We start from the raw sequence: 57,326 nt of genomic DNA, 5'->3' as shown, positions 1-57,326 counted from the left end.
ATCATCCGGGCGACCCAGAAGAACAGGATGTCGTAGCCGGTGACCAGGACGGAGTTCGGGTAGAACTTCGCGAGGCTCTCGGTCTGCTCCGGCCAGCCGAGCGTGGAGAACGGCCACAGGCCGGAGGAGAACCAGGTGTCCAGGACGTCGGTGTCCTGGTGCCAGCCCTCGCCGGCGGGCGGCTGCTCGTCCGGGCCGACGCAGACGATCTCGCCGTTCGGGCCGTACCAGACCGGGATGCGGTGGCCCCACCAGAGCTGGCGCGAGATGCACCAGTCGTGCAGGTTGTCGACCCAGTCGAAGTACCGCTTCTCCATCTCCTGCGGGTGGATCTTGACCTTACCGTCGCGGACCGCGTCGCCGGCGGCCTTCGCGAGCGGGCCGACCTTGACCCACCACTGCATGGACAGCCGCGGCTCGATGGTGGTCTTGCAGCGCGAGCAGTGGCCCACCGAGTGGACGTACGGGCGCTTCTCGGCGACGATCCGGCCCTCGGCGCGCAGCGCGGCGACGATCGCCGAGCGGGCCTCCAGGCGGTCCAGGCCGAGGAACGGGCCGTGCACGGTGATCACGGCGTGCTCGTCCATGACGGCGATGTTCGGCAGGTTGTGCCGCTGGCCGATCTCGAAGTCGTTCGGGTCGTGCGCGGGCGTCACCTTGACGGCGCCGGTGCCGAACTCCGGGTCGACGTGGGTGTCGGCGACGATCGGGATCCGACGGCCGGTCAGCGGCAGCTCGATCTCGGTGCCGACCAGGTGCTTGTAGCGCTCGTCCTCCGGGTGGACGGCGACGGCCGTGTCACCCAGCATCGTCTCCGCGCGCGTGGTGGCGACGACGATCGAGTCCTCGCCCTCGCCGTAGCGGATCGAGACCAGCTCGCCGTCGTCGTCCTGGTACTCCACCTCGATGTCCGAGATGGCGGTCAGGCAGCGCGGGCACCAGTTGATGATGCGCTCGGCGCGGTAGATCAGCTCGTCGTCGTAGAGCTTCTTGAAGATGGTCTGGACGGCCTGGGACAGGCCCTCGTCCATGGTGAAGCGCTCGCGGGACCAGTCCACGCCGTCGCCCAGGCGCCGCATCTGGCCGGAGATCTGGCCGCCGGACTCCGCCTTCCACTTCCAGACGCGCTCGACGAAGGCCTCGCGGCCCAGGTCGTGGCGGGACTTGCCCTCCTTGGCGAGCTCGCGCTCGACCACGTTCTGGGTGGCGATGCCGGCGTGGTCCATGCCGGGCTGCCACAGCGCCTCGTAGCCCTGCATGCGCTTGCGGCGGACCAGGGCGTCGATCAGCGTGTGCTCGAAGGCGTGGCCCAGGTGCAGGCTGCCGGTGACGTTCGGCGGGGGGATGACGATCGTGAACGGGGGCTTGTCGCTCTTGGCGTCCGCGGTGAAGTAGCCACGCTCTACCCAGCGCTCGTACAGCTCGCCCTCTACGTCCGCGGGGGTGTAGGTCGTCGGGAGGGTTGCCGCATCGTCCCCGGTGGTGCTCACGGGGCGCTGGTTCGTCGTGTCGGTCACGACGCACAGTTTACGTAACCGCGGGCCCGGGTTACGAACCGCTTTCGGTGGGCGGACCCGACACGCCCGTACGGGCCCGCGGCGGGCGCCGTGCGGTACCGTGCCCGGGCACTCGTCCGGTCGGTACCGGGCGGGCACGGAACGACTCCACACCACGACAGGCCGCGGGTGCGGCGGGGGAGCACAGACGCAGATGTACGGCCAGGGACAGCAGTATCCGCAGGGACAGCCGCAGCCTTACGGCGGCCAGCCGCAGTACGGCCAGCCTCCGCAGCAGCCCTACGGCGCCCCGCAGCCCCCGTACGGCTACCCGCAGCAGCAGCCCTACGGCGCGCCCCAGCAGCCGTACGGCGTGCCGCCGCAGGCGCCGTACGGCCAGCCCGGTTACCCGGTGGCCCCGCCGCCGAAGAAGGGCAAGGGCGGCCTGGTGATCGGCCTGGTGATCGGCGCGCTGGTGCTGGGCGGCGGCGGCTTCGCCGCGTGGAAGTTCCTCGGCGGCAGCGACCAGGGCGGCACGTACAAGATCACCGCCCCGCAGTCGCTGCCGGACGGCTACGTGCAGAAGTCGGCGAAGGAGCAGGCCGCCGACATGAGCAAGCCGGACGCGGCGAAGTTCGGCACGGACCTGCAGGTCCTGGTGGCCAGCTACAGCAAGGGTTCGGACGCGCTGGACACCTTCTCGGTGGTCGGCGTCTACGGGAACCTCAACGACCCCGCGCAGATCATCGAGGACTCCAAGAAGGACAGCGGCAGCCTGTCCGTGTCGATGACCGACTTCCCGGCGCAGGACTCGCACAGCTCCTCGGCGAAGCTCACCTGCGGCACGACGACCATGCTCGGCAAGCCCGGCCCGACGGTCTGCGTGTGGGCGGACAAGTCCACCACCGGCCGGGTCACCTTCAGCAAGATCAGCACGAGCGGCAGCAGCGGCCCGGCGCTCAGCGCGGACCAGGCGGCCGCCAGGACCCGGGCGATCCGCGACGCGATGGTGGTCGCCAAGTAGCGCCCGCCGTACGCGAAGGGGCCCCGTACCGGATGTCCGGTACGGGGCCCCTTCGTGCTGCGTCGGGTCAGGCGCTCTTGTCCCGGCGCTCGCGCTTGATCATGTCGCGCGGCACCAGGGTGGGGATGGCGTGCTTGGAGACCACGTCCCCGGTGACCACCACGCGGGCGACGTCCTGACGCGAGGGGACCTCGTACATCACGGACATCAGCACCTCCTCCATGATGGCCCGCAGACCGCGCGCGCCGGTGCCGCGCAGGATCGCCTGGTCGGCGATCGCCTCCAGCGCGTCGCGGGAGAACTCCAGCTCCACGCCGTCCAGTTCGAAGAGCTTGCGGTACTGCTTGACCAGGGCGTTGCGCGGCTCGGTGAGGATCTGCAGCAGCGCCTCGCGGTCCAGGTTGTGCACGCTGGTGATCACCGGCAGACGGCCGATGAACTCGGGGATCATGCCGAACTTCACCAGGTCCTCGGGCATCACCTGGCGGAAGTGGTCGCTGGCGTCCGACTCCCGCTTGGAGCGGATGTTGGCGCCGAAGCCGATGCCCTTGGCACCCGCACGGCCCTCGATGATCCGCTCCAGGCCGGCGAACGCGCCGCCGACGATGAACAGCACGTTGGTGGTGTCGATCTGGATGAACTCCTGGTGGGGGTGCTTGCGGCCCCCCTGCGGCGGCACCGACGCGGTGGTGCCCTCCAGGATCTTCAGCAGCGCCTGCTGCACGCCCTCGCCGGAGACGTCCCGGGTGATCGACGGGTTCTCGCTCTTGCGCGCGACCTTGTCGATCTCGTCGATGTAGATGATCCCGGTCTCGGCCTTCTTGACGTCGTAGTCGGCCGCCTGGATCAGCTTGAGCAGGATGTTCTCGACGTCCTCGCCGACGTAGCCGGCCTCGGTCAGCGCGGTGGCGTCCGCGATCGCGAAGGGCACGTTGAGCATCCGGGCCAGGGTCTGCGCGAGCAGCGTCTTGCCGGAGCCGGTGGGGCCCAGCAGCAGGATGTTGGACTTGGCCAGCTCGATGGCGTCCTCGCGGCCGTTGCCGCCGCTGCGGCCCGCCTCGCCGGCCTGGACGCGCTTGTAGTGGTTGTAGACCGCGACCGACAGCGCCTTCTTGGCGAGGTCCTGGCCGACCACGTACTGGTCCAGGAATTCGTAGATCTCACGCGGCTTCGGGAGTTCCTCGAAGCGCACCTCGGAGGTCTCGGCGAGTTCCTCCTCGATGATCTCGTTGCACAGGTCGATGCACTCGTCGCAGATGTACACGCCTGGGCCGGCGATCAGCTTCTTCACCTGCTTCTGGGACTTGCCGCAGAACGAGCACTTGAGCAGGTCGCCACCGTCTCCGATGCGTGCCACGAGGTGCTTCCCCTTCGCCAGGGGCCCCGCAGGGGTTCCGGGGCCTGGTGCTGTGGACCGTCAACGCCGACGGCGCTCGGTCTCGCTATCCGACGGTACTCTGCCGGGCCCGTGATTCCGTCCTCTTCGCCGGGTCTGCCCTACGCCCTGGGCGAATTGATACCGAACAGATGCCGTGCGCGGGCCCGCCGATGGGCCGGGGCGGGACGCGCACCAGGGGTGCGCCGTCCCGCCCCGATGGGGCCTCCCGGACCCGCTGGACGGACGGGGAGGGAGCCGACCTCAGGAGGTCAGCGAGGTCTTGCGGGTGGAGATGATCTGGTCGACCAGGCCGTACTCGACGGCCTCCTCGGCGGTGAGGATCTTGTCGCGCTCGATGTCCTCGCGCACCTGCTCCGCCGACTTGTTGGAGTGCTTGGACAGCATCTCCTCCAGCTGCTCGCGCATCCGGAAGATCTCCTTGGCCTGGATCTCCAGGTCGGACACCTGGCCGCGGCCGGTCTCGGTGTACGGCTGGTGGATCAGGATCCGGGCGTTCGGCAGCGCCATCCGCTTGCCGGGGGTGCCGGCGGCGAGCAGCACGGCCGCGGCGGAGGCCGCCTGGCCCATGCACACCGTGGTGATGTCCGGCTTGACGTACTGCATGGTGTCGTAGATGGCCGTCAGGGCCGTGAACGAGCCGCCGGGCGAGTTGATGTACATCTGGATCTCGCGGTCCGGGTCCATCGACTCCAGGCACAGCAGCTGCGCCATGATGTCGTTCGCCGAGACGTCGTCCACCTGCGAGCCGAGGAAGATGATGCGCTCCTCGAACAGCTTGGCGTACGGGTCGTACTCGCGGATGCCCTGCGTGGTGCGCTCCACGAAGCGCGGGACGATGTAGCGGCCCTCGGCACGCATGTCCTCGACGCGGGCCTTGGCGGCCGACAGGCTGGGGATGTTCATGGGGTTCTTGTCCTCCGGGGCGTTGTGGCTGTGGTCTCGCGGGCCGGGCCGAGGCTCAGGCAGCGCCCGTGCCGCCGCCGCCGGGGACGTCCGCGGCGCTGTGCATGATCGCGTCGATCAGGCCGTACTCCAGGGCCTCCTCCGGGGTGAACCAGCGGTCGCGGTCGGAGTCGGCGGTGATCTGCTCGAAGGACTGGCCGCTGTGGTGCGCGATCAGCTCGGACATCCGCTTCTTGGTGCGGAGCAGCTGCTCCGCCTGGATGCGGATGTCGGTGGCGGAGCCGCCCAGGCCCGCGGAGGGCTGGTGCATCAGGATCGTCGAGTTCGGCAGCGAGAAGCGCTTGCCGGGGGCACCCGCGGTCAGCAGGAACTGGCCCATCGAGGCGGCCATGCCCATCGCGATGGTGACGACGTCGTTCTTGATGTACTGCATGGTGTCGTAGATCGCCATGCCGGCCGAGATCGAGCCGCCCGGGGAGTTGATGTAGAGGAAGATGTCCTTGTCCGGGTCCGCGGCCAGCAGCAGCAGCTGCGCGGTGATCTTGTTGGCGATGTCGTCGTCGACCTGCTGGCCGAGGAAGATGATCCGCTCGTTGAGCAGCCGGTTGTAGACCTGGTCGCCAAGGCCGCCGAGCACGTCACCAGCGGCGGCGTGCGGCGCCATCGGGCCAGGCATCTGCATCTGCGGGAACGTCACTTAGCCACCTGCTCAGTCGATTTGGACGGTCGCTCCACGGCCGTCACGGTGTCGCACAGCTTCCGGGTATCACGTCGTGATTGTTGCTGTCCAAGGACCCTAACGCGCAGGCCGGGCCGCAGAATCCCTCACGCAGAACTGTTCGCTGTGAGCGCAGGGTCGCGGCGGGCCCTCGGGCGGGAAGACAGCGGGCCCGGACACCTTGTCGGCGTCCGGGCCCGCTGCGTGCCTCAGGGGGCTGCCGGGGCTCAGGCCTCGGTCTTCTCCTCGGCGCTCTCCTCGGCGGCGGCCTCGACGGTCTCGGCCGTCTCGTCCTCGTCGTCGAAGTTGATCTCGTTGCCCTCGGTGTCGACGACCTTGGCGGCCTCGACCACGGTGGCCAGCGCCTTGCCGCGGGCGACCTCGCCGACCAGCAGCGGCACCTGGCCACCCTGGACGACCTGCTGCGCGAACTGGTCCGGGGTGAGGCCCGAGCCGGCGGCGCGGCGGATGAGGTGCTCGGTCAGCTCCTCCTGGTTAACACCCAGCTCCTCGTCGGCGACGATCTGGTCCAGGACGAACTGGGTCTTGATGCCCTTCTTCGCCTGCTCCTCGATCTCCGCGTCCCACTCCTCGCGGGTCTTGCCCTGGGTCTCCAGGTAGGTGTCGAGGTTCAGGCCCATCGGCTCCAGCTGGTGGTGCTCGACGTTGTGCTTGCGGGTCTGGATCTCGTCCGCGAGCAGCTTCTCGGGGTACTCGATCTCGACCAGCGCGAGCAGCGCGTCCAGCACCTTCTCCTGGGCCTGGGTGGCCTGGTCGTACTCCTTCATGCGCTCCAGGCGCTTGCGGGAGTCGGCGCGCAGCTCCTCCAGGGTGTCGAACTCGCTGGCCAGCTGGGCGAACTCGTCGTCCAGCTCCGGCAGCTCCTTCTCCTGGACGGCGGTGACGGTGACGGTGACCTCGGAGGTCTTGCCCGCCTGGGTGCCACCCTTGAGCTCGGTCTCGAAGGTCTTCTCCTCGCCGGCGGACAGGCCGACGACGGCCTCGTCGATGCCGTCGATCAGGCGGCCCGAGCCGATCTCGTAGCTCACGCCGGTCGCGGTGCCGTCCTCCGGCACCTCGCCGTCGACCTTGGCGACCAGGTCCACGACCACGATGTCGCCGGCGGCCGCGGCGCGCTCGACGTCCTTGACCGACGAGAAGCGCTCGCGCAGCTGCTCCAGCGACTTCTCGATGTCCTCGTCGGAGACGGCGATCGGGTCGACGGTCACCTCGATGGAGGAGAACTCCGGCAGGGTGATCTCCGGGCGGATGTCCACCTCGGCGGTGAACTTCAGGTCACCGCCCTCGGCGATCTTCTCGACACCCTCGATGTTGGTGATGTCGGGCTGGCCGAGGACCTCGATCTTGCCCTCGTCGACGGCCTGCGTGTAGAAGCGCGGCAGGGCGTCGTTGACGGCCTCCTCCAGCACGGCGCCACGGCCGAAACGCTGGTCGATGACGCGAGCCGGGATCTTGCCCTTGCGGAAGCCCGGAACCGTGACCTGCTGGTTGATCTTCTTGTACGCCGCGTCGAGGCTGGGCTTGAGCTCCTCGAAGGGCACCTCGACGGTGAGTCGAACCCGGGTCGGGTTCAGAGTCTCGACGGCGCTCTTCACGGTTTGGTCTCCTATGGCTTGCGGTCAGGTTGTCTCCGCCCGTCCCCGCCGTACGGCCGGAGCCGTACGAGTGGGTCGGACGAGACGGGCGATGGGCGGTTGGAGCTGCATCTCCCGTGGGGGTGGACGGTGAGCTTGACTCCTCGCCCTCGTGCGGTTGACCTGGGTTGACGCCACAGGGACTACCGCCAGCGCCCCATCCTACCGGTACCACGAAAGGCGGACGCCAGGCGCCACCGTACCGCCCGAACAGAACAGGGCCCCGCCCCGGTGGGCGAGACCCTGCCGCACTGTCGGGGTGGCCGGATTCGAACCGACGGCCTTCCGCTCCCAAAGCGGACGCGCTACCAAACTGCGCCACACCCCGTGGTGCCGAGAGGAAGCGTACACGGCAGGCCTGTTCGGCTCGCCGACTATTTCCACCCGGGCGTGCGGGGGCGTGCGCGACGGTCTGCACGGCGCTGTGCGGGGGTGCGCGGAATGCCGTGCGGAATGCGGTGTGCACGGCGGGCGCCGGACCAGGTACGCTGTTCCCCGAACTTCCGGCCGGTACCGGTCGGGGGGTCGCGCGGGCGTAGCTCAATGGTAGAGCCCTAGTCTTCCAAACTAGTCACGCGAGTTCGATTCTCGTCGCCCGCTCTTCGTCCGGCCCCGGTGTGCAGTCCGCACACCGGGGCCGGTTGCGTTCCCGGGATCCGCCCGGCGGGCAGCCCGCGGATCAGAGCCCGAGGCGGGCGGCCCGGGCGGCGGCCCGGTCGAGCAGTTGGTGGACGTCGCCCTCCCGGGTGGTGGGGCGGTCGTTGAACTCGTCCGGGGAGTGCGCCGGGCGGCCGGTGGCGTGCAGCACCTCCATCAGCTGGACCCGGGCCGTGCGGACGGTGGCCGGGGTGCCGTAGCCGTACGCCAGCACGGCGGCCTGGGCACCGAGCAGGCAGACCCGGCCCGCCTCGTCCCACATCGCGCCCTGCAGCCAGCCGTGGGCGCCGATGTAGCGGGAGGCGAGCCTGAGGTGGCCGGCCGCGCTGACCGGGACGGGGCGGGCGGGGCGGCGCAGCACCCGGTCGAGCAGGGTGGCCCGGGGCAGCGGGTGGCCGGTGTGCCAGGGCTGCGGGGTGCTGCCGTACGGGTGGACGGACGGATGGGCGTACGGATGGGCGTACGGCGCGGGGGCGGGCAGGGAGGCGAGGTACGCCTCGATCTCGGCGACCAGGCCGCAGCCGTCCGGGTGGACCAGCGGCGGGGGTGCGGGCAGGGGCGTCGGGGCGGGCGGGGCGGTGGTGCGGGGCATGCGGGCCCTCCGGGCGGACGGCGTGCGGGTTCCGCTGCCCAAAGTGGGGCATTGCAGACAATTCCGCGACCGGAGGGCCCGGGCGTCCGGACGGTTTCCCGGTTGCCTCCCGGGCCGATAGCCTCGGCGGCGTTCGAGCGCAGTTCGAGCGTGAGCTCAGCCGCCGCGCTCCCGAGGTGGAGGAGTCCCGGTGCGTCCGCAGGAGCGACTGGCCGTCATACAGCGCTGTGTGGTCCGGGAGATGGCGCGACTGGGCCAGGTCTTCCGCCCCGACGGCGAGGTCGTGCGCGGCCCCGGCACCACGGCGGTCGCGGTGCGCGAGCACCCCGGGGACGACGGCACCGGGCACGTGGACCTCGGCTTCGTGCTCCAACTCGGCCGCGCGGACGCCCCGGTGGTGTGGGACTGCGCGGCCGGCCTCGGCAAGACCGAGGAGGAGAAGCTCGCCAACGCGGTCAAGATGTGGGCGACCACCACCGCCTCGGTGCTGGTCGAGCTGGCCGAGGGGTACGGGCTGCGCGCCGACCGCCCGGACGTGCCCGAACTCCCGGGCTGGCACGCGGTGCAGGGGCCGGCGGCGGTGTTCGGCTTCGGCAACGAGCACCTGGCGGGATGGCTCGCCGAGAACCGGGTGCTGCCGGCGCTGGCGCCCGCGCTGCGCTCGGAACTGACCGGGCCCGGCCCGGTCGGGGTGAAGCTCTTCCTGGGCGGGAAGGCGGGGGACGACGTCGCCGAGGTCCGGGTGGGCGGCGAAGTCTCGGAGGCGGCCTCCGCGGCGCTGCGCGCGCTGGACTGGCCGCGGGGTGAACGGCTGTGCTGGGCGCGGCTGTTCGTCCTGTTGACGACCGAGCGGACCGCGCCCGAGCAGGCCGCACCGGCGGGTGGCGTGGCACCCGCACCGATGCGCGCCCAGGCGGCCCCGGCGGCGGTGCGCCCCCGGGGTCTGTTCGCCCGCTGGCGGGAGGCCAGACGGGCCGGCCGGTGAGGAGGTCCGGCTACCCGCCGGTGATGCTGGAGATGCTGTGCGCGAGGTTGGCCAGCAGGGAGTTGATCGAGGTCGCGACCGTGGTCTCGTGCAGCATGAAGCCGAACAGGGCGGCGACGATCGCGTGCGGGATCTTCATCTGCTTGTTGCGGATGAAGATGATGCTCAGGATCGCGAACAGGACCAGCGCGGAGACGGAGAGTGCCACCCGGACTCACTTCCTCGTTTTCATAGCGGGGTGCCACCACCCGGCGACACCAGCGAAAGCCGGACCCCGGCCTGTCTGTCCGACGGTCCCGAGGCGGAATCGCGGACCGTCCGACACACCGCCGGTGAGGGAGCCCACGGTCGACCGCTGTCTGTCGTGCCGCACGTGACGCCCCCTATCCCCCGAATCCTGAACAGTCCCGCCCGGACTCAGTGTGGTCGACCGTGCCGATTGCGTAAAGGTCTGACAGTCAGCCCAACGCCGATATCCTGCGATGCGAGACGAGTTTCCGCCGACCGGGACGATAGTCGAGCCGCCCTGACGAATCGTCGGCGGGGCCGCGCTGAGCGGCCGGGAAGCGGTCGGAGGCGGGTAACGGAAGCCGCTGGTCCGGTCTACCGACGGGCCGTCCGATTTGGCCGAAGATCAGCTGCCAGGCTTGACAGCTGCTGCCTGCGGCATGTGCCAGGAAGCGACCCGTCGGCGCCTAATCGCGCCAGAGCAGCAGGACCGCGCGGTCGTCGTTGATGTCCCGGGCGACGGTCTCGATCAGTGCGGCCGCGCTGCCCGCCCCCGCGCCGCCGCCGGGGACCAGCCGGTCCGCCTCGCCCATCAGCCGGTCCATGCCCTCGGTGAGGTCCCGGCCGGGGGCCTCGACCATGCCGTCGGTGCACAGCATCAGGACGTCGCCCCGGTTCAACCGCCCGCGCACGCCCTCGAACTTGGCGCCGTCGTAGATCCCGAGCAGCGGGCCGTCGGCCTCCTTGACCTCCCAGCGGCCGGCGCCCGCCAGTCGCTGCATGCCCGGCAGGTGCCCGGCCGACAGCAGCTCGTACTCCCCGGTGTCCAGGTCCAGCACCAGGTGGACGGCGGTGGCGAAGCCCTCGTCCCAGGACTGGCGCAGCAGGTAGCCGTTGGCGGCGGGCAGGAAGTCGTGCGCGGGCAGCGAGCCGACCAGGCCGCCGAAGGCGCCGGAGAGCAGCAGCGCGCGGGAGCCGGCGTCCATGCCCTTGCCGGAGACGTCCGCCAGGACCACCTCCAGCAGCCGCTGGCCGGGGCCGGTGCGGGCGGCGACCACGAAGTCCCCGGAGAAGGACTGCCCGCCGGCCGGGCGCAGCGCCATGTCCGCGTGCCAGCCGTCCGGCAGCCGGGGCACCCGGCTCTGCACCCGCAGCCGCTCGCGCAGGTCGAACAGCATGGTGGAGCCGCCCCACCAGGGCACACCGACCCGCGCCCGGAACTGGGCCAGCAGCAGGCCGCCCACTCCGGCGGCGCCGACCACCAGGGCCGCTCCCGGGGTCACGCCGTAGAGGTAGGCCTGCGGGTTGTCGCTGGCGACCCGCTGGCCGGTGTGGATCACGGACTCGGCCGAGAGGCCGAGCGCGGCCAGCGCGTAGAGCACCACCAGGCTGCCGGGGCGCAGCAGCAGCGCGCCCGCCAGGATCGGCAGGACCAGCGAGGTGGGCGGGGCCCAGTCGGGGATCCAGATGTTGAGCAGGATCAGCATCGGGACGAGCAGGGCGAGCGCGCAGAGCACCGGCCAGTCGGCGGCGCCGCCGCGGAAGTAGTCCACACCGGCCGTGCGCAGCCTTCGGCGGACCCGGCGGAGCCTCTTGCGCAACCGGGCCGTCACGGACTCGGACGCCGGGGCGGCGCCGGGCCTCGTCGCAGTCGTCTGGGGCGGTGCGCCCGGCGGTCTGCCAGCCATGGGGCCCGACCCTATCCACGGGTACGGCCCGGCGTCGACGGCCCGGGGGCGGGCGCGGGCGCCGGGGCGCGGGGCGCTCGGCGGGTTTCGGCCGATCGGGGCGGCCGCGGGCAGGTCGTCAGGAGGCGTACGGCGGTTGGGCGTACGGAAACAGGCGGGCGGCGTGCGCGCCCCGCGCGCGGTGCCGGCTGCGCGCCGGGGCCTGTGGCCGATCCCACAGGACCGGGGTCCGCCGGACGGGCTCCGGCACCGGCTGCGCCCCGGGACGGCGGCGGCCGGCCGCACGGGAGGGTGCAGCCGGCCGGGAGGAGGGTGGGGGCGGGATCAGCCCTGGGGGTGGTGGGCCGGGATCGGCGGGAGCTCGCCGGTGGTCTCGTACTCGCTCAGCATCTCGATCCGGCGGGTGTGCCGCGGCTCGCCGCTGTAGGGGGTGGCGAGGAAGACCTCGACGAACTTGGTGGCCTCGTCCTCGGTGTGCATGCGGCCGCCGATGGAGATCACGTTGGCGTTGTTGTGCTGACGGCCGAGCTCGGCGGTCTGCACGCTCCAGGCCAGCGCGGCCCGGACGCCCTTGACCTTGTTGGCGGCGATCGCCTCGCCGTTGCCCGAGCCGCCGATCACGATGCCCAGCGCCTCCGGGTCGGCGGCGGTGCGCTCGGCGGCGCGCAGGCAGAACGGCGGGTAGTCGTCCTCGGCGTCATAGATGTGCGGCCCGCAGTCGACCGGCTCGTGGCCGGCCCCCTTCAGCCACTCCACGAGGTGGTTCTTCAGTTCGTATCCGGCATGGTCGGAGCCCAGGTACACGCGCATGCCATGAGTGTGGCATGCGCGTGTGCCCGGGCCCGACAACGGGGGCCGGGCGGGCCGATCAGGCTGTGCTCAGCGGCGGCCGAGGAGCTTCCAGGTCAGCGGCAGGGCGCCGGCGGCGAGGGCCGCCTTGAGGGCGTCGCCGACCAGGTACGGGTAGAGGCCCAGCTCGGCGGCGCGGGCGAGCGACACGTGCAGCGAGAAGGCCAGGTACGGGACGCCGACCGCGTAGATGGCGAGGCTGCCGAGGACCATGGCGACGGCGGTGTTCACCGGGGTGCGGTCGGCGCCGCGGCGGGCCAGCGCGCCGGTCAGGGCGGCGGCGACGACGAAGCCGAGCACGTAGCCGAGGGAGGGCATCGCCCAGCCGGAGGTGCCCGCGGCGAACCAGGGCAGGCCCGCCATGCCGGCCAGCAGGTAGAGGGCGAGCGAGGCGACGCCGCGGCGGGCGCCGAGCGCGGTGCCGACCAGCAGGGCGGCGAAGGTCTGGCCGGTGACCGGCACCGGCGAACCGGGGACGTTCACCGACAGCTGGGCGGCCACGCCGGTCAGCGCGGCGCCGCCGGCCACCAGGGCCAGGTCGCGGGCCTGGGCGCCGAGGCGGGTGGACGCGGCGGGCAGCAGGTCGGCGAGGACGGCGCGGCGCGGTATCGGGGTGGTGGCGGTGGCCATCGGGGGCTCCTCCGTGGGGATCCGGGTGAGTGAACACCTGTGAACCTACGCGGTGATCCACTCCGCCACCTTCACGGTTTCGGACAAAGCCCCGCCTGTTCGCATTGTCGGAACCACCCGGGAACGACCCTTGGTGACGGTGCAGTCACTCCACGTTTCCACCTGGTCCGCAATGTGGTCCCGGGCCGGAACGCGTTGGCATGAACAGAGGTGTCCCCGGATATTGGACAACTCATGCCGCATACCGCACAGTCTGGAACCACCCCTATGGCCCCCACCTCCGCGCCCCCGGCGCCCGGGACCACCGACGCCGCCACCCCGGCGTCGAACAGCCAGCAGCTCTCCCACGGGCTGAAGCAGCGCCACCTGTCGATGATCGCCCTCGGCGGTGTGATCGGCGCGGGCCTCTTCGTCGGCTCCGGCGCGGGCATCGCGGCCGCGGGTCCTGCGATCATCCTGGCCTTCGTGCTCTCCGGCCTGCTGGTCATGCTGATCATGCGGATGCTCGGCGAGATGTCCGCGGCCCGTCCCGCCTCCGGCTCGTTCTCGGTGCACGCCGAGAAGGAGATCGGCCCGTGGGCCGGGATCACCGCGGGCTGGATGTACTGGGTGATGCTCTGTTGCGGCGTCGCCGCCGAGGCCACCGCCGCCGGGAAGATCGTCAACGGCTGGGTGCCGGGCGTCTCCTCGTGGGTGTGGGTCGCCCTGTTCATGGTCTTCTTCTGCGCCAGCAACCTGACCGCGGTGAAGAACTTCGGCGAGTTCGAGTTCTGGTTCGCCACGATCAAGGTCGCCGCGATCATCGCCTTCCTGGTCCTCGGCGGGCTGGGCATCGCCGGGGTGCTCGGCCCCGGATCCCCCGGCACCGACAACCTCACCGGCCAGGGCGGCTTCTTGCCCACCGGTGTCAACGGGCTGATCGTCGGTCTGCTCGCCTCGGTCTTCGCGTACGGCGGCCTGGAGACCGTGACCATCGCCGCCGCCGAGTCCGACGACCCCAAGAAGAACGTCGCCAACGCCGTGCGCACCGCGGTGTGGCGGATCGCCATCTTCTACATCGGCTCGATGGCCCTGGTGGTCACCCTGGTCTCCTGGAAGGACCCGGCGGTCGTCGCCGACGGCCCGTACGTCACCGTGCTGCGCCACCTCGGGGTGCCCGGCGCGGGGGCGATCATGCAGGTCGTGGTGCTGGTCGCGCTGCTGTCCGCGATGAACGCCAACATCTACGGCGCCTCCCGGATGGCGTACTCGCTGGTCGGCCGCGGCCAGGGCCCCAAGGCGCTGGCCAAGGTCAGCGGCGGGGTGCCGCGCCGGGCCGTGCTGGCCTCCTGCCTGTTCGGCTTCGGCGCCGTGCTGGCCGCCAAGTTCTGGCCCGACACCGTGTTCACCTGGCTGATGAACACCACCGGCGTGGCGATCCTGGTGGTCTGGCTGTTCATCTGCGTGGTCCAGCTGCGGATGCGCCGCCGGCTGGAGCGCGAGGCGCCCGAGCTGCTGACCGTGAAGATGTGGGGCTACCCGTACCTGACCTGGGTCGCGATGGCCGCCGTGGCCGGCATCCTCGCGCTGATGACCACCACCGAGGGCAACCGGGAACAGCTGTACGCGGCCGGGGTGCTGGTGGCGGTGCTGAGCGCCGCCGGGCTGCTCAAGCAGCGCCGGGACGCCGCCACGCGCTGAGGCCGACCCGAAGGGCCCGGTACCGGAGTCCGGTACCGGGCCCTTCGCCGTACGGCCGCACGGCCTCTCGGAGGCCGCGCGAACACCCGAAGGCGGTGCGAACACCCGAAGGCCGCGCGAACACCCGAAGGCCGTGCGGTCACTCGAAGGACGGGCCGGCCGTCCGGGTGCGCTTGATCTCGTAGAAGCCCGGGGTGGAGGCCACCAGCAGGGTGCCGTCCCAGAGCCGGGCCGCGGCCTCGCCCTTCGGAGCCGGGGTGACCACGGGGCCGAAGAAGGCGACCCGGTCGCCGTCCGCGCCCTCGACCGCGATCACCGGGGTGCCGACGTCCTCGCCGACCAGGCTGATGCCCTCCTTGTGCGAGGCGCGCAGGGCCTCGTCGTGGGTGTCGGTGTCGGCCGCGTCGGCCAGCTCGGCGGGCAGGCCCGCGGCCACCAGGGCGGCCGTGACGGTCTCCCGGTTCTGCGGCAGGCCCTGGTTGTGGAAGCGCAGGCCCAGCTCGGTGTAGAGCCGGCCGAGCACCTCCTCGCCGTGCTGCTCGGCCGCGGCTATGCACACCCGCACCGCGCCCCAGGCGTTGTCCAGCATCTTGCGGTAGCTCTCCGGGAGGTCCCGGTGCTCGTTCAGCACGGACAGGCTCATCACGTGCCAGCGCAGGTCGACCGGGCGCAGCTGCTGAACCTCGATCAGCCAGCGGGAGGTCATCCACGCCCACGGGCAGGCCGGGTCGAACCAGAAGTCTGCGGTCTTGCGCTCAGCGGCAGTCGTCACTGCGTGTCGTCCTTCGTGAGGGGGTCCGGGCCGGGAATCTCCGCCCCCGAGGCCCAACACCCGCACGGCGCCGCTGATTCCGGCGCGGACGCGGCGGCCTGTGCAATGGTACCGACGGCGGGGGCGTGAAAGGATGACCCGCGTGCGCGGCCACACCGCGCACCGTGACCGCACCGCCCAGACCCGCACCACCGTGCGAGCCGGACAAAGGAGTACCGCCGTGCCGGGCAAGAACCTCAGCCGCGACGAAGCCCAGCACCGGGCCAGCTTCCTGGCCGTGGACGGCTACCGGGTCCGGCTGGACGTGACCTCGGCGCCGGACCCGGCGGCCGCCACCTTCCGCTCCACCACCACGATCGCCTTCCGCTGCTCCCGGCCCGGCGCGGACACCTTCCTCGACCTGCTCGCCCCCGCCGTCCGCTCGATCACCCTCAACGGCCGCGCCATCGACCCGGCCACCGCCTACGACGGCGCCCGGGTGCACGTCGACGGCCTGGCCGCCGAGAACGAGCTCACCGTCGAGGCCGACTGCGCCTACAGCCGCACCGGCGAGGGCCTGCACCGCTTCGTCGACCCGGTGGACGGCGAGACCTACCTGTACACCCACTACGAGCCGGCCGACGCCCGCCGGGTGTTCGCGACCTTCGAACAGCCGGACCTGAAGGCCCCGTTCACCTTCACCGTGACCGCCCCGGCCGCCTGGGACGTGTGGTCCAACGCCCCGCACGAGACCGTCACCGAGACCGCCACCGCGGAAGGCGCCGCCCGCACCTGGGAGTTCGCGCCGACCAAGCCGATCTCCACCTACCTCACCGCGGTCGTCGCCGGCCCGTACCACGTCGCCCGCGACCACTACAGCCGCGAACTCGCCGACGGCACCACCCTGGAGATCCCGCTCTCCGCGATGTGCCGCAAGTCCCTCGCCCCGTACTTCGACGCCGACGAGATCCTCGGCGTCACCAAGCTCGGACTCGACTTCTTCCACGAGGAGTTCGACTACCCGTACCCCTTCGGCAAGTACGACCAGGCCTTCGTCCCCGAGTACAACATCGGCGCGATGGAGAACCCGGGCTGCGTCACCTTCCGCGAGGAGTTCGTCTTCCGCTCGAAGGTCACCGACGCCGCCTACGAGGGCCGGGCCAACGTCATCCTGCACGAGATGGCGCACATGTGGTTCGGCGACCTGGTGACCATGCGCTGGTGGGACGACCTGTGGCTGAAGGAGTCCTTCGCCGACTTCATGGGCTCCTACGGCCTGATCGGCGCCCGCACCCGCTACTCCTCCGCCTGGGTCACCTTCGCCAACCAGCGCAAGGCCTGGGCCTACCGGCAGGACCAGTTCCCCACCACGCACCCGATCACCGCGGACATCCGGGACCTGGAGGACGCCAAGCTCAACTTCGACGGCATCACCTACGCCAAGGGTGCCTCCGTCCTCAAGCAGCTGGTGGCGTACGCCGGTTCGGAGGCCTTCTTCGAGGGCGCCCGCCGCTACTTCAAGCGCCACGCCTTCGGCAACACCGAGCTCACCGACCTGCTGGACATCCTGGAGGAGACCAGCGGCCGCGACCTCAAGTCCTGGGCCGCCGCCTGGCTGCAGACCGCCGGCGTCAACGCGCTCACCCCGCAGGTCACCACCGACGCCGAGGGCCGGATCACCGAACTGGCCGTCGTGCAGGACGGCACTGCGGACGATTCTGCGACTCCGTCGCGTGGTCTGCGCCCGCACCGGATCGCGGTCGGCCTGTACGACCGGGACGCCGACGGCGCCCTGGTGCGCACCGAGCGGATCGAGCTGGACGTCACCGGCGCCCGCACCGTGGTCACCGGCGCCACCGGCCGCCCCCGCCCGGCGCTGGTGCTGCTCAACGACGACGACCTGACCTACTGCAAGATCCGCTTCGACGAGGAGTCGCTGGAGACCCTGCGCACCGGCCTCGGCGACATCCGCGACGAACTGTCCCGCGCCCTGGCCTGGTCCGCCGTCTGGAACCTCACCCGGGACGGCCTGATGCCGGCCCGCGACTACGTCGCCCTGGTGCTGCGCTTCGCCGGCCAGGAGGGCAACATCGGCGTGCTGCAGTCGCTGCACGCCCAGGCCAAGACCGCCGTCGACCTGTACGCCGACCCGGCCTGGCGCGCCGAGGGCGGCCGGCTGCTCGCCGACGGCGCCCTGCGCGAGCTGCGCGACGCCGTCCCCGGCAGCGACCACCAGCTGGCCTGGGCCCGCTTCCTCGCCCAGACCGCGGGCGGTGCCGAGCACCTCGGCCTGGTCCGCGGCCTGCTTTCGGGCAGCGCCCGGATCGACGGCCTGGAGGTCGACCAGGAGCTGCGCTGGTCGCTGTGGCTGGCCCTGGCCGCCGCCGGTCAGGCCGGTGACGAGGAGCTGGCCGCGGAGCTGGCCGCGGACAACACCGCGAGCGGCAAGCGCCAGTACACCCAGTGCCTGGCCGCCCGGCCCACCCCGGAGGCCAAGGCCGCCGCCTGGTCGGCCGTGGTCGACTCGGACGAGCTGCCGAACGCCCTGGTCGAGGCCAACATCGCGGGCTTCGCGCTGCCCTCCCACCGCGACCTGACCGCCCTCTACGCGGCGCCGTACTTCAAGCTGCTGGAGCGGATCTGGTCCGAGCGCACCATCGAGATCGCGATGCGCTTCGTCGGCGGCTTCTTCCCGAGCGCGCAGACCACCGAGCAGACCCTGGCCGAGGCCGACGCCTGGCTGGACGGGCACCCGCAGGCGGCCCCGGCGCTGCGCCGCCTGGTCCTGGAGCGCCGGGACGACCTGGCCCGCGCCCTGCGGGCGCAGGCCTGCGACCGGGGCTGACCGCCTGAGCTCAGGCTGAGCGAACGGGCCCGCCGACGTTGGCGCAGCCCTCTGACCCTTTTGCACAGGAAGTCGGTCTGGCCGACGTCCTGCGCAAAAGGGTCAGACAACCCCGTCGCCGTTTCGGCTGTGCCGAAGCGGCGACGGGGTGACAGCGGAATGGGCTGCCCGCACAGTGCTGTGTTGCGTGGGAGGGGATGGCGGTGGCCGCCATGACCCCGTGCCCCGGCCCGGCATCTGCCGCCCCTGCGCACAGGATGCGGAAGAGGCCGGACCGCGGAGTGCGGTCCGGCCTCCCCTTGAGGCGCCTGGGCTCAGCCGTTGATCAGCGAGCGCAGCACGTACTGCAGGATGCCGCCGTTGCGGTAGTAGTCCGCCTCACCGGGGGTGTCGATGCGCACGACCGCGTCGAACTCCTTGCTGGTCCCGTCCGCGCCGACCGCCTTGACCTTGACGGTCTTCGGGGTGCGGCCCTCGTTGAGCTCGGTCACGCCGGTGATGGAGAAGGTCTCCTCGCCGGTCAGGCCGAGGGAGTCGGCGTTCTCGCCCTCCGGGAACTGCAGCGGCAGGACGCCCATGCCGATCAGGTTCGAGCGGTGGATGCGCTCGTAGGACTCGGCGATGACGGCCTTGACGCCCAGCAGCGCGGTGCCCTTGGCGGCCCAGTCGCGGGACGAGCCGGAGCCGTACTCCTTGCCGGCCAGGACGACCAGCGGGATGCCGGCGGCCTGGTAGTTCTGCGAGGCGTCGTAGATGAACGACACCGGCGCGTCGGCCTGGGTGAAGTCGCGGGTGTAGCCGCCCTCGGTGCCCGGCGCGATCTGGTTGCGCAGGCGGATGTTGGCGAAGGTGCCGCGGATCATCACCTCGTGGTTGCCACGACGGGAACCGTAGGAGTTGAAGTCGCGCTTCTCGACACCGTTGGCGGTCAGGTACTGCGCCGCCGGGGTGCCCGGCTTGATGTTGCCGGCCGGGGAGATGTGGTCGGTGGTGACCGAGTCGCCCAGCTTGGCCAGGACGCGGGCGTCGGCGATGTCGGTCACCGGGCTCGGGGTCTTGGCCATGCCCTCGAAGTACGGGGGCTTGCGGACGTAGGTGGACTCGGCGTCCCACTCGAAGGTGTTGCCGGTCGGGACCGGGAGCGACTGCCAGCGGTGGTCACCGGCGAAGACGTCCTGGTAGCCCTTGTCGAACATGGCCTCGTCGATGGAGCCGGCGACGACCTCGGCGACCTCCTGCTCGGACGGCCAGATGTCGGCGAGGAAGACGTCGTTGCCGTCGGCGTCCTGGCCCAGGGCGTCCTTGGTGATGTCGACGTTCATGTTGCCGGCGAGGGCGTAGGCGACCACCAGCGGCGGGGAGGCCAGGTAGTTCATCTTGACGTCGGGGTTGATCCGGCCCTCGAAGTTGCGGTTGCCGGAGAGCACCGAGACGACTGCGAGGTCGGACTCGTTGACGGCGGCCGAGACCTCCTCGGGCAGCGGGCCCGAGTTGCCGATGCAGGTGACGCAGCCGTAGCCGACCAGGTTGAAGCCCAGCTTCTCCATGTACGGGAGCAGGCCGGCCTTCTCGTAGTAGTCCATGACGACCTTGGAACCGGGCGCCAGGGTGGTCTTGACCCAGGGCTTGACGTGCAGGCCCTTCTCCACGGCCTTCTTCGCCAGCAGGGCGGCGCCCAGCATGACGGAGGGGTTGGAGGTGTTGGTGCAGGAGGTGATCGAGGCGATCACGACCGCGCCGTTGTCGATCTCGTAGGTCGAGCCGTCGGGGGCGGTGACGGTGGTCGGCTTCGAGGCCTCGGCGGAGTAGGTCGGCAGCGCCTCGGCGAACTTGCTCGCGGCCTCGGCCAGGATCACGCGGTCCTGCGGGCGCTTCGGGCCGGAGATCGACGGGACGACGGTGGAGACGTCCAGCTCCAGGTACTCGGAGTAGACCGGCTCGACCGACGGGTCGTGCCAGAGGCCCTGCTCCTTGGCGTACGCCTCGACCAGGGCGAGCTGCTGCGCGTCGCGGCCGGTGAGCTTCAGGTAGTTGATGGTCTCGGCGTCGATCGGGAAGATCGCACAGGTCGAGCCGAACTCCGGCGACATGTTGCCGATGGTGGCGCGGTTGGCCAGCGGGATGGAGCCGATGCCGTCGCCGTAGAACTCGACGAACTTGCCGACCACACCGTGCTTGCGCAGCATCTCGGTGATGGTGAGCACCAGGTCGGTGGCGGTGGTGCCGGCCGGCAGCTCGCCGGTCAGCTTGAAGCCCACCACGCGCGGGATCAGCATGGAGACCGGCTGGCCGAGCATCGCGGCCTCGGCCTCGATGCCGCCGACGCCCCAGCCCAGCACGCCCAGGCCGTTGACCATGGTGGTGTGCGAGTCGGTGCCGACGCAGGTGTCCGGGTAGGCCTGGCCGCCCCGGACCATGACGGTGCGGGCCAGGTGCTCGATGTTCACCTGGTGGACGATGCCGGTGCCCGGCGGGACGACCTTGAACTCGTCGAAGGCGGTCTGGCCCCAGCGCAGGAACTGGTAGCGCTCCTTGTTGCGGCCGTACTCGATCTCGACGTTCTGGGTGAACGCGTCCTTGGTGCCGAACTTGTCGGCGATGACGGAGTGGTCGATGACCAGCTCGGCCGGGGCCAGCGGGTTGATCTTGGCCGGGTCGCCGCCCAGCTCCTTGACGGCCTCGCGCATGGTGGCGAGGTCGACCACGCACGGCACGCCGGTGAAGTCCTGCATGATCACGCGGGCCGGGGTGAACTGGATCTCCTGGCTCGGCTGGGCGTTCTCGTCCCAGTTGCCGAGGGCGCGGATGTGGTCGGCGGTGATGTTCGCGCCGTCCTCCGTGCGGAGCAGGTTCTCCAGCAGCACCTTGAGGCTGTACGGCAGCCGCTCGGAACCCTCGACGGCGGAGAGCTTGAAGATCTCGTACGACTCGTCGCCCACCTGCAGCGAGCTGCGGGCGTCGAAGCTGTTCGCGGACACGACTGACTCCTTCTGGGTGCTTCGTGCGATATCCGGCCGCCACGCGGTGGTAAGGTCAGCCTTACTTAGGCTTGCCTTGCCCGCATCGCCGGTGAGCGCCTCTCGGCAAGTATCTTGATGTCGAGATATATCCTAAGCGGCAGTTATCTCGATGTCGAGATAAACCATAGTGCATGCCGTGACTCACTCGCCGTCCGGGCCGCGCCGCTTGCGCTCCAGCCTGATCAGCCAGACCGCTCCCGCCACCACCGCGGCTGCCATCAGCAACACCACCACAAGCTCACCACCGGAACCGCCGGTCGGCGAGGGGGCGATGTCCGCCAGCAGGGTTGTCCTCATACGTTCACCTCCGCTCCATCCGCGCTCCGCTCCGAACCGGCCCGCGCGCCGACGCCGGCGCTGTCGCCGAGGCTGTCGCCGAGGCTGTCGCCGGCGCTGTGGCCGAGGCTTGCGCCGGCACCGAGGCTGTCGCCGGCGCCGAGCACCAGCATCAGCAGCACCGGGAACTCCAGATAGGCGTGGTAACTCGCCAGCGCCGCGTACAGGGACCGGCCCTGCGCGTAGTCCACCGCGAACAGCAGCGCCAGCAGCAGCCCGGCCCCCGCGCCCAGCAGCCACGCCCGCACGCCGCGCAGGGCCGGTACCCGGGCGTCGAAGCGCTCCGCCGCCTCCGGCGCGTACCGGGGCAGGAACCAGACCCAGACCACGTAGTGCATCGTCTGCAGGAAGGCGAACACCGCCAGGAAGCGCAGGCCCACCTCCGGCGTCAGCCAGGCCGGCGGGGTGTAGGCGGCCGCCAGCCGGTCCGTCCATCCCCCCGCCCAGCCGCTCGCCCAGCCGTCGGCGGGCCGGGACAGCAGGCCGTCCAGCAGGCCGCTCAGCAGCAGCGCCGGAACCAGCAGCACCCAGCCGCACTGCACCGCCAGGAACACCGCCCGCCCGCGCAGCAGCCGGCGCGACCACTCGGCCAGGAACAGCAGCGGCACCACGTTGTGCAGGTGCGCCAGCACCACGAAGTGGTACGCGGGGAAGGCCAGCGACGCCGCCCCGGCCCCCAGCAGCAGCACCGCGATCCCCGCCAACAGCCGAGGACGGCCGCGCAGCCCGTACCGGCAGGCGGCCGCCAGCAGGCCGTACGCGAGCAGGATCTCCGCCGACTGGGACACCCGGGACGGCGGCAGCAGCCGGCACAGCACGATGCCGGTCACCAGCACCAGCAGCAGCCGCAGCAGCGGGCCCGCCAGGACGGCGGCGAACCGGCCCGCGACGTAGCGCAGCTCCAGCACGTTGTGCAGCAGTCCGAAGGTGGCCAGACCCAGCACCGCCAGGCCCGTCGGCGCCCGCAGGGCCAGCGCGAGCGCGAGGACGGCCGACAGTGCGAAGCCCGCCAGCGGGGCGGCGACCTGGCCGGGCGCCGCGCCGGGCGCGGGCCGGACCGGCGGGGCCGGCGGTGCCGGTGCGACCTCGGTGGCCATGCTCCCCTCCCCGTGGCACGATCCCCGCCGTGCCCTACGCCCTCGCCCTGGCCCTGACCCTGCTGGTCGAGGTCCCCGTCTACACCGCCGCGCTCGTCCGGGCCGGCGGCCTGCGCCCCGTCCGGGCCGCCGGTGCCGCCGTCCTGGTCAACCTGGCGACGCACCCGCTGCTCTGGTGGTCCCTGCGGCCGTACTCCGCCGGGCCCGCCGCAGCGTACTGGACCGCCTTCGGGATCGGCGAGGCCGGCGTCTGCCTGATCGAGGGCGCCCTGCTCGGCCCGCTCACCGGGCTGCGGCTGCGCACCCCGCTCCCCTGGGCCGCCGCCACCACCGCCAACGCCGCCTCGGTGCTCGCCGGGTTCCTGCTCGGGAGCTGATCCGGTTCCACATTCCGTCCCGGCGGCCCGTAACGCGGCCTCCGGACTCAGGCGTCTTACCAGGCACAGGGGGCGCAGACCCCACATCCACGGGGTTCGAGGGGACGGCAGTGACCGGAAAGAAGCGACGGGCGGAGGAGACCGCGGAGTTCGAGGGCTTCGCGTACGGCCGGGGGCAGAGCCTCTTCCGCACGGCCTTGCTGCTGTGCGGCGACTGGCACCTGGCCGAGGACCTCACCCAGGTCACCCTGGCCAAGCTCTACGCCTCCTGGTCCAAGGTCCGGCGCGCCGAGAACCAGGACGCCTACGCCCGCAGCACCCTCGTCCGCACCTACCTCTCCCACCGCCGGCTGCGCCGCACCGGCGAGCGGCCCGCCCTCGGCGAACTGCCGGAAGGCATCGCCCCCGAGGGCGACCCGGCGCTGCGCGTCACCCTGCTCACCGCCCTCGCCGAACTGCCGCCCCGGGACCGGGCCGTGCTCGTCCTGCGCTACTGGGAGGACCGCAGCGTCGACGAGACCGCCGCCGAACTCGGCCTCAGCACCGGGGCGGTGCGCAGCCAGTCGCTGCGCGCCCTCGGACGGCTGCGCGCCGTCCTCGGCCCGGAAGCCGCCGACCAGCTCACCCTGTCCTGAGCCCACGTCACGCACCCGAGAGGAACACCCGCATGAACGAGTCCGACGTGGACGGCCGGAAGCTGTCCGCCACCTTCGAGCGCGCGCTGGACGGGGTCGGGGCCGACCTGGGCCCGCTGGTCGCCGGGGCCGCCGAACGGGGCCGCTCGATCCGGCGCCGACGGCGGACGACCGCGGCCGGCGCGGCCGCGGTCGCGGCCGTCCTGGTCGTCGGCGGCGCCCTCACCCTGCGGCCCGGCGGCGGCAACGCGGCCGTCACCGTCCAGGCACCGACCGCCTCCGCCTCCGCCTCACCGATGCCGAGCCGGGCGTTCCCGCAGTTGCTGCAGAAGTCCGACACCGGCCCCGAACGGCTCGACCCGGGCACCGGCGCCCAGCAGGGCTCGGTCGCCCTCACCGGGCACGCGGCCGTCCTCACCCTCGCCCGGGCCCTGCCCCCGGGAGGACACACCTCCGGGTTCTCCGGCTACTCCGGGGTGGTCGGCTGGACCGAAGCGCCGACCAGGAACGTGGCCGCCCGGGCCACCCTCCTGTACGACGACGGCACCGGCCCGGTCGAGGTCGGCGTCGAGGTCGACGGCGGCATCGGCGCCCTCTACCGGCCCGGCTCCTACCCGCCGGGCCCCGGCCAGGACCCGTACGTCATCGGCTACGACGACGAGTACGACTGCACGAAGACGGTCGCGCCGAACATCCGCTCCTGCTCCGCCACCGTGCTCCCGGACGGCGGCCACCTCAAGCTCACCGAGTCGGTCCTCGACCGCGTGACCACCCGCACCGTCAACCTGCTGCGCCCGGACAACACCCGGGTCATCGTGACCGCCACCAACTCCGTCCCGGTGGCGGACTCCAGGAAGCCCCAGCCGCTCCGGGAGGGACTGCCGCTGAGCCTCGACCAGTTGCAGACCGCCGCGATGGCCGCCGGCTTCCACGAGTGGATCACCCCGGAGGAGGCCGAGCGGGCCGAGGAGGCGGTCCGGCCGTTCCACGACGACACCCCGGGGAAGAACATGCCGTCCGGCACCGGCACCGGCGCGAACGCGGGTGCCGCCACCGCCGGCCCGACGCCCGGCGGCAAGGGGTGAGCGCCGCCCCGGTACGGTGACCCGAGTTGACGTACGGGGACGGGCAGGGGAACGACCGATGATCGTGGTGGACGCATCCGCGCTGGTACTGGCACTGGCCGACGAGGGTCCGCGCGGAGCCGCCGCCCGGGCCGAACTCGCCTCCGGCGGCGAGTGGTTGGCGCCCGAGCACATCCTGGTCGAGGTGATGCAGTCGCTGCGCGGCCTCTACCTGGCCAAGGAGCTGACCGCCGCACGGGTCGCCGAACTCACCGGCGAACTGGCCGCGGTGGCGATCCGCAAGGTCGAGGTCGCGCCGCTGCTCGGCCGGATCTGGGAGCTCAAGGACAACCTGACCCCGGACGACGCCGCGTACGTCGCGGTGGCCGAACTGCACGGGGTGCCGCTGGTCACCGCCGACCTGCGACTGATGCGGGCCAGCGGGCCGCGCTGCGAGATCCGGGGGATCCGGCGCGAGCCGGCCTGACGGCGAGGGCCGTTGCGGGCGGTGGCGGCTGTTGCGGGCGGCGGCTGTTGCGGGCGAGTCTCCCGCGCGGGCCGGCGGTGTCCTTCACGGGCCGGCGCCGTTAGCAGGGTGACCGTCGCCCTGCCCCGGAAGGCCCGACCGATGTCCGCTCCGCTCGCCGCCGCCCTGCTGCCGCTGGCCCTGCTCGCCCCTACCGCCACACCGGCCTCCGCTTCGCCGGCCTCCTCCTCGGCCCCCACGTCGGCGGTCTCCGTACTGGAGGCCGCCTTCGACCCGGCCACCGCCTTCGTCCCGCCGACCGCCGTCAGCTACGCGGCCGACCTGGTGCCGTACGGCTCGCACGCCCGGGTCGTCACCGACCGCTCGGTGCCCGGGCGGACGGTGCTCACCCTGACGGCCTCCGGGCTCGCCGCCGACCACGAGTTCCCGGTCCACCTGCACACCGGAAGCTGCGGGGCCGACCCGGCCTCCTCGGGCCCGCACTACCAGAACGCGGTCGACCCGGTGCAGCCGTCCACCGACCCCGCGTACGCCAACGAGCACAACGAGCTGCGGCTGCTGCTGCGCACCGACGGCCGGGGCGGGGGCACCGCCACGACCGCGGTGGACTGGCAGCCCCGGCCCGGCGGGGCGCGCTCGCTGGTGCTGCACGCGGGCAGCCCGGCCGGCCCGCGCGCGGCGGGCGACCGGGTGGCCTGCGTCAAGCTGGAGCGCTGACCGGCGGGAACTCAGGAACCCGGCAGGTCAGGAACCCGGCAGCTCAGGAGCCCGGCGGCTCAGGAGCCCAGGGTGGCGACCAGAACAGCCTTGATGGTGTGCAGCCGGTTCTCGGCCTGGTCGAAGACGATGGAGTGCGGCGACTCGAACAGCTCGTCGGTGCACTCCAGTTCGGTCATTCCGGTCGCCTCGTACATCTGCCGCCCGACCACCGTGCCGAGGTCGTGGAAGGCCGGCAGGCAGTGCAGGAACTTCACGGCCGGGTTGCCGGTGGCGCGGACGGTGTCCATGGAGACCTGGTAGGGCTTGAGCAGCTCGATCCGCTCGGCCCAGACCTCCTTGGGCTCGCCCATCGAGACCCAGACGTCGGTGTAGAGGAAGTCGGCGCCGGCCACGCCCTCGTCGACGTCCTCGGTCAGGGTGATCCGGGCGCCGGTCGTCTCGGCCAGGGCCTGCGCCGACTTCTGCACGTCCTCGGTCGGCCAGAGGCCGCGCGGGGCGACGATCCGGATGTCCATGCCGAGCAGGGCGCCGGTGACCAGCAGCGAGTTGCCCATGTTGGAGCGGGCGTCGCCGAGGTAGGCGAGCGCGACCTCGGGGAGCGGCTTGACGGTGTGCTCGGTGATGGTGAGCACGTCCGCCAGCATCTGGGTGGGGTGCCACTCGTCGGTCAGGCCGTTCCAGACCGGGACTCCGGCGTGCTCGGCGAGCTCCTCGACGACCTCCTGGCCGTGGCCGCGGTACTCGATGCCGTCGAACATCCGGCCGAGCACTCTGGCGGTGTCCTTGATGGACTCCTTGTGGCCGATCTGCGAGGCCGCCGGGTCCAGGTAGGTGGTGGTGGCGCCCTGGTCGTGGGCGGCGACCTCGAAGGCGCAGCGGGTACGGGTGGAGGTCTTCTCGAAGATCAGCGCGATGTTCTTGCCGCGCAGCCGGGGCTGCTCGGTGCCCGCGTACTTCGCCGCCTTGAGCCCGGCGGCGAGGTCCACCAGGAAGCGGAACTCCTGGGGCGTGAAGTCGAGCTCCTTGAGGAAGTGCCTGTTCCGGAGGTTGAAGGCCATGCCGGGCTCCTGGGGTGACGGGACGAGGGGGGAAGGCTGGCAAGTGTATACGATGCGCCGAATTTCTATACAGAATAGGACGGGCGGAAGGGGAGCCCAGTAAGGACTCCCCTTCTCACCATCCACCGCTACAGCCGCGGGTCGACCGGCTCCGACTCCAGCGCCAGCACGGCGAACACCGGCTCGTGCACCCGCCACAGCGGCTCCCCGGCCGCCAGCCGGTCCAGCGCCTCCAGGCCCAGCGCGTACTCGCGCAGCGCCAGTGAGCGCTTGTGGCCCAACGCCCGCTGGCGCAGCCGGTCCAGGTGCTCGGTGTAGTCCGGGCCGTAGATGATCCGCAGGTACTCCCGGCCGCGGACCTTCACCCCGGGCTGAACCAGCCCGCCCGGCCGGCCCTTCCCGCGCGAGGTCCGCACCAGCGAGGCCAGCGGCTTGACCACCATGCCCTCGCCGCCCGCCCCGGTCAGCTCCTCCCACCAGGCGGTGGCGGCGGCCATCGAGGCCTCGTCCTCGGTGTCCACCAGGATCCGGCCGGTGCGCTGCAGCACGGGCTCCTTCGCCCCGCCCGCACCGTAGGCGCCGCCCGCCCTGTCGGCACCGTCGGCACCCCCGGCGGCCACCAGCTCCTCGGCGGCCACCAGCTCCTCGTCGGCCGCCGCCAGGCGGTCGATCCAGGCCAGGTGCTCGTCGTGCGGGCGCACCGCGAGGTTCGCCCCCTCGGCGGCCAGCAGCTGGAACGGCGCCAGCCGGATGCCGGACAGGCCCTCCGTCGGCCAGCAGTAACGCCGGTACGCCTCGGTGAACGCCCGGGCGTCGGTGGCGCGCTGCCGCTGGCGGTCGGTCAGGGCGGCCAGGTCCAGGCCGCGCCCGGCCGCCCGCTCCAGCGCGGACAGCACCTCCGGCAGGGCGGCACCCGCCGCCGCACCGACCGCCGCGTACTGGCGGCGCAGCAGCTCCACCGCCTTCAGCGACCACGGCATCAGCTCGGCGTCCAGCAGCAGCCAGCCGGTGCCCAGCTCCTCGAACAGCCCGGCGCGCTCGGCGGCCGCCCGCACCCGGCCCAGGACGGCGGCGGTCAGCTCGTCGTCGCCGAGGAAGGCGCGACCGGTACGGGTCCAGATCGCGCCCGGGCCGGCCACGCCGAAGCGGCGTTCCAGCTCGGCCCCGTCCCGGGCGACCAGCAGCACCGCGCGCGAGCCCATGTGCTTCTCCTCGCACACCAGGTGCCGCACGCCGTCCGCGCGGTAGGCGAGGAAGGCCTCCTCCGGGTGCTCCAGGTAGCCGTCCCGGCGGGAGGTCGCGCTCGGCGCCATGGTCGGCGGCAGATAGGCGAGCAGCCGCGGATCCAGCGCGAAGCGGCTCATCACCTCCAGCGCGGCCGCCGCGTTCTCCTCCCGGACGGCGACCCGCCCGTGCAGACCGGTCTCGACGATCCGGCGCCCGGCCACGTCGGCGAGGTCCAGCGGGCGGCCCTCACGGGCGCCCGGCGCGTCGGTGATCATCGGGCGCACCGGGGCGTACCACTCGCGCTCGGCCTCGACGCTCACCAGCTCCCGCTCCGGGTAGCGCAGCGCGGTCAGGCTGCCGCCGAAGACGCAGCCGGTGTCCAGGCAGATGGTGTTGTTGACGAAGCTCGCGGTCGGCACCGGGGTGTGGCCGTAGACCACCAGCGCCCGGCCCCGGTACTCCTCGGCCCACGGGTAGCGCACCGGCAGGCCGTACTCGTCGGTCTCGCCGGTGGTCTCCCCGTACAGCGCGTGCGAGCGGACCCGGCCGGAGTTACGGCCGTGGTACCGCTCCGGCAGACCGGCGTGGCAGACCACCAGGGCGCCACCGTCCAGCAGGTAGTGGCTGACCAGGCCGCGCATGAACGCGCGCACCTCGGCCCTGAACTCCTCGCTCTCCCCCGCCAGCTGGTCCAGCGACTCCTGCAGACCGTGCGAGACGGTGACCTTCTTGCCGTCCATCGCCCGGCCGAGCTTGTTCTCGTGGTTGCCGGGCACGCAGATCGCGTGACCGGCCGCCACCATGCCCATCACCAGGCGCAGCACGCCCGGGGTGTCGGGGCCGCGGTCGACCAGGTCGCCGACGAAGACGGCGGTACGGCCCGCGGGGTGCTCGGCGTCCACCGGGCGGCCGTGGGCGTCCCGGGTGAGCGCGTAGCCGAGGCGGGTCAGCAGGGTCTCCAGCTCGGAGCGGCAACCGTGGATGTCACCCACGATGTCGAACGGGCCGGAGAGGTGGCGCAGGTCGTTGTAGCGCTTCTCCAGCTCGATCCCGGCCGACGCCACCTCGGCCTCGCCGCGCAGGATGTGCACCTTGCGGAAGCCCTCGCGCTCCAGGCCGCGCAGGGAACGTCGCAGCTCGCGGTTCTGGCGCGGGATGACGTGGGCCGGCAGCTGCCGGTCCGGGCGGGAGCGGTTGCGCTCGGCGCACACCCCCGGCGGGACGTCCAGGACGATCGCGATCGGCAGCACGTCGTGCTCGCGGGCGATCCGGACCAGCTGACGGCGGGCCTCGGGCTGGACGTTGGTGGCGTCCACGACGGTCAGCCGGCCGGCCGCCAGGCGCTTGCCGACGATGTAGTGCAGGAGGTCGAAGGCCTCGGCGGAGGCCGACTGGTCGTTCTCGTCGTCGGCGACCAGGCCGCGGCAGAAGTCGGAGGAGACGACCTGGGTGGGCAGGAAGTGGCGGCGGGCGAAGGTGGACTTGCCCGCGCCGCTGGTGCCGATCAGGACGACGAGGGAGACGTCGGTGACGGGGAGGCGGCGGGGGGTGGTGCTCGCGGTCGTCGCGGCGGCGCCGGTCGCGGCGGGTGCGGCGTCGGTTGCGGTCGCGGCGGTTGCTGCCGGGTCGGTTGCGGTCGGGTCGGCTGCTGTCGGGTCGGCTGCGGCGTCGGTCATCGGGATTCGCCTCCTTCGGGTGTCGTCGTCGGATCGGTGGCGGTCGGCTGGGCGACCGGGCTTTCGGTGGCGGTACGGAACAGGGCGAGCTGCGTCGGCGCGCCGACCTCCTCGTCCTCCGGGCCGACCGGGCGCAGCACCACGGTGTAGCCGTAGGCGGCCGCGACCTTCTCGGCCCAGGCCCGGAACTCGGCGCGGGACCACTCGAAGCGGTGGTCAGCGTGCCGGACCGCGCCCGCCGGAAGGCTCTCCCAGCGCACGTTGTACTCGGCGTTCGGCGTGGTGACCACGACGGCCCGCGGACGGGCGGCGCCGAACACGGCGTACTCCAGGGCGGGCAGCCGCGGCAGGTCCAGGTGCTCGATCACCTCGCACAGCACCGCCGCGTCGAAGCCCTTCAGCCGGGCGTCGGTGTACGTCAGCGCACCCTGAACCAGCGTCACCCGGGCCGCCTGCCGCTCCGGCAGCCGCTCCAGGCGCAGCTTGCGGTTCGCCGCCTGCAACGCCCGGACGGACACGTCCACGCCGAGGATCCCGGTGAACCGGGCGTCCTTGAGCAGCTCGCCGATCAGCTCGCCCTGCCCGCAGCCGAGGTCGGCGACCCGGGCGGCACCGGTCTCGTGCAGGGCCTCGACGATCGCGGTGCGGCGCTGCTCGGCGAGGGACGGCGGGCGGGGCTCCGCCTGCTCGCCGCTCTTCCGGCTGCTCGGCTGACCGCCGTCCTCCTGGCTGCCGTCCTCGCCGGGCTCGTCCCCGGGTCGGTCGTCGACCGCGTTGTCGATCTCCTCGACCTCACGGTCGTCCGCCTCCGCCAGCCGGGCCAGCTCCAGACGCTCCATCGCGGCCCGGGTCAGCGACCAGCGCCGGGCGAGGTAACGACGGGTGATCAGGGCCCGCTCCGGGTGGGCTGCCAGCCAGCCCTCGCCGGCGGCGAGCAGCTTGTCCACCTCGTCCGGGGCGACCCAGTAGTGCTTGGCACCGTCCAGCACCGGCAGCAGCACGTACAGCTGCTGGAGCGCGTCGGCGAGCCGGACGCTCTCGGAGGCGAGCGCGATCCGCACGTACCGGGAGTCGCCCCACTCCGGGAACGCCTCGTCCAGCGGGATCGCCGCCGCCTCGACCCGCCAGCCCAGCGGCTCGAACAACCGGGCCACCATCGCCGCGCCGCCGCCCTCGCCCGCACCGTTCGCGGGCACGGCGGGCAGCTCGATCCGCAGCGGGCGGACCTGCCCCGGCAGTTCGGGACGGGCCGGGCAGGCGCCCTTCATCGCGGACCTGAACACCGTCCGCAGCGCCACCGCGAGCAGCGAGGACGCGGCGTACGGGCGGTCGTTGACGTACTGGGCGAGCGCGAAGTCGGGCGAGCCGCCGCGCCCCCTGCCGTCGCCCCGGCCCTTGCGGACCAGCGCGATCGGGTCGACGTCCAGCAGCAGCGCCGCGGTGCAGACCTCGTCCCCCGCCTCGGGGTAGAAGACGTGGGCCTCACCGTGCGACGTCGTGAACCGCTGGACCTTGCCGGGGTGCTTGTGCAGCAGGAACCCGAGATCCGTGGCCGGATTCTCGGCGCTGCCTGTGGTGGAGATCGACATGAACACCCGCCGAAGTATTGACCAGGAACCGGCCCCTGAGCACCGGGTTTTCCCGTCCGGCGCCCCACCGGCCGGGGAAGCCGCCGGGCGTGTCCGCACGGTGGGCGTGTTCGGCAGCGGGGCCCCGCATTGGTTAACGTGCACGATGTGACTGCTGAATCCACCTCGCGCGAATCCACCTCCCCGGCGAACGGCGCCGTGGCCGCCGGTCTGGCCACCATCGCCGCCGACGGCACCGTCCTCGACACCTGGTACCCCGCCCCCGTGCTGGCCGCCGAGCCCGGCCCGGCCGGCACCGTCCGACTGACCGCCGAGCAGGCCGAGGCCGAGCTCGGCGCCGGTGCGGCCGAGGCGCTGCGCGCCGACGCGCGCCGCGGCGTCGAGGTGGTAGCCGTGCGCACCACCATCGCCTCGCTGGACGAGAAGCCGCTCGACACGCACGACGTGTACCTGCGCCTGCACCTGCTCAGCCACCGCCTGGTCGAGCCGCACGGCCAGAACCTGGACGGCATCTTCGGCCTGCTGGCCAATGTCGCCTGGACCAGCATCGGCCCCGTCCCGGTGGACAAGGTCGAGCAGGCCCGCCTCGCCGTGCGCGCCCAGGGCGGCCAGCTGGCCGTCTACGGGATCGACAAGTTCCCGCGGATGACCGACTACGTCGCCCCGACCGGCGTGCGCATCGCCCACGCCGACCGCGTCCGGCTCGGCGCGCACCTGGCCGCCGGCACCACCGTGATGCACGAGGGCTTCGTCAACTTCAACGCCGGCACGCTGGGCACCTCCATGGTCGAGGGCCGGATCAGCGCGGGCGTCGTCGTCGGCGACCACAGCGACATCGGCGGCGGCGCCTCGATCATGGGCACCCTGTCCGGTGGCGGCAAGCAGGTCGTCTCGGTCGGCGAGCGCTGCCTGCTCGGCGCCAACGCGGGCATCGGCATCTCGCTCGGCAGCGACTGCGTGGTCGAGGCCGGCCTCTACGTCACCGCCGGCACCCGGGTCACCACCCCGGACGGCACGGTGGCCAAGGCCGTCGAGCTGTCCGGCCAGGACAACCTGCTGTTCCGCCGCAACTCGCAGACCGGCGCGGTCGAGGTCATCGCCCGCTCCGGCTCCTGGGGCGGCCTGAACGCCGACCTGCACGCCCACAACTGACGTACGGTCACAGGCCGTTGGGCTCCGGGGCCCGGGACGCGCACGCGTCCCGGGCCTTCCCGTGCCGCAGTACCCGCCCGCCCTCCGCTCAAGGCTTGCGGTGACGCCCCGGCGCCTTCTTCGGCCGCTGCGCCCGGTTCGCGGGGCGCAACCGGCCGTCGCCGTCGATCCCGTGCAGGATCCGCTGCGCGGCGGCGTAGTCCTCGGCCACCGTCTCCGGCAGCCACTGGAAGCCGTCCCACCGCACGATCAGCCTGGGCTCACCCGGCGCCACATGGGCGCCCCGCGGCCGCCCGTCCGCGAGCGGTACGGCCCGCAACTGCCCCACCGGCCGCAGCCGTTGATCCCGCCTGGCCGCCCACGACGCCAGCGGTTCCTCCTCGTCCATCGCCCCAGTCTGGCCGCCGGACGCCACCGACCGACACCCGCATCACTCGACCGGGGGACGGAGGATCCGGCCCCTCCGCCCGTATTCCCGTCTCACGGCTCCCTCCTGTCGCACGGGCCCTCTCGCACCTCATGAACCGCTCCCGTCCTCCAAGCCTCTCCTTCCTTCCGCCAAGCCCTCCTCCCGCACGAACTGCCCCTCCCTCACGCACTCCTGAGGATCACCAGCCGCTGCGTAGCCCGGGTCATCGCGACGTAGCGGTCGACGGCTCCCTCGATGCCGCCGCCGAAGGCCTCCGGATCGACCAGGACGACCAGGTCGAACTCAAGCCCCTTCGACAGCTCCGGGGTCAGCGATCGGACCCGCGGCCGGGCCCGGAAGTCCGGGGCGCCGATCACGCAGGCGACCCCCTCGGCGTGCTCGGCGAGCCAGCCGTCCAGGACCGCGTCCAGCTCGGCCACGGAACCGTGCCCGACGGGGATCCCGCTGCTGCGGACGGAGGTCGGCACGTTGGCGTCCGGCAGCGCCGCCCGGATGGCGGGCTCGGCCTCGGCCATGACCTCCTCGGGGGTGCGGTAGTTGATGCTCAGCGAGGCCACCGTGGCCCGGTCGAGCCCGATCCGCGCCAGCCGTTCCTGCCAGGACTCGGTGAACCCGTGCCGGGCCTGCGCACGGTCCCCGACGATGGTGAAGCTCCGGGACGGGCAGCGCAGCAGCAGCATCTGCCACTCCGCGTCGGTCAGCTCCTGGGCCTCGTCCACGACGACGTGCGCGAACGGGCCGGCCAGCGGCTCCGGATCGGCGACGGGCAGGGCGGTCTCGTCGACCAGGCTGTCCTGGAGGTCCTTCCCGCGCAGCATCGTCACCGCGCCCTCACCGTCGTCGTCGGCCTGCAGCAGGTCCCCGATGACGTCGGCCATCCGGGCGCGTTCGGCGGCGGCCGCGGCCTCGCGCCGGCGCTGCCGCAGGGCGGCCTCCGGATCGCCGAGCCGCTGCCGGGCCGCGTCCAGCAGCGGCAGGTCGGACACCGTCCAGGCCCGGGGCGCGTGCTTGCGCTGCAGCACGCGGACCTCCTCGGGGGCGAGCCAGGGCGCGCACATCCGCAGGTAGGCAGGCACCGACCAGAGGTCGCCGACCAGGTCGGCCGCTTCGAGCAGCGGCCACGCCCGGTTGAGCGTCTCCACCAGCTCCCGGTCCTGCCGCAGTGACCGGAGGAACAGCTCGGGCGACACCGACTCGTCGTCCCCGTCCAGCTTCTCCAGCAGGATCGTGGCCAGCTCCTCCCAGACCTGTTCGCGTGCCTCGTTGTGCGGGGTGCCCGGGTCCGGCGCGTCGAACGCGTCGGCCCAGTCCTGGGCGCTCAGCCAGAGGTCGGCCCAGTGGGTCGTGACCGCCATCCCCTCGGCAGGCGGCTCCTCGTAGAACCGGACGGCCTTCTCGATCGCCTTCACCATGTCGACCGAGGACTTCAGCCGGGCCACCTCCGGGTCGGCCTCGACCCCCGCCTGCGCTCCCTCGGCGACGAGGTCCCGCACCGTGCAGGTCCGCACGCCCTCCTCGCCGAGGCTGGGCAGGACGTCGGCGACGTAGGCCAGGTACGGCTGGTGCGGTCCGACGAACAGCACGCCGCCCCGCCGGTGGCCGAGCCGCGGATCGGAGTAGAGCAGGTACGCGGAGCGGTGCAGCGCGACGACCGTCTTCCCGGTGCCGGGGCCGCCGTCGACCACCAGGGCGCCCCGGGATCCGGCCCGGATGATCGCGTCCTGGTCGGCCTGGATGGTGGCCAGCACGTCCCGCATCCGGGCCGACCGGTTGCTCCCCAGGCCGGCGATGAACGCGGACTGGTCGTCCAGCGCGGCATGCCCCTCCAACGCCTCGGCGGCGAACACCTCGTCCCAGTAGTCGCCGATCCGGCCGCCGGTCCAGCGGTACCTGCGGCGGCTCACCAGGCCCATCGGGTCGGCGTGGGTCGCCGCGAAGAACGGCTCGGCCGCGGGCGAGCGCCAGTCGACCAGCAGCCGGCGCCCCTCGCTGTCGGTGAGGCCGAGCCGCCCGATGTACACCGGCTCGGGGTCGTCCGCGCCGACGACGTGCCCGAGGCACAGGTCCAGACCGAAGCGACGCAGGGCGCGCAGGCGACCGGTCAGCTTGTGGACCTCGATGTCCCGGTCCATCGCCTCCCGGCCGGCACCGCCCGGTGCCCGGCGCAGGGCGTCGAGGCGGTCGGACAGCTCGGCGATCGTCTGCGCCAGGCTCGCCTCGACGGCCGCGAAGTGCCGCTCGTCGCGGCCGATCAGTGTCGGGTCGGCCTTGGCGGAGAGGCGGTCGGGAAGGTCGAACGCGCTGGTGGTGAGGGGGTTCATGGCATCAGCTCCGATCTGAGGCCTGTGATTGTGCGCCAGCGCAGGGGCCTTGCCGCAAGACCCCCCGTGCGCTATACGTTGAGAGTGGCAAGGGGTGGGTTCTCCCTCTTCCGCTTCCTCCTTCCGCCTTCGGCTTCCGCCTTCGGCTTCTTCTTTTCGCGCTCCATTCGCGCCTAGCCCAGGCCGTGCCGCGGCGGCAACCCCGGCTCACCCGTGAGGCTTACGGCGCACCGGAGACGGACCGCATCGAGTGGTGCCCGGTGACGGCCGCCGGAGCGGTTCGTTGGGTGCTGCGGCGGGCGCTGGTGCCCCGGCCGGGCCGGACAGGTGCCGCCCCGCCGCGCGGCCGGGCCACCGTCGGCCGCTTCACACCGCACCACCGAGTCGAAGAGGTCCCGTCATGTCCGAACCATCTGCCACGCCGCAGCTCCCGAGCAGCCCGACGGGCTCGGCCGTCGGCACCTCGGCCGGACCCGTCACTCCCAAGAGCCTGCTGGAGCAGATGCAGGAGCTGCTCGCCTCGGTCACCGCGGACCTCGCCGAGCTGCGGTCCTCCGGCGCCCGGGACGCCGGACCCGCCGCCTACCCGACCGCCACGGACACCTCCGAGGCCCCGGCCGCGCCGGGCACCAGGTAGCCAGGTGCCCGCTGCCGAACCGTCGGCCCGCCCTCACCGGGCGGGCCGCCGTCGTCCGGCGGGCGATCCTCACCCGACAGTCCGGCTTCTCCCGTCGGACCGCCGTTGAGCGAACCACCGATCGCCTGACCACCGTTCACCGAACCGCCGTTCACCGGCACCTCGTTCGCCGCCCCACCATCCGCCGCCCCACCATCCGCCGCCCCACCATCCGGCGGTCCGAGCCGGACGACGAGTAACGGCGCACCGCAGCCCGCCCGTTCGGGCTCCGCCCCGCCCAGCGCCGCCGGTTCCGCGCCTTCGAGCCGACCCGCCGCCTCCCGCAGTCGCCCCGTCAGGTCCTTGCACTCCGACACCGCGTCGACGCCGTCGATGCACGTCCAGTAGAGGCTCTCGGTGTCCGCCCCGCAGGCCAGCACCACCAGCGTCTCGCCGACGTCCTGCAGCAGCCCGTCCAGCGCCCCCAGGGCCGGTTCCGCCTCCCCGAGGTCGGTGAGCCGCGCGGCCCGGCCGCCGCTCACCAGGGCGGCCCGGACGACGGAGCGGTCCAGGCAGAGCGCCGCGTGCGCCCCGGCCTCGGAGAGCTGCTGGCCCAGCCCGGTGAGCTCCTCGTCCTCCGACTCGGCCAGCCGGGCGCCGACCGCCTCCGTGAGCAGCGCGGCCTGCCGCGCCTCGGCCAGCACATCGGGTACGTGCCTGGCCTCGGCCAGGGCGTGCCTGGCCGTCTTGATCAGTCGCAGCGCCTCCATGGCCACCGCTCCTCTCGCTCGCCGTCGCCGTCGACCCGGGCCGCCGGGGAAGCGGCCCTGTGGTCACGGCGAAAGCGTGCGAGGAAGAGCGCGAGCGTGCATCCGCCTTGTCAGAAGCTGTGGACAAGTCGGGGGTTGTGGATAACTTCTGTCCCTCACAAGGGTTGGTCGCCCACGTCCGAGTTGACGTCGCCCCCGTCCGGCACCGGAAAGCGGTGCTCGTTCCGCTCGATCTTCGCCGCAAGCGCTTCCAGTGGGTCCACCCCGACCGCGGTGCAGAACTGCAGCAGGTACGCCAGCACGTCCGCGACCTCGTCGCGCACCCGGTGCGCACGTTCGGGGTCGGACATCACCGCGGCCGCCTGCTCGGGCGTCAGCCACTGGAAGATCTCCAGCAGCTCCCCCGCCTCCACGCTCAACGCCGCCGCCAGGTTCTTCGGCGTGTGGAAGGGCTCCCACCGTCGCGCTGCCGCGAAGTCCACCAACCGCTGCCGCAGGGCCTCCAGGGTCGGCTCCCCGGCCCCCGTCACTCGTTCGCTCACCCCTCCAGGTCTACCGCATCGCCGTCCACCGCCGACCCGGCCCCCTCCGCCACCGGCTCCCCCACCGACCGCTCCCCCACCGACCGCGCCGCCTCCGCAGCCCCGTCGCCCCCGCCGGCCCCCTCCCCGCGCCCGCCCTGGGCCGGCACCCGCGCCGCCTCCGGCCGCAGCACGGTGAAGCCCGAGCCGGGATCCCGCCGGCACTCGACCACCACCGCCCCGCCCGACCGCAGGTCCCCCGCGCCCAGCGCCTCCCGAGCCGCCGCCGGCTCCTGCAGCGCGGCCGCCACCCGCAGCTGGCCGCGCTCGGCCATGTCCCGCGCCAGCCGCAGCAGCGAGGCGGTCTGCTCGACGGAGAGCCCGGCTCCCAGGTCCTCGGCCAGCACGGTGAGCTGCCGGTGCGCCCACGGCACCTCGGCGGCCACGTCCAGGTCGAGCACCCCGGCCCCGGTCAGCAGCACCGCGGCGAACGCGAGGTGGCGCAGCATGCCATCGGAGGCCTGGTCGGCACCGGTGCGCCCGAGGACGCCCTCGTCGAAGACGGCCAGGACGCGCCGTACGCCCTCGCTCTCCCGCTCGGCCACGGCGAGCCCGAGCAGCGGGTGCGGCGCGGCGGACTGGACGACGCGCAGCAGCTGCCCGTACCGCCGGGGGCACTCGTTGCTCAACCGGTCGATGACGGCGGAGATGTTGGCGGCGTTGCCGCGCAGCCGGGCCTGCGGGTCGGCCCGGGCCCAGTCGCGCATCAGGGCGGGGACGGGGTGCAGCGGGAAGACCTCGCGCAGCGCGGTGAGCAGGTCCTCGGCGGCGGCCAGGACCAGGCACTCGCCGGCCGAGGAGCCCGCGACCCGCAGCGGCAGCTGCGCGGTGATCATGGTGCCGCTGGGGAACGGCGCCCGGATGTCGCCCTGACGGGTGTCGTTGTGCCAGCAGACGTTGACCCGGTGGTTGCGGACGTCCTGCTCGCCGGTGTCGACGAGGGTGCGGCCGTCGAGGGTGAGCGTTTCCCGGGCGATCCGGACCGGGCCGTCGGTGCGGATCACGATGTCGAGCCGGATCCGGCCGTGCGGGGAGCGGACGGTGCAGCCGAGGATGATCGCGTCCCGCCCGTGCGGGACGCACCCGGCCAGCCCGCCCCGCACGGGTACGGCGAGCGGGCCGGTGCGGTCGGGCAGGCCGTCCAGCGAGTCGGTGATCTCCTCGCCGAGGGCGAGCCGGGACAGCACCGCCAGCGCGTCCAGGGCGTTGGACTTGCCCACCCCGGCGGGCCCGTACAGCACGGTGAGGGGCGCGAGGGGCAGGACCGCGCGCCGGTAGGACTTGAACGAGGTGAGCCGGAGCTCCTCGACGGTGGGACGCGGCACGGGCGGCCGCTCGGAGCCCGGGGCGTCCGGTCGCAGGTGGGCGGGCCCGGCAGGCCTGGTGGCGTCGCGGTTCACCCGACGGACGTTAGCCGCAGGCCGACGGGCGGAAACGTGCCTGCACGGCAGATTCATCCCAACGAGGCGCCCCACCCCGATCGCGCTGACCAGCCGCGCTGACCGGTCCTGCCGACCAGTCGCCGCAGACCACCCGTCCCGAGCGGCGGCGGGGCGGCGGCGGGGCGCACTCAGCGCCGGTACGCGGCCACCGTCACCGAGGCGGTCACCTCGACCGGCTCCGGCAGCGCCGCGAGCGCGGCACCGAGCCGTTCCGGGTCGGTGTGCCACGCGCTCGGCCCCATGCCGACGACGGTCCGCACGTCCTGCGGGCCGAGCCGCAGGGTGAACTCGACCTCCCGCCGCTCCCCGGGCGTCAGGTACGGCCCGAGCTTCTCGTCGATCCTCCGCTGCTTCTCCTCGTCCACCGACAACAGCCCCAGCGCGTCCACGAGTTCGCCCAGGTGCCGGGCGGTCGGCGAGACCAGCAGCAGCGTCCCGCCCGGGCGCAGCGCCCGGCGGATCTCGGGCCCGTTGCGCGGGGCGAAGACGTTGAGCATCAGCTCGGCGGAGGCGTCGCGCAGCGGCAGCGGACGCCAGGCGTCGCAGACGACGGCGCCGATCCGCGGGTGCGCCTTGGCGGCGCGGCGCAGCGCGTACTTGGAGATGTCGAGGGCGGCGCCGACGCTGCCGGGCAGGGCGTCGAGCACGTGGGCCAGGTAGTGGCCGGTGCCGGCACCGAGGTCGGCGACCAGACCGTCGTTCCCGGCTCCGAACTCCGCCTCGTACCCGCCCGCGAGCGCCGACGCGGCCGCCTCGGCAAGGGCGTCCGCGATGGGCCGGTAGTGCCCGGCCGCGAGGAAGTCCGCCCGGGCGGCGACCATCTCCGCGGTGTCCCCGGTCCCGGTGTGCGCGTCGCCGGCGAGGAGGCTGACGTACCCCTGTTTGGCGACGTCGAAGCTGTGCCCGGCGGGGCAGCGCAGACTGCGGTCGTGCCGGGTGAGGTCCTGCATGCAGAGGGGGCAGGCCAGGTAGCGCTCGATGTCCTGCAGCAACGTTCCGTCTTCTCTCGCCGTACGCCCCGGCCGGTCGGGGGCGCCAGCCAGCCTAACGACCCGGCCCACCCGACCGCGCGAACGGCCCGACACCCTGCCCCGGGCCCTGCCCGACACCCTGCCCCGGGCCCTGCCCGACAACCCGCCCGACACGGTGCCCGACACCCCGCTCCGCCGCGACCCGCAGCGCGAGCGCGGCCAGCGCCTCGGGCGCGCCCGGCCGGCCGCGGACCCCGGGGAAGGCGTTGACGTCCACGATGACGGGCTCGGCCGGCCCGTCGAGCAGGTCGACCCCGTACACGTCGAGCCCGAAGACCTCGCCGACGCGCAGCGCGAGCTCGGCGCGCCCCGGCGGCGGCTCCCAGTCCTCCGCCTGCCCCGACGTCCCCGTTCCGGTGGCGAGTTCGGACCGCCGCCGGGCGGAGAACACCTGGCCGTCGATGACCCACAGCTTCTGGTCCCAGCCGGTCCCCGGCACGAACGGCTGGGTGACGACGGGCTCTTCGGGCCAGTGCTCGGCGAGTTCACGCAGCCGGGCCGGGCCGTCGACCCGGGCGACCAGGTCGTGCCGCCGACTGTGCCGGCTCTTGACCACGAACGGGTAGGCGGGGTCGGCGAGTTCGCCCAAGCGCCCGCCGTCCACCGTCTCCGCGAACGGCAGCCCGGCGGCCCGCGCGAGCTCGGCCATCCGCACCCGGTCCTGACAGAGCTCCGTGGCCGCCGCCGAGTTGACCACCGGCACGCCCTGACGCTCCAACTCCCCTGCCAGCACCAGTGCTTGGGGCGTACGCGCCTTGAGCAGGCAGGCGTCCGGGAGTTCGTCCGCCGGTCCCGCAGGCGGAACGGCCACCACCTCGTGGCCCCGCCGCACCAGCAGCGCAGCCGCAGCCGCCAGCACCGGGTGCCCCGGGTTCCCGGAGATCAACCCGATCCTCACAGCAACTCCCCTTCGCCAAAACCGAGTCGGCCGTAGCGTTCCCCACCCGCGGGCACCAGCTCGGCGGTGGGCTCGCCGGGCACCGACACGGCCGTCCCGGTGCGCGCGAGTCGCAGCACCGCCCGGGCGACCCGGGCCACGGCGTCCGGCACCTGCCGGAAGCTCGGGAAGTCGTTGACGTCGACCACCACCGGCCCGTCCGGTCCGAGCAGCACGTCGACCCCGTACAGGTCCAGCCCGTACACCTCGCCGACCTGCGCCACGATCCGCGCGACGCTCCCCGGCAGCGGCACCTGCCGCTCCCGGACGCCCTGCCCGGGGTGCAGCGGGGAGGAACGTTCCGTCGCGAACAGCTCCCCGTCGACGCAGTACACCTTGAGGTCGGTGCCGGAGTTCGGCACGTACGGCTGCGCGATCAGCAGCCCCTCCCCGGCCAGCTCCGGCCCGACCTCCAGCAGGTGCTCCGGCCCGTGCACCAGCCGCACGGCGCGCCCGGAGCTGCCGTCGGCGGGCTTGACCACCAGCGGGTACTCGGCGGCCGGGATCTCCGCGAGCCGCTCCCAGCGCGCGGCGGCGTAGGTGACCGGGACGGGCAGACCGCGGGTGCGGCCGATCACCGCGGCGAGCGCCTTGTCCCGGACGCCCCGGATCGAGCGCACGTCGTTCACCGTGGTGAGCCCCACGGCGGCGGCCGCCTCCAGCAGGGTCAGCCCGGGCCCGCCGGAGACGGTCTTGAGCACCCAGGCGTCGTGGCTGCCGCCGCGGACCGCCTCGGAGATCGCCAGCAGCGAGTCCCCGGGGCGCAGCACGTCCACCCGGTGCCCCCAGGCAGTGAGTTGACGTGCCACGTCGAGCGGCATGCCGTCGTGCCGGTAGTGTTCCTCCACCAGAAAGCAGAGCCTCATGGGCCTGTCTTCCCCCTTGCCTCGCCGAGTGCAGACGTCCGCCGTCCCCCTCGGCAGAGCTGTAAAGGCATCAGCATGCACGCTGTGTGCGCACAAGATCGCTGCGAGCCGGTAAGCGTTCGGCAACAATCACCGCTCCCAGGGCGCCCGACGTCCCCGCCCGAGCCGTGCACAAACCGGTGGCGGCCCGCCCGCGCCCCTGCTTGGATGCACGCCGTGACTTCTGTTGATCATGCATCCGACCGCCCCCTGCTCGACGAGATCGAGCGCTACTACGACGCCGCACCGCGCAGCGCCGCCCACGCCGAGGACTTCGGCCCGCTGACCCTCTTCGTCCGCAAGGGCGCCACCGGCTGGCACTACTACGCCCGCCCGACACTCGGCCACGACGGCCCGGCCGCCACCGCCGAGGACGTCCACCGGGTGCTGGAGCGGCAGCGGGAGCTGGGTGCGCCGGAGGCCTTCGAGTGGGTCGCCGAGCAGAACCCCGAGCTGCGCGCGGCGGTCGAGGCGGCGGGCCTGACGGTGCACGAGCACCCGCTGCTGGTGCTGGGCCCGCAGGACGAGCCGGCCCCCGCGCCCACGCTGCCGGACCGGATGGCCGTGCGGGTGCTGGCCCCGGACGCGCCGGAGCTGGCGGAGGCGGTGGCCGTCCCGCACGTGGCCTTCGGCGCCCCGGGCACCGCCATCGGCGCGGCCGGTGCGGCCGAGCTGGCCCGGAGCGTGGCGGCGCTGACGGCCGATGGCGGGGTGGCGCGGGTCGCTCAGCGGATCGTCGACGGCAATAGCGTGCTGGCCGCCGCCCTGGACGGCGACGCGGTGCAGTGCGCGGGCCAGTACATCCCGGTGGGCCCGGTCGGCGAGGTGGTCGGCGTGGGCACCCTGCCCACCGCCCGCCGACGCGGCCTGGGCCTCGCCGTCACGGCGGCCCTGGTCGAGCACGCCCGCGCCAACGGCGTACGGACGGTCTTCCTGTCCGCCGCCGACGAGGCCGTCGCCCGGATCTACCGCCGGGCCGGCTTCCGCCCGTTCGCGACGGCCCTGATCGCGGAGCCCGCCGCACCCCAGCCGTAACGGCAAACCTCGGCCCTGGCCGCAGCCACGACAGCACGACAGCACGACAGCACGGCAAAACGAGCCCCGACGGGGACGACGGTCAGTCGTCGTCCTCGTCGTCCGCCCCGCTGACGCCCTCCCCCTCGGCCTCGTCCACCACCCACGCCGCCAGCCGCTCGGCGACGCCGGACACCCCGAGCCGCCCCTCGCGGATGGCCCGGGAGAGGCTGCGCACCTCGCGGGCGGTGGTCGCGACGGTGCAGCCGCTGGCGACGAGGTAGGCGTACGCGACGGCGGTCGCGAAGAGCTCGTTGGTCTTCTCCAGGGCCGGCACCCGGATCAGCTGGTGCATCAGGGCGGCGGCGCGGTCCTGCGGTTCGGGGTAGACGGCGATGTCGAATATCTCGGCATGGTGCCGGGTGACGGCCGCGAGCAGCGAGCCGTAGTCGGTGACCTGCGGATCACCGGGCGTGTACTGCTCGGCGGTCATGAGCAGCCACGAGAGGTCGACCTCCAGTTTCAACGGCGCACGTCCTGGAGGTCGCCCGGCTCCCCGAACTCGGCGAGGAACGCCGTCTCGTACTCCTTCATGAACTGCGCGGCCGCGTCGACGAAGGCCCGTCCGGACTCGCCGATGTCCTGCTGGACCAGGCGCTCGATGTACTGGTTCATGCTGATCCCCTGCTGCTCGGCCCGTTCCCGGGCGATCTCCGCGGTCGTGGCGTCCACGCGGACGTTCAGCTGCTTCTTGGCCATACCCGTCAAGCTAGCGCCGAAGTGCTAGCACAACAAGGGCGCACTCACACCGCCCGCACACCTGCCGCACGCCCCCACGCAACCTCCCCGTCACCGAAGCCCTCACCGATGCCGCACCGAAGCCCTCACCGACGCCGTCACCTGCCCCGCTCCGGGCCGCCCATCACCCATACCCGCCCACCGCCGCCCCACCCCCGCCAGGACGAGCGAGACTTGAAGAGTCCTTCACCATCCGGGACTCTGAACTCCCCTGAGCGTTCCACTGAGCGGCACCGACCGGTGCGGAGGCCGGCAATGACAGCCATGTTCGACCAGGAGCTGCACGAGCAGCTCGCCCAGGCCCGACGGGACCTCGCGGCGGCGCGGGCCGAAGGGGACGCCGACGGCGTCCAGGCGTACGAGGGCCGGATCGCCTCGCTCCTCCGGCTCGCCGCCCAGCACGGCATCGACCTGCCGCACAGCGCCGACGAGGAGGAACACAACGACTGACCGCTCCTCGAACACCACGGAGGCGGCACCCGAACGGGTGCCGCCTCCGTCATCAGCCGGCCGGCGCCTCGACGCGGCAGCAGATCAGCGCCTCGACCGACGCCGAGGATCACTCCCCGACCGGCTCCAGGATCGCCACGCACTCGAAGTGGTGCGTCATCGGGAACAGGTCGAAGGCCCGCAGCGAAACCGGCCGGTAGCCGCCCTCCCGGAAGAACTTCAGGTCCCGGGCGAGCGCCGCCGGGTCGCACGCCACGTACGCGATCCGGCGCGCCTCCAGGCCGACCAGGTGCGCGACGGTCTCGCGCCCGGCGCCCGCGCGCGGCGGGTCCAGGACGATCAGGTCGGTGGCGGTGATGCCGGTACGCGGCAGCAGCGTCTCGACCCGGTCGCACTCGATCCGGACGTTGTCCAGCGCGGCCAGGTTGTGCCGGGCGTCGACCACGGCCTGCTTGGCCGACTCGATGCCGAGCACCGCGCCGTCCTCGCCGACCCGGTCGGCCAGCGCACCCGCGAAGAGGCCGACACCGCAGTACAGGTCGAGCGCGTTCTCGCCCCACTGCGGGTCCAGACCGTCCAGCACGGCGTCGACCAGGGTGTCCGGCGCCTCCGGGTGGATCTGCCAGAAGCCGCCGTTGCTGACCCGCCAGGTGCGCCCGGCCGCCCGCTCGCGGACGAAGGAGCGCCCGTGCACCTTGTGGATGTTGTCCTGCTCGTCGATCCGGGCGATCGACACCGGCTTGTCCAGCTCGACCAGCGGCAGCTGGGCGCCGGGCCGCGGGGTGAGCACCACCTGGCGGTCCGAGGAGCCGCTCGCGGCGATCACCTCGACCGAGGCGACGCCCGGCCAGTCGCGGGCCTCGATGCCCAGCTCGGTGACGCCCTCGGCGGCGATCAGGCAGCGGTCGATCGGCTGCACCTCGTGCGAGCGGTGCTTGCGCAGGCCGACCTTCCCGGTCTCCGGGTCCACCGCGTACTGGACCCGGGTGCGCCAGGCCGGCACCTGCCCGGCCGGGAGCTTGCCGCCGACCGGCTCGACGCTGCCGTCCCAGCCTGCCTCGGCCGGGGTGAGCCCGGCCAGCTTCGCCAGCTGCTCGGTCAGCACCGCCGCCTTGAGCTTGCGCTGCCCGCCCGGGGTGACGTGCTGCCAGTCGCAGCCGCCGCACTTGCCCGGGCCGGCGAACGGGCACGGCGCCTCGATCCGCTCCTTGGCGGGCTCCAGTACCTCCACCGCGTCGGCCCGCAGGAACCGCGAGGTGGTGGTGCCCTCGGTCACCAGGGCGACGACCTTCTCGCCGGGCAGCGCGTGCCGCACGAACAGCACCCGCCCCTCGTACCGGGCCACGCAGTGCCCGCCGCCGTGCGCGACCGGGCCGACCTCGACCTCGTAGCGCTGCCCGGCCAGCGGTTCGCCGGACGGCGTCTCGGGCCGCGGCGCCCGCGCGCCGGCGGTGCGCAGCGCCTTGGGCGGCCGCACCGCCTGCTTGCGCGGCGCCTTCCGAGCCCCACCGGAGGCCCCGGACGCCCCGGAGGCCCCGGAGGCCCCGTCGGCACCCTTCCCAGCGCCCTTCCCGGCAGCGCCCTTCGCAGCACCCTTACCGGCAGCACCCTTGGCGCCGCCTCGGCCCGAGCCGCCCTGGCCCGCACCGCCCTGGCCAGGCGCGCGGCCCTCCGACGGCACCTGCTCCCCCGGCACGATCGGCGCGGTGCGCGCGGTGAGGCCGTCGCGGTCGGTGGCCTCCGGACGGGCCGGACGACCCCAGCGCGGCCGGGACACCTGCCCGGGCTGGGAGCCGCCCCGGCGGGCGCCCTTGCCGGAGGAGGAGCCCGAGGAGCGGGGCGGAGTGTTGCGGGTCACGAGGAGGAGTCCTTGCTGCGGTCGGAGGTGGCACCGGCACTCGTGCCGATGGCGACGGAATCCTTCGACTGTACGGCCTTCGGCGCCCGCGGCTCGCCACGCCGGACGGCGCCCGGCGCCGACCAGGCCTTCTGCGGCTTGCGTCGCTCGGAGGACTCCAGCTGCCAGGGCACCGAAGTGACCATCACACCGGGCTTGAACAGCAGCCGCCCCTTGAGCCGCAGCGCGCTCTGGTTGTGCAGCAGGTGCTCGTACCAGTGCCCGACCACGTACTCGGGGATGTAGACCGAGACCACGTCGCGGGGGCTGTCGCGGCGCAGGTTCTTCACGTAGTCCAGGACCGGCCCGGTGATCTCGCGGAACGGCGAGTCCAGCACCTTGAGCGGCACCTCGATGCCGCGCTCGTCCCACTCCTGCCGCAGCGCCGCCGTGTCGGCCGGGTCGACGTTGACCGTGACCGCCTCCAGGGTGTGGGCGCGGGCCAGCCTGGCGTACGCGAGGGCGCGCAGCGCCGGCTTGTGCAGCTTGGAGACCAGCACGATGGCGTGCACCCGGGTGGGCAGCACCACGTCGTCCGGCTCCTCGGCGGCGATGAGCTCGTCGGAGACCCGGTCGTAGTGGCGGCGGATGCCCTTCATCATCACGAACAGCACGACCATCGCGGCGATCGCGATCCAGGCGTGGCTGATCTTGGTGACCAGGACGACGATCAGCACGGCCATGGTCATCACCAGGCCGAAGGTGTTGATCGCCCGGCTGCGCTGCATGTGGCGGCGCTTGGCCGGGTCGGTCTCGCTGCGCAGCAGTCGGGTCCAGTGCCGGATCATGCCGGACTGGCTCATGTTGAAGGACACGAAGACGCCGACGATGTAGAGCTGGATCAGCCGGTTGGGGTCGGCGTCGAAGGCGATGATGAACAGGATCGCGGCGATCGCCAGCAGGATGATGCCGTTGGAGAACGCCAGCCGGTCGCCGCGGGTGTGCAGCTGGCGCGGCAGGTAGCGGTCCTGGGCCAGGATCGAGCCGAGCACCGGGAAGCCGTTGAAGGCGGTGTTGGCGGCCAGCACCAGGATCAGGCCGGTCACGGCGGCGACGAAGTAGAAGCCGGGCGTGAAGTTGCTGAACACGGCCTCGCTGATCTGGGCCAGCGCGGTCTTCTGGTGGTAGCCGGCGGAGACGCCGCCGAGCTGTTCGGCCGGGTTCTCGGCCATCTGGACACCGGTCAGGCGGGCCAGCCAGATGATGCCCATGAACATCACGACGGCGATGCTCGCCATCATCAGCAGCGTGGTGGCGGCGTTCTTGCTCTTGGGCTTGCGGAAGGCCGGCACGCCGTTGGAGATCGCCTCCACGCCGGTGAGCGCGGCGCAGCCGGAGGAGAACGACTTGAGCAGCAGGAACACCAGGGCGATCCCGCCCAGCGAGGCGTTGCCGGGGGTGGCTTCGAGCGTGAATCCGGAGCTCTCGGCGGGCATGTCCTGGCCGAGCAGGAAGTGGCGGACGAACCCGTAGCCGACCATCCCGATCACGCCGATCATGAAGGCGTAGGTGGGGATGGCGAAGGCGGTCCCGGATTCGCGCACTCCGCGCAGGTTCATCCCCATCAGCAGGATGACCACGATCACCGACACGGTCAGTTCGTGGCCGCGTAGCGCGGGGACGGCGGACACCACGTTGGCGACGCCCGAGGTGGTCGACACGGCCACGGTGAGCACGTAGTCGACCATCAGCGCGCTGGCGACCACCAGACCGGCGGCCGGCCCGTGGTTGACGGTCGCGACCTCGTAGTCGCCGCCACCGCTGGGATAGGCGTGCACGTTCTGTCGGTACGAGGCGACCACGGCGAGCATCACGACCGCGACGACGACGCCGATCTGCCAGGAGAAGTGGATCGCCGAAGCGCCCGCGACGGACAGGGTGAGCAGGATTTCCTCGGGGGCGTACGCGACCGAGGAGAGCGCGTCCGAGGCGAAGACGGGCAGCGCGATCCGCTTGGGGAGAAGCGTTTCGCCCAGCTTGTCGCTGCGCAGCGCGCGCCCGATCAGGATGCGTTTCGGAAGGTCTTTCGGCATAGGCACGTTAAGGAATCGTAGGGGCTCCCCGGACAAGGCTCCGCCGTTTGTCCCCCCCTTCGTCGCGACTGCGTTCTATGGACCGGCTAGCGTGTCGGATACGAGTCGGCGGGCAACACTCGGATTGCCAGGTGTTGCCGGGGCCGGCGCCCCACGAGAACGCTCGTCCCGGACAGCCGGGCGGGAAAGGGAGATGAACGGTGTTTGCGCAGGTCAGTACCCCAACGGAACGGGTGAGGTAGCACCGGTGCACATCGTCATCATGGGCTGCGGCCGCGTGGGCTCCGCCCTCGCCAGAGCGCTTGAGAAACAGGGCCACTCGGTGGCCGTGGTCGACCAGGACCCGACCGCGTTCCGCCGGCTGGGCGCCGGATTCAACGGGCGCCGGGTGACGGGCGTGGGCTTCGACCAGGACACCCTGCGCGAGGCGGGCATCGAGGAGGCCGGCGCCTTCGCCGCCGTCTCCAGCGGTGACAACTCCAACATCATCGCCGCGCGGGTGGCCCGGGAGAACTTCGGCGTCGAGAACGTCGCCGCCCGGATCTACGACCCCCGCCGCGCCGAGGTCTACCAGCGCCTGGGCATCCCGACCGTCGCCACGGTCCGCTGGACCGCCGACCAGATGCTGCGCCGGCTGCTGCCGAGCGGCGCCGAGCCGCTGTGGCAGGACCCGAGCGGTGCCGTCCAGCTGGCCGAGGTCGCGTACGACCCGCGCTGGGTCGGCCACAAGATCAGCGAGCTGGAGGAGGCCTCCGGCACCCGGGTGGCGTTCGTCACCCGGCTCGGCGAGGGCGTCCTGCCCGCGCCGCAGATGGTGGTGCAGGAGGGCGACCTGGTGCACGTGATGCTGCGCCGGGCCGACCTGACGGCCGTCGAGGCCGCGTTCGCGCAGGGGCCGAAGGAGGAGGGTCACTGATGCGGGTCGCCATTGCCGGGGCCGGTGCCGTGGGCCGCTCGATCGCGGGCGAGCTGCTGGAGAACGGCCACGAGGTCCTGCTGATAGACAAGAACCCCAACTCCATCTCGGTGGAGCGGGTCCCCATGGCGGAGTGGCTGCTGGCCGACGCCTGCGAGATCACCTCGCTGGACGAGGCAGCGCTGCAGCGCTGCCACGTGGTGATCGCCGCGACCGGCGACGACAAGGTCAACCTGGTCGTCTCGCTGCTCGCCAAGACCGAGTACGCCGTGCCGCGGGTGGTCGCCCGGGTGAACAACCCCAAGAACGAGTGGCTCTTCAACGAGTCCTGGGGCGTGGACGTGGCCGTGTCCACGCCGCGCCTGATGTCCGCCCTGGTCGAGGAGGCGGTCAGCGTCGGCGACCTGGTCCGCCTGATGCGATTCAGCCAGGGCAACGCCAACCTGGTCGAGCTGACCCTGGCCTCCGACACCGAACTGGTCGGCACCCGGGTCGGCGACGTGGCCTGGCCGCAGGACACCGCGCTGGTGACGATCATCCGCGAGGGCCGGGTGCTGGTGCCGGGCAAGGACGACACCCTGGAGGGCGGCGACGAGCTGCTCTTCGTCGCCGCCCAGGAGCGCGAGGAGGAGCTGGAGGAGCTGCTGTCGGCCACCTCCGGCGCCCAGTAGGCCCCGGCGAGGCATGGCGAAGGGCCCGCACCCATCGGGGTGCGGGCCCTTCGCCGTACGCGGTCCGGTCGTCCCGGCCGTACGCGCTCCGGTCGTCCCGGCGGAGGCGGCTACTTGGCCGGCTCCTCCTCTTCCTCGTCCTCGTCCAGCTGCGCCTTGATCGGCGGCGGCGCCTTCAGCAGGATCTGCCAGGTGACGTACATCGCCAGCAGCAGCGGCGGGATCCCCAGGGCGATCTTCAGCCAGCCCAGCAGGTTGACGTTGTGGGTGAAGTACAGCGGGAAGAGGATCAGCGGCTTGAGGCCCATGATCACCACCCAGGCCCAGGTCGCCCGCGTGTAGGCGGCCAGCCGGCCCGGGTTCTCCTTGCGCCAGGTGAACATCTCGCCGGTGATCGGGCCGAGCATCACGCCGATCATCGGCCAGCGCACCAGGGCGGAGGTCGCCAGGGCGATGCAGTAGCCGACGTTCCAGAGCAGGCCGGGCAGGTAGAAGTCCTCGGCCTTGCCGCTCTTCATGGCGATCCAGGCGCCGAGGGCGACGCCGAAGACCCCGCTGAAGGCGTGCTGGATGGTCTCCCGCCGTGCCAGCCGGGCCACCACGAAGAGCCCGCTCAGACCGAGCGCGGCCCACGCGGAGGTGCTGACCTGGTGCGTCAGGTTGTAGGTGACGATGAAGACCAGGCCGGGCAGCGTCATGTCGATCATGCCGCGTACGCCGCCGAAGGCCTTCAGCACGGTGTCGGCGGCCTCCTTGGAGGCGGCCTTCCGGGCGGCCTCCTCGGCCGCCGGGTCGTGGGGCAGGTCGAGCTGGGCGGCGTCGCCGCCGGGCTGGTTGTTCACGCTCATTCGCTCCCGTGTCCGACCGGACGCAGCTCGTAGCGGGGGTTGAACAGCACGCGGCGCCCGCGTGCGTGACTGATCCGGCCGCTGGCGACCAGCCGGCGACCGGGCTCTATGCCCGCGATCGAGCGGCGGCCGAGCCAGACCACGTCCAGCGCCTCGGTACCGTCGAACAGTTCGGCCTCCAGGGCCGGCACCCCCGCGCGCGGGCGGAGCGTCACCGTGCGCAGCGTCCCCGCGACGGTGACCAGCTCGCGGTCCGCGCAGCCGGCGATCGGGGTGCACCCCGACTCCGCAGCGCTCTCCTGACGCAGGTCCTCGGCGTCCAACTCCTCGGCCGAAGAGGTCAGCCGACTGAGCATGCGGCGGAACCGCCCCTGCGGCTGGCCGCTGCTGTTGTCACCACTCATGCGGGAAGGGTACCGGTTTCCGGGCCCCCGGCGGCAGGCCGTTCGGCCGCCGGGGGCAACGGCGGTCAGCTCTCGAACCGGTATCCCATTCCCGGCTCGGTGATGAAGTGGCGCGGGTGCGAGGGGTCGCGTTCCAGCTTGCGCCGCAGCTGGGCGAGGTAGACCCGCAGGTAGTTGGTCTCGGTGCGGTAGGCGGGGCCCCACACCTCCTGCAGCAGCTGGGTCTGGCTGACCAGCCGCCCGGCGTTGCGGACCAGCACCTCCAGCAGGTGCCACTCGGTCGGGGTGAGCCGGACGTCGGCGCCGTCCCGGTTGACCTTCTTGGCCGCGAGGTCGACCGTGAAGCTCTCGGTGACCACCAGCGAGTCGGCCTCCCCGGCCACCGGCTCGGCCCGCCGCACGGCGGCCCGCATCCGGGCCAGCAGCTCGTCCATACCGAACGGCTTGGTCACGTAGTCGTCCGCGCCGGCGTCCAGGGCCTCGACCTTCTCGTCCGAGGCGTGCCGGGCGGACAGCACGATGATCGGCACCCGGGTCCAGCCGCGCAGGCCGCGGATCACCTCGACCCCGTCCATGTCGGGCAGCCCCAGGTCGAGGACGACGACGTCCGGATGCCGGGCGGCGGCCAGTTCCAGGGCGCTCGCGCCGTCATGGGCCGCGTCCACCTCGTACTTGCGGGCCTTGAGGTTGATCACCAGCGCGCGGACGATCTGCGGTTCGTCGTCCACGACGAGGACCCGGGTCATTTACGGGCTCCGCCTTTCAGGCTGTCTGACTTACGGACTGGGCTTGGGGACTGTGCTCAGGGGCTCCACTCGGGAGCCGTGGGACTGCCGTCCGGGTACTTACGACCCGCGGCTGGGCTCACGTGATCAGCTCCGAGAGCGGACCGTCGTCGCTCGGCTCGTCCGGTTCGGGCGGCCGGTCGACGGCCGGCAGGCTGACGACCATGGTGAGGCCGCCGCCCGGGGTGTCCTCGGCCGTGACCGTACCGTCCATCGCCTCGACGAAGCCGCGCGCCACCGCGAGTCCGAGGCCCACCCCGGCGCCGCGCGGCGCGTCGCCGTACCGCTGGAACGGCGCGAAGATCTTCTCCTTCGCCTCCTCGGGCACCCCCGGCCCGCGGTCGACGATCCGCAGCTCGATCCGGCCCGGCGCCCCCGGCTGTTCCAGCGCATCGGCCTTGACCAGCACCTTGACGCCGTCCGGGCTGTACTTGACGGCGTTCTCCACCAGGTTGGCCAGCGAACGCTCCAGCAGACCGCCGTCGGCCCGGATCATCGGCAGCGTCTCCGGGACGTCCAGCCGCACGGACTCCGGCGGCACCCCGCCGAGCGCGTAGGGCACCACCTCGTCCAGGTCGGTCTCCTGGATCAGCGGCGTGACGGTCCCGGTCTGCAGGCGGCTCATGTCGAGCAGGTTGTTGATCAGGTGGTCCAGCCGGTCGGCCCCGTCCTCGATCCCGGCCAGCAGCTCGGCCTCGTCCTCCGGGTCCCACTGGACGTCGGCCGAACGCAGCGAGCTCACCGAGGCCTTGATGCCCGCCAGCGGGGTGCGCAGGTCGTGCGAGACGGCGGCCAGCAGCGCGGTCCGGATCCGGTTGCCCTCGGCCTCCCTGCGGGCCGCGACGGCCTCCCGGGACAGTCGACGGCGCTCCAACACCACGGCGGCCTGGGCGGCGAAGGCCCCGAGCAGGCGCCGGTCCGCCCCCGGCAACACCCGGCCGCGCAGCACCAGCGCCAGGCTGTCGCCGACCGGGACGTCCACGTCGGCCTCCTCCGGCCGTTCCGGCGGCCGCGGCCCGGCGGTCGCCACCGGCACCCAGGGGCCGAGCGGATCGGGCCGCTCCAGCAGCGCGGCGCTCTCCTGCCCGAAGGTCTCCCGGACCTGCTCCATCAGCGCGGTCAGCACCCCGTCCCCGTCGGGGGCTCCCCGCAGCACCGTGCCGGCCAGCGCGCTGAGCGTCTGCGCCTCGGTCTGGCTGCGGGCCGCCTGGTGGGTGCGCCGGGCCGCCAGGTCCACCACGGACGCCACCGATATCCCGACGATGGTGAATATCGCCACCGCCATGATGTTCTGCGGCTCGTTGATGGTGAAGGTGTGCAGCGGCGGCGTGAAGTAGTAGTTCAGCACCGAGGAGCCGACCAGCGCCGACCCGATCGCCGGCAGCAGCCCGCCGACCAGCGCCGCACTCACCGTCAGCGACAGGAACAGCAGCATGTCGGTGGAGAGCCCCAGGCCGCCGATCGCGGTCAGCAGGATCGCCAGCAGCGGCGGGCCTGCCAGCCCGACGAGCCAGCCGGCGACCGTCCGCTTCCGGCCCAGGTCGGTGGTCCGCCGGACGGGTATCCGGCCGCGCCCGTGCCCGGCGTGCTCGTGCGTGACCATGTGGACGTCGATGTCCCCGGCCTCCCGGGTCACCGTGGTGCCGACGCCCGGCCCGTACAGGTACTGCCAGGCGGGCCGACGACTGGTGCCCAGCACGATCTGGGTCGCGTTCACCCCACGGGCGAAGTCCAGCAGCCCGGCCGCCGGATCGTCGCCCAGGACCGCGTGGAAGGAACCGCCGAGGCTCTCCACCAGCGCCCGCTGCTCGATCAGCCGCTGCGGCGAGCCGGTGCCCGCGAGCCCGTCCGAACGGGAGATGTGCACGGCGAGCAGCTCACCGCCGGAGACGCGGGCCGCGATCCGGGCCGCCCGGCGGATCAGCGTCGCCCCTTCGGGCCCCCCGGTCAGGCCCACCACGATCCGCTCACGGGCCTGCCAGGTGCCCTCGATGCCCTGCTCGGCCCGGTACTTCTGCAGGTACTCGTCCACCTGGTCCGCGGTCCACAGCAGCGCCAGCTCGCGCAGCGCGGTCAGGTTGCCCGGGCGGAAGTAGTTGGCGAGGGCGGCGTCGATCTTCTCCGGCGCGTACACGTTTCCGTGCGCCAGGCGCCGCCGCAGCGCCTGCGGGGACATGTCCACCAGCTCGATCTGGTCGGCCCGCCGGACCACCTCGTCCGGGACGGTCTCCCGCTGGCGCACCCCGGTGATCCCCGCGACGGCGTCGCCCAGCGACGCCAGGTGCTGAACGTTGACGGTGGAGATCACGTCGATCCCGGCCGCCAACAGCTCCTCGACGTCCTGCCAACGCTTGGCGTTGCGGCAGCCCGGGACGTTGGTGTGCGCCAGTTCGTCGACCAGCGCCACCTGCGGGCGGCGGGCCAGCACGGCGTCCAGGTCCATCTCGGAGAACCTGGCGCCCCGGTGCACGACCTGCTGGCGCAGCACGACCTCCAGCCCGGCGACCATGTCCGCGGTACGCCGGCGCCCGTGGTCCTCCACGAACGCCACCACGACGTCCGTGCCACGCTCCTGCCGCCGGTGCGCCTCGGCGAGCATGGCGTACGTCTTGCCGACCCCGGGGGCCGCCCCGAGGTAGATGCGCAGCCTGCCTCGTCCCATGAGCACCATTCTTGATCCGGCCATGTCCGGGAGCCACCCCCGGACACCTGTTCCCCTGCCCTTCGAGACTACGGCGTGAGCAGTGATTTTCCGCTGATCAGTGCACTGATCAGGCGGTTTTAGCGGCATATTGACGACGGACCAGCCACTCGGCGGGGGTCGTTCGGCAGGGACAGAGACAGGGACAGGGACAGGGACAGCGCGGCGCCCGCATTCCGGAAAGGGGTCCGGAAACGTCCGGAAATGCGAAGAACCCCCATCCGGGATCCGGATGGGGGTTCTTCAAAAGAATTGTTCGGCGGCGTCCTACTCTCCCACAGGGTCCCCCCTGCAGTACCATCGGCGCTGTGAGGCTTAGCTTCCGGGTTCGGAATGTAACCGGGCGTTTCCCTCACGCTATGACCACCGAAACACTATGAAACTATCCGACCCGCCAGCAGGGCGGTCGTTGTTTCAGAACAACACAGTGGACGCGAGCAACTGAGGACAAGCCCTCGGCCTATTAGTACCGGTCAACTCCACCCCTCACAGGGCTTCCATATCCGGCCTATCAACCCAGTCGTCTACTGGGAGCCTTACCCTCTCAAGGAGGTGGGAGTGCTCATCTCGAAGCAGGCTTCCCGCTTAGATGCTTTCAGCGGTTATCCCTCCCGAACGTAGCCAACCAGCCATGCCCTTGGCAGGACAACTGGCACACCAGAGGTTCGTCCGTCCCGGTCCTCTCGTACTAGGGACAGCCCTTCTCAACACTCCTACGCGCACAGCGGATAGGGACCGAACTGTCTCACGACGTTCTAAACCCAGCTCGCGTACCGCTTTAATGGGCGAACAGCCCAACCCTTGGGACCTACTCCAGCCCCAGGATGCGACGAGCCGACATCGAGGTGCCAAACCATCCCGTCGATATGGACTCTTGGGGAAGATCAGCCTGTTATCCCCGGGGTACCTTTTATCCGTTGAGCGACGGCGCTTCCACAAGCCACCGCCGGATCACTAGTCCCTACTTTCGTACCTGCTCGACCCGTCAGTCTCACAGTCAAGCTCCCTTGTGCACTTACACTCAACACCTGATTGCCAACCAGGCTGAGGGAACCTTTGGGCGCCTCCGTTACCCTTTAGGAGGCAACCGCCCCAGTTAAACTACCCACCAGACACTGTCCCTGATCCGGATCACGGACCCAGGTTAGACATCCAGCACGACCAGAGTGGTATTTCAACGACGACTCCACAACAACTGGCGTTGCCGCTTCAAAGTCTCCCACCTATCCTACACAAGCCGAACCGAACACCAATATCAAGCTATAGTAAAGGTCCCGGGGTCTTTCCGTCCTGCTGCGCGAAACGAGCATCTTTACTCGTAATGCAATTTCACCGGGCCTATGGTTGAGACAGTCGAGAAGTCGTTACGCCATTCGTGCAGGTCGGAACTTACCCGACAAGGAATTTCGCTACCTTAGGATGGTTATAGTTACCACCGCCGTTTACTGGCGCTTAAGTTCTCAGCTTCGCCCCACCGAAATGGAGCTAACCGGTCCCCTTAACGTTCCAGCACCGGGCAGGCGTCAGTCCGTATACATCGCCTTACGGCTTCGCACGGACCTGTGTTTTTAGTAAACAGTCGCTTCTCGCTGGTCTCTGCGGCCACCCCCAGCTCAAGGCGCAAGGCCCGTCACCAGGAATGGCCCCCCTTCTCCCGAAGTTACGGGGGCATTTTGCCGAGTTCCTTAACCATAGTTCACCCGAACGCCTCGGTATTCTCTACCTGACCACCTGAGTCGGTTTGGGGTACGGGCCGCCATGAAACTCGCTAGAGGCTTTTCTCGACAGCATAGGATCATCCACTTCACCACAATCGGCTCGGCATCAGGTCTCAGCCTTAACGTGAGGCGGATTTGCCTACCTCACGGCCTACACCCTTACCCCGGGACAACCACCGCCCGGGCTGGACTACCTTCCTGCGTCACCCCATCGCTCACCTACTACCCCATTGGGTCACCGGCTCCACCACGTCCCATCGTCCGAAGACTCCGGGCCGGCTTCACGGGCTTAGCATCAAGAGGTTCAGCGTTGGCGCTTCAAAGCGGGTACGGGAATATCAACCCGTTGTCCATCGACTACGCCTGTCGGCCTCGCCTTAGGTCCCGACTTACCCTGGGCAGATCAGCTTGACCCAGGAACCCTTGGTCAATCGGCGCAAGAGTTTCCCACTCTTGTATCGCTACTCATGCCTGCATTCTCACTCGTATACCGTCCACGACTGGTTTCCACCGCCGCTTCACCCGGCACACGACGCTCCCCTACCCATCACAGCAGGCGTTGGCCCTCAATGCTGCAATGACACGACTTCGGTGATGTGCTTGAGCCCCGCTACATTGTCGGCGCGGAATCACTTGACCAGTGAGCTATTACGCACTCTTTCAAGGGTGGCTGCTTCTAAGCCAACCTCCTGGTTGTCTCTGCGACTCCACATCCTTTCCCACTTAGCACACGCTTAGGGACCTTAGTCGGTGTTCTGGGCTGTTTCCCTCTCGACCATGGAGCTTATCCCCCACAGTCTCACTGCCACGCTCTCACTTACCGGCATTCGGAGTTTGGCTAAGGTCAGTAACCCGGTAAGGCCCATCGCCTATCCAGTGCTCTACCTCCGGCAAGAAACACGTGACGCTGCACCTAAATGCATTTCGGGGAGAACCAGCTATCACGGAGTTTGATTGGCCTTTCACCCCTAACCACAGGTCATCCCCCAGGTTTTCAACCCTGGTGGGTTCGGTCCTCCACACGGTCTTACCCGCGCTTCAACCTGCCCATGGCTAGATCACTCCGCTTCGGGTCTTGGGCATGCAACTCAAACGCCCTATTCGGACTCGCTTTCGCTACGGCTACCCCACACGGGTTAACCTCGCTACACACCGCAAACTCGCAGGCTCATTCTTCAAAAGGCACGCAGTCACGGCCCACCAGCAAGCTGATGAACGACGCTCCCACGGCTTGTAGGCACACGGTTTCAGGTACTATTTCACTCCGCTCCCGCGGTACTTTTCACCATTCCCTCACGGTACTATCCGCTATCGGTCACCAGGGAATATTTAGGCTTAGCGGGTGGTCCCGCCAGATTCACACGGGATTTCTCGGGCCCCGTGCTACTTGGGAGATGAGCAAGCAAGCCGTACAGATTTCGTCTACGGGGGTCTTACCCTCTACGCCGGACCTTTCGCATGTCCTTCGACTACCCATACGGTTTCTGACTCGCCCAGCCGCCGGCAGACGACTGAAGCTC

48 protein-coding genes, 2 tRNA genes and 2 rRNA genes (2 of these 52 cut by a window edge) are annotated in these 57,326 nt (G+C 71.8%); 16 read left to right on the top strand and 36 right to left on the bottom strand.

The window, feature by feature from the left end; all coding sequences use genetic code 11:
* Positions 1–1,517 carry the 5' portion of a valine--tRNA ligase gene (locus CRP52_RS21750; protein WP_097237909.1) on the bottom strand. Its footprint begins 1,120 nt before the window's first position, so the window shows 1,517 of its 2,637 coding nt (coding positions 1–1,517); the start codon lies at positions 1,515–1,517; the stop codon falls past the left edge of the window.
* 193 nt (positions 1,518–1,710) lie between these two features.
* Here CRP52_RS21750 and CRP52_RS21745 point away from each other — a divergent pair, with 193 nt between their 5' ends.
* Positions 1,711–2,520, top strand: coding sequence for a hypothetical protein (locus CRP52_RS21745; RefSeq protein ID WP_097237908.1), 810 nt, complete (start codon positions 1,711–1,713; stop codon positions 2,518–2,520).
* Positions 2,521–2,587: 67 nt separating this feature from the next.
* Here CRP52_RS21745 and clpX read toward each other — a convergent pair whose 3' ends face one another.
* From clpX to CRP52_RS21720, 5 genes are all read right to left on the bottom strand, one after another.
* Positions 2,588–3,877: an ATP-dependent Clp protease ATP-binding subunit ClpX gene (gene clpX, locus CRP52_RS21740; protein ID WP_030058268.1), complete on the bottom strand. Its 1,290-nt coding sequence runs from the start codon at positions 3,875–3,877 to the stop codon at positions 2,588–2,590.
* A gap of 282 nt (positions 3,878–4,159) precedes the next feature.
* Positions 4,160–4,822, bottom strand: coding sequence for an ATP-dependent Clp protease proteolytic subunit (locus CRP52_RS21735; protein ID WP_097237907.1), 663 nt, complete (start codon positions 4,820–4,822; stop codon positions 4,160–4,162).
* Between the two features lie 55 nt (positions 4,823–4,877).
* Positions 4,878–5,498, bottom strand: a complete 621-nt coding sequence (locus CRP52_RS21730; RefSeq protein WP_051709451.1) for an ATP-dependent Clp protease proteolytic subunit — start codon at positions 5,496–5,498, stop codon at positions 4,878–4,880.
* Between the two features lie 269 nt (positions 5,499–5,767).
* Positions 5,768–7,156: a trigger factor gene (tig, locus tag CRP52_RS21725; RefSeq protein WP_097237906.1), complete on the bottom strand. Its 1,389-nt coding sequence runs from the start codon at positions 7,154–7,156 to the stop codon at positions 5,768–5,770.
* Positions 7,157–7,449: 293 nt separating this feature from the next.
* A tRNA-Pro gene (locus CRP52_RS21720) sits at positions 7,450–7,523 on the bottom strand.
* A gap of 201 nt (positions 7,524–7,724) precedes the next feature.
* Here CRP52_RS21720 and CRP52_RS21715 point away from each other — a divergent pair.
* Positions 7,725–7,795 (top strand) — tRNA-Gly (locus CRP52_RS21715).
* Between the two features lie 79 nt (positions 7,796–7,874).
* On the opposite strand, the gene CRP52_RS21710 is transcribed toward CRP52_RS21715, so the two are convergent.
* A complete protein-coding gene (locus CRP52_RS21710) occupies positions 7,875–8,444 on the bottom strand; it encodes a DUF6197 family protein (RefSeq protein ID WP_097237905.1) in 570 nt (189 codons plus the stop codon).
* Positions 8,445–8,634: 190 nt separating this feature from the next.
* Between CRP52_RS21710 and CRP52_RS21705 the strand changes: the two genes are divergently transcribed.
* Positions 8,635–9,429 (top strand): DUF6348 family protein, encoded by a 795-nt coding sequence (locus CRP52_RS21705; protein ID WP_143685801.1) that lies wholly within the window; start codon positions 8,635–8,637, stop codon positions 9,427–9,429.
* Positions 9,430–9,439: 10 nt separating this feature from the next.
* Here the strand turns inward: CRP52_RS21705 and CRP52_RS21700 are convergent, their stop codons facing one another.
* From CRP52_RS21700 to CRP52_RS21685, 4 genes are all read right to left on the bottom strand, one after another.
* Entirely contained in the window at positions 9,440–9,637 is a 198-nt protein-coding gene (locus CRP52_RS21700; protein WP_030058274.1) for a hypothetical protein, read from the bottom strand.
* 487 nt (positions 9,638–10,124) lie between these two features.
* A complete protein-coding gene (locus CRP52_RS21695) occupies positions 10,125–11,258 on the bottom strand; it encodes a PP2C family protein-serine/threonine phosphatase (RefSeq protein ID WP_257032794.1) in 1,134 nt (377 codons plus the stop codon).
* 411 nt (positions 11,259–11,669) lie between these two features.
* The gene (locus CRP52_RS21690; protein WP_097237902.1) at positions 11,670–12,155 is read right to left on the bottom strand and encodes a ribose-5-phosphate isomerase; all 486 of its coding nucleotides are present in this window, start codon (positions 12,153–12,155) and stop codon (positions 11,670–11,672) included.
* A gap of 69 nt (positions 12,156–12,224) precedes the next feature.
* A complete protein-coding gene (locus CRP52_RS21685) occupies positions 12,225–12,824 on the bottom strand; it encodes a biotin transporter BioY (protein WP_097237901.1) in 600 nt (199 codons plus the stop codon).
* Positions 12,825–13,091: 267 nt separating this feature from the next.
* Between CRP52_RS21685 and CRP52_RS21680 the strand changes: the two genes are divergently transcribed.
* Positions 13,092–14,504 carry an amino acid permease gene (locus tag CRP52_RS21680; protein WP_097237900.1) on the top strand — a complete coding sequence of 471 codons (1,413 nt, stop codon included), beginning with the start codon at positions 13,092–13,094 and terminating at the stop codon, positions 14,502–14,504.
* A 139-nt stretch (positions 14,505–14,643) separates the two neighbouring features.
* Here the strand turns inward: CRP52_RS21680 and CRP52_RS21675 are convergent, their stop codons facing one another.
* On the bottom strand, positions 14,644–15,276 hold the full coding sequence (locus tag CRP52_RS21675; protein ID WP_097237899.1) for a mycothiol-dependent nitroreductase Rv2466c family protein: 633 nt from the start codon (positions 15,274–15,276) through the stop codon (positions 14,644–14,646).
* Between the two features lie 220 nt (positions 15,277–15,496).
* Between CRP52_RS21675 and pepN the strand changes: the two genes are divergently transcribed.
* Positions 15,497–18,100, top strand: coding sequence for an aminopeptidase N (gene pepN, locus CRP52_RS21670; RefSeq protein ID WP_097240258.1), 2,604 nt, complete (start codon positions 15,497–15,499; stop codon positions 18,098–18,100).
* 314 nt (positions 18,101–18,414) lie between these two features.
* On the opposite strand, the gene acnA is transcribed toward pepN, so the two are convergent.
* The 3 genes from acnA to CRP52_RS21660 form a co-directional block, all read right to left on the bottom strand.
* The gene (gene acnA / locus CRP52_RS21665; protein WP_097237898.1) at positions 18,415–21,078 is read right to left on the bottom strand and encodes an aconitate hydratase AcnA; all 2,664 of its coding nucleotides are present in this window, start codon (positions 21,076–21,078) and stop codon (positions 18,415–18,417) included.
* A gap of 183 nt (positions 21,079–21,261) precedes the next feature.
* Positions 21,262–21,417: a hypothetical protein gene (locus CRP52_RS38385; protein WP_179852877.1), complete on the bottom strand. Its 156-nt coding sequence runs from the start codon at positions 21,415–21,417 to the stop codon at positions 21,262–21,264.
* Positions 21,414–22,553 carry a hypothetical protein gene (locus CRP52_RS21660; RefSeq protein WP_179852876.1) on the bottom strand — a complete coding sequence of 380 codons (1,140 nt, stop codon included), beginning with the start codon at positions 22,551–22,553 and terminating at the stop codon, positions 21,414–21,416. Before CRP52_RS21660 ends, CRP52_RS38385 begins: the two co-directional genes overlap by 4 nt.
* A 29-nt stretch (positions 22,554–22,582) precedes the next feature.
* On the opposite strand from CRP52_RS21660, the gene CRP52_RS39745 reads away from it, so the two are divergent.
* From CRP52_RS39745 to CRP52_RS21640, 5 genes are all read left to right on the top strand, one after another.
* On the top strand, positions 22,583–22,930 hold the full coding sequence (locus CRP52_RS39745) for a hypothetical protein (protein ID WP_143685800.1): 348 nt from the start codon (positions 22,583–22,585) through the stop codon (positions 22,928–22,930).
* A gap of 110 nt (positions 22,931–23,040) precedes the next feature.
* Positions 23,041–23,565, top strand: a complete 525-nt coding sequence (locus CRP52_RS39740; protein WP_121175072.1) for a SigE family RNA polymerase sigma factor — start codon at positions 23,041–23,043, stop codon at positions 23,563–23,565.
* Positions 23,566–23,597: 32 nt separating this feature from the next.
* Positions 23,598–24,650 (top strand): hypothetical protein, encoded by a 1,053-nt coding sequence (locus CRP52_RS21650; RefSeq protein WP_097237896.1) that lies wholly within the window; start codon positions 23,598–23,600, stop codon positions 24,648–24,650.
* Positions 24,651–24,708: 58 nt separating this feature from the next.
* Positions 24,709–25,116 carry a type II toxin-antitoxin system VapC family toxin gene (locus CRP52_RS21645; RefSeq protein WP_097237895.1) on the top strand — a complete coding sequence of 136 codons (408 nt, stop codon included), beginning with the start codon at positions 24,709–24,711 and terminating at the stop codon, positions 25,114–25,116.
* A 141-nt stretch (positions 25,117–25,257) separates the two neighbouring features.
* Entirely contained in the window at positions 25,258–25,833 is a 576-nt protein-coding gene (locus CRP52_RS21640) for a superoxide dismutase (RefSeq protein WP_097237894.1), read from the top strand.
* 59 nt (positions 25,834–25,892) lie between these two features.
* Here CRP52_RS21640 and argF read toward each other — a convergent pair whose 3' ends face one another.
* From argF to CRP52_RS21625, 3 genes are all read right to left on the bottom strand, one after another.
* Positions 25,893–26,894, bottom strand: a complete 1,002-nt coding sequence (gene argF / locus CRP52_RS21635) for an ornithine carbamoyltransferase (RefSeq protein ID WP_097237893.1) — start codon at positions 26,892–26,894, stop codon at positions 25,893–25,895.
* A gap of 128 nt (positions 26,895–27,022) precedes the next feature.
* Positions 27,023–29,797 (bottom strand): polynucleotide kinase-phosphatase, encoded by a 2,775-nt coding sequence (locus tag CRP52_RS21630; protein ID WP_097237892.1) that lies wholly within the window; start codon positions 29,795–29,797, stop codon positions 27,023–27,025.
* Entirely contained in the window at positions 29,794–31,392 is a 1,599-nt protein-coding gene (locus CRP52_RS21625; RefSeq protein WP_097237891.1) for a 3' terminal RNA ribose 2'-O-methyltransferase Hen1, read from the bottom strand. The genes CRP52_RS21630 and CRP52_RS21625 overlap by 4 nt, the downstream gene beginning before the upstream one ends.
* A 141-nt stretch (positions 31,393–31,533) precedes the next feature.
* Here CRP52_RS21625 and dapD point away from each other — a divergent pair, with 141 nt between their 5' ends.
* Positions 31,534–32,538, top strand: a complete 1,005-nt coding sequence (gene dapD / locus CRP52_RS21620) for a 2,3,4,5-tetrahydropyridine-2,6-dicarboxylate N-succinyltransferase (protein ID WP_097237890.1) — start codon at positions 31,534–31,536, stop codon at positions 32,536–32,538.
* Between the two features lie 88 nt (positions 32,539–32,626).
* Here the strand turns inward: dapD and CRP52_RS21615 are convergent, their stop codons facing one another.
* Both CRP52_RS21615 and helR read right to left on the bottom strand, forming a co-directional pair.
* Complete coding sequence (locus CRP52_RS21615; protein ID WP_143685799.1) at positions 32,627–32,926, bottom strand: DUF6087 family protein; 300 nt, start codon at positions 32,924–32,926, stop codon at positions 32,627–32,629.
* Positions 32,927–33,129: 203 nt separating this feature from the next.
* A complete protein-coding gene (helR, locus tag CRP52_RS21610) occupies positions 33,130–35,289 on the bottom strand; it encodes an RNA polymerase recycling motor ATPase HelR (protein WP_097237888.1) in 2,160 nt (719 codons plus the stop codon).
* Between the two features lie 400 nt (positions 35,290–35,689).
* Between helR and CRP52_RS21605 the strand changes: the two genes are divergently transcribed.
* Positions 35,690–35,926 (top strand): hypothetical protein, encoded by a 237-nt coding sequence (locus tag CRP52_RS21605; protein WP_097237887.1) that lies wholly within the window; start codon positions 35,690–35,692, stop codon positions 35,924–35,926.
* Here the strand turns inward: CRP52_RS21605 and CRP52_RS40565 are convergent.
* The 6 genes from CRP52_RS40565 to CRP52_RS21575 all read right to left on the bottom strand — a co-directional run bounded on the left by CRP52_RS40565 (position 35,872) and on the right by CRP52_RS21575 (position 41,532).
* Positions 35,872–36,675, bottom strand: coding sequence for a DUF6099 family protein (locus tag CRP52_RS40565; protein ID WP_097237886.1), 804 nt, complete (start codon positions 36,673–36,675; stop codon positions 35,872–35,874). The two genes, CRP52_RS21605 and CRP52_RS40565, sit on opposite strands and share 55 nt — an antisense overlap.
* Before the next feature lie 155 nt (positions 36,676–36,830).
* Entirely contained in the window at positions 36,831–37,217 is a 387-nt protein-coding gene (locus tag CRP52_RS21595; protein WP_179852875.1) for a nucleotide pyrophosphohydrolase, read from the bottom strand.
* Entirely contained in the window at positions 37,214–38,656 is a 1,443-nt protein-coding gene (locus tag CRP52_RS38375) for an AAA family ATPase (RefSeq protein WP_179852874.1), read from the bottom strand. The genes CRP52_RS21595 and CRP52_RS38375 overlap by 4 nt, the downstream gene beginning before the upstream one ends.
* Positions 38,657–38,826: 170 nt before the next feature.
* On the bottom strand, positions 38,827–39,690 hold the full coding sequence (locus CRP52_RS21585) for a putative RNA methyltransferase (protein WP_097237885.1): 864 nt from the start codon (positions 39,688–39,690) through the stop codon (positions 38,827–38,829).
* A gap of 52 nt (positions 39,691–39,742) precedes the next feature.
* Positions 39,743–40,627 (bottom strand): ATP-grasp domain-containing protein, encoded by an 885-nt coding sequence (locus tag CRP52_RS21580; protein ID WP_097237884.1) that lies wholly within the window; start codon positions 40,625–40,627, stop codon positions 39,743–39,745.
* Complete coding sequence (locus CRP52_RS21575; RefSeq protein WP_097237883.1) at positions 40,624–41,532, bottom strand: ATP-grasp domain-containing protein; 909 nt, start codon at positions 41,530–41,532, stop codon at positions 40,624–40,626. Before CRP52_RS21575 ends, CRP52_RS21580 begins: the two co-directional genes overlap by 4 nt.
* 207 nt (positions 41,533–41,739) lie before the next feature.
* Here CRP52_RS21575 and CRP52_RS21570 point away from each other — a divergent pair, with 207 nt between their 5' ends.
* Positions 41,740–42,606 (top strand): GNAT family N-acetyltransferase, encoded by an 867-nt coding sequence (locus tag CRP52_RS21570; RefSeq protein WP_097237882.1) that lies wholly within the window; start codon positions 41,740–41,742, stop codon positions 42,604–42,606.
* A gap of 82 nt (positions 42,607–42,688) precedes the next feature.
* Here the strand turns inward: CRP52_RS21570 and CRP52_RS21565 are convergent, their stop codons facing one another.
* Complete coding sequence (locus CRP52_RS21565; protein ID WP_097237881.1) at positions 42,689–43,111, bottom strand: fic family toxin-antitoxin system, toxin component; 423 nt, start codon at positions 43,109–43,111, stop codon at positions 42,689–42,691.
* Positions 43,108–43,344: a toxin-antitoxin system HicB family antitoxin gene (locus tag CRP52_RS21560; RefSeq protein WP_097237880.1), complete on the bottom strand. Its 237-nt coding sequence runs from the start codon at positions 43,342–43,344 to the stop codon at positions 43,108–43,110. Before CRP52_RS21560 ends, CRP52_RS21565 begins: the two co-directional genes overlap by 4 nt.
* A 294-nt stretch (positions 43,345–43,638) precedes the next feature.
* Between CRP52_RS21560 and CRP52_RS21555 the strand changes: the two genes are divergently transcribed.
* Positions 43,639–43,833, top strand: coding sequence for a hypothetical protein (locus CRP52_RS21555; RefSeq protein WP_143685798.1), 195 nt, complete (start codon positions 43,639–43,641; stop codon positions 43,831–43,833).
* A 109-nt stretch (positions 43,834–43,942) separates the two neighbouring features.
* Here CRP52_RS21555 and CRP52_RS21550 read toward each other — a convergent pair whose 3' ends face one another.
* Positions 43,943–45,238, bottom strand: coding sequence for a class I SAM-dependent RNA methyltransferase (locus CRP52_RS21550; protein ID WP_097240256.1), 1,296 nt, complete (start codon positions 45,236–45,238; stop codon positions 43,943–43,945).
* Positions 45,239–45,687: 449 nt separating this feature from the next.
* Positions 45,688–47,763 carry an APC family permease gene (locus CRP52_RS21545; RefSeq protein ID WP_097237878.1) on the bottom strand — a complete coding sequence of 692 codons (2,076 nt, stop codon included), beginning with the start codon at positions 47,761–47,763 and terminating at the stop codon, positions 45,688–45,690.
* Between the two features lie 247 nt (positions 47,764–48,010).
* On the opposite strand from CRP52_RS21545, the gene CRP52_RS21540 reads away from it, so the two are divergent.
* Together CRP52_RS21540 and CRP52_RS21535 are read left to right on the top strand one after the other, a co-directional pair.
* Entirely contained in the window at positions 48,011–48,679 is a 669-nt protein-coding gene (locus CRP52_RS21540) for a potassium channel family protein (RefSeq protein WP_097237877.1), read from the top strand.
* Positions 48,679–49,350 (top strand): potassium channel family protein, encoded by a 672-nt coding sequence (locus tag CRP52_RS21535; RefSeq protein ID WP_030060763.1) that lies wholly within the window; start codon positions 48,679–48,681, stop codon positions 49,348–49,350. Before CRP52_RS21540 ends, CRP52_RS21535 begins: the two co-directional genes overlap by 1 nt.
* A 110-nt stretch (positions 49,351–49,460) precedes the next feature.
* On the opposite strand, the gene CRP52_RS21530 is transcribed toward CRP52_RS21535, so the two are convergent.
* From CRP52_RS21530 to CRP52_RS21505, 6 genes are all read right to left on the bottom strand, one after another.
* Positions 49,461–50,198 (bottom strand): DUF3159 domain-containing protein, encoded by a 738-nt coding sequence (locus CRP52_RS21530; protein ID WP_097237876.1) that lies wholly within the window; start codon positions 50,196–50,198, stop codon positions 49,461–49,463.
* Entirely contained in the window at positions 50,195–50,602 is a 408-nt protein-coding gene (locus tag CRP52_RS21525; RefSeq protein WP_097237875.1) for an OB-fold nucleic acid binding domain-containing protein, read from the bottom strand. The genes CRP52_RS21530 and CRP52_RS21525 overlap by 4 nt, the downstream gene beginning before the upstream one ends.
* 65 nt (positions 50,603–50,667) lie before the next feature.
* On the bottom strand, positions 50,668–51,348 hold the full coding sequence (locus tag CRP52_RS21520; protein ID WP_049657530.1) for a response regulator: 681 nt from the start codon (positions 51,346–51,348) through the stop codon (positions 50,668–50,670).
* Positions 51,349–51,466: 118 nt separating this feature from the next.
* Entirely contained in the window at positions 51,467–54,049 is a 2,583-nt protein-coding gene (locus tag CRP52_RS21515) for a sensor histidine kinase (protein WP_097240255.1), read from the bottom strand.
* Positions 54,050–54,342: 293 nt separating this feature from the next.
* A 5S ribosomal RNA gene (gene rrf / locus CRP52_RS21510) occupies positions 54,343–54,459 on the bottom strand.
* A gap of 72 nt (positions 54,460–54,531) precedes the next feature.
* A 23S ribosomal RNA gene (locus CRP52_RS21505) occupies positions 54,532–57,326 on the bottom strand; it runs 326 nt beyond the window's last position.

Source organism: Streptomyces sp. 1331.2, from assembly GCF_900199205.1.
In the GTDB taxonomy this organism is placed as follows: Bacteria; Actinomycetota; Actinomycetes; order Streptomycetales; family Streptomycetaceae; genus Kitasatospora.
The sequence above is the reverse complement of the archived record's forward strand: the minus strand, read 5'-3'. Positions and strand labels throughout refer to the sequence as shown.

Coding starts and splice junctions, on each gene's coding strand:
- CRP52_RS21515 (WP_097240255.1), bottom strand. CDS start 54,049: ATGGGACGAGGCAGGCTGCGCATCTACCTCGGGGCGGCCCCCGGGGTC.
- CRP52_RS21545 (WP_097237878.1), bottom strand. CDS start 47,763: ATGCCGAAAGACCTTCCGAAACGCATCCTGATCGGGCGCGCGCTGCGC.
- CRP52_RS21685 (WP_097237901.1), bottom strand. CDS start 12,824: ATGGCCACCGCCACCACCCCGATACCGCGCCGCGCCGTCCTCGCCGAC.
- CRP52_RS21535 (WP_030060763.1), top strand. CDS start 48,679: ATGCGGGTCGCCATTGCCGGGGCCGGTGCCGTGGGCCGCTCGATCGCG.
- CRP52_RS21745 (WP_097237908.1), top strand. CDS start 1,711: ATGTACGGCCAGGGACAGCAGTATCCGCAGGGACAGCCGCAGCCTTAC.
- CRP52_RS21660 (WP_179852876.1), bottom strand. CDS start 22,553: ATGGCCACCGAGGTCGCACCGGCACCGCCGGCCCCGCCGGTCCGGCCC.
- CRP52_RS40565 (WP_097237886.1), bottom strand. CDS start 36,675: ATGGAGGCGCTGCGACTGATCAAGACGGCCAGGCACGCCCTGGCCGAG.
- CRP52_RS21525 (WP_097237875.1), bottom strand. CDS start 50,602: ATGAGTGGTGACAACAGCAGCGGCCAGCCGCAGGGGCGGTTCCGCCGC.
- CRP52_RS21650 (WP_097237896.1), top strand. CDS start 23,598: ATGAACGAGTCCGACGTGGACGGCCGGAAGCTGTCCGCCACCTTCGAG.
- CRP52_RS21645 (WP_097237895.1), top strand. CDS start 24,709: ATGATCGTGGTGGACGCATCCGCGCTGGTACTGGCACTGGCCGACGAG.
- CRP52_RS21690 (WP_097237902.1), bottom strand. CDS start 12,155: ATGCGCGTGTACCTGGGCTCCGACCATGCCGGATACGAACTGAAGAAC.
- CRP52_RS21710 (WP_097237905.1), bottom strand. CDS start 8,444: ATGCCCCGCACCACCGCCCCGCCCGCCCCGACGCCCCTGCCCGCACCC.
- CRP52_RS21575 (WP_097237883.1), bottom strand. CDS start 41,532: ATGAGGCTCTGCTTTCTGGTGGAGGAACACTACCGGCACGACGGCATG.
- CRP52_RS21560 (WP_097237880.1), bottom strand. CDS start 43,344: ATGGCCAAGAAGCAGCTGAACGTCCGCGTGGACGCCACGACCGCGGAG.
- CRP52_RS38385 (WP_179852877.1), bottom strand. CDS start 21,417: ATGAGGACAACCCTGCTGGCGGACATCGCCCCCTCGCCGACCGGCGGT.
- helR (WP_097237888.1), bottom strand. CDS start 35,289: ATGAACCCCCTCACCACCAGCGCGTTCGACCTTCCCGACCGCCTCTCC.
- CRP52_RS21640 (WP_097237894.1), top strand. CDS start 25,258: ATGTCCGCTCCGCTCGCCGCCGCCCTGCTGCCGCTGGCCCTGCTCGCC.
- CRP52_RS21735 (WP_097237907.1), bottom strand. CDS start 4,822: ATGAACATCCCCAGCCTGTCGGCCGCCAAGGCCCGCGTCGAGGACATG.
- argF (WP_097237893.1), bottom strand. CDS start 26,894: ATGGCCTTCAACCTCCGGAACAGGCACTTCCTCAAGGAGCTCGACTTC.
- CRP52_RS21680 (WP_097237900.1), top strand. CDS start 13,092: ATGGCCCCCACCTCCGCGCCCCCGGCGCCCGGGACCACCGACGCCGCC.
- CRP52_RS21630 (WP_097237892.1), bottom strand. CDS start 29,797: ATGACCGACGCCGCAGCCGACCCGACAGCAGCCGACCCGACCGCAACC.
- CRP52_RS21520 (WP_049657530.1), bottom strand. CDS start 51,348: ATGACCCGGGTCCTCGTCGTGGACGACGAACCGCAGATCGTCCGCGCG.
- CRP52_RS21605 (WP_097237887.1), top strand. CDS start 35,690: ATGTCCGAACCATCTGCCACGCCGCAGCTCCCGAGCAGCCCGACGGGC.
- CRP52_RS21530 (WP_097237876.1), bottom strand. CDS start 50,198: ATGAGCGTGAACAACCAGCCCGGCGGCGACGCCGCCCAGCTCGACCTG.
- CRP52_RS21570 (WP_097237882.1), top strand. CDS start 41,740: ATGCACGCCGTGACTTCTGTTGATCATGCATCCGACCGCCCCCTGCTC.
- CRP52_RS21615 (WP_143685799.1), bottom strand. CDS start 32,926: ATGGACGAGGAGGAACCGCTGGCGTCGTGGGCGGCCAGGCGGGATCAA.
- CRP52_RS21555 (WP_143685798.1), top strand. CDS start 43,639: ATGACAGCCATGTTCGACCAGGAGCTGCACGAGCAGCTCGCCCAGGCC.
- CRP52_RS21730 (WP_051709451.1), bottom strand. CDS start 5,498: ATGCCTGGCCCGATGGCGCCGCACGCCGCCGCTGGTGACGTGCTCGGC.